General features: G+C 70.4%; 46 protein-coding genes (2 of these 46 only partly in view). 22 read left to right on the top strand and 24 right to left on the bottom strand.

From position 1 onward, the window contains the following. The 3 genes in view from recC to recD are tightly spaced (each overlapping or abutting the next) and all read left to right on the top strand, a layout consistent with a single transcriptional unit that may run on beyond the window. A protein-coding gene (gene recC, locus ACFQU4_RS25130; protein ID WP_377497252.1) for an exodeoxyribonuclease V subunit gamma crosses the window boundary here: on the top strand, positions 1 to 1534 show its 3' portion. 1850 nt of this gene lie to the left of the window's left edge; 1534 of the gene's 3384 nt are visible here — the last part of the coding sequence; the start codon falls outside the window, past its left edge; its stop codon occupies positions 1532 to 1534. Further along, a complete protein-coding gene (locus ACFQU4_RS25125; protein ID WP_377497250.1) occupies positions 1531 to 4968 on the top strand; it encodes a UvrD-helicase domain-containing protein in 3438 nt (1145 codons plus the stop codon). Before recC ends, ACFQU4_RS25125 begins: the two co-directional genes overlap by 4 nt. Continuing rightward, positions 4965 to 6923: an exodeoxyribonuclease V subunit alpha gene (recD, locus tag ACFQU4_RS25120; protein WP_377497248.1), complete on the top strand. Its 1959-nt coding sequence runs from the start codon at positions 4965 to 4967 to the stop codon at positions 6921 to 6923. Before ACFQU4_RS25125 ends, recD begins: the two co-directional genes overlap by 4 nt. Positions 6924 to 7055: 132 nt before the next feature. Here recD and nudC read toward each other — a convergent pair whose 3' ends face one another. After that, entirely contained in the window at positions 7056 to 7916 is an 861-nt protein-coding gene (gene nudC / locus ACFQU4_RS25115; RefSeq protein WP_377497245.1) for an NAD(+) diphosphatase, read from the bottom strand. Between the two features lie 114 nt (positions 7917 to 8030). Between nudC and ACFQU4_RS25110 the strand changes: the two genes are divergently transcribed. After that, the gene (locus tag ACFQU4_RS25110; RefSeq protein WP_377497243.1) at positions 8031 to 8825 is read left to right on the top strand and encodes a class I SAM-dependent methyltransferase; all 795 of its coding nucleotides are present in this window, start codon (positions 8031 to 8033) and stop codon (positions 8823 to 8825) included. On the opposite strand, the gene ACFQU4_RS25105 is transcribed toward ACFQU4_RS25110, so the two are convergent. Together ACFQU4_RS25105 and ACFQU4_RS25100 are read right to left on the bottom strand one after the other, a co-directional pair. Beyond that, positions 8822 to 9856, bottom strand: a complete 1035-nt coding sequence (locus ACFQU4_RS25105; RefSeq protein ID WP_377497241.1) for a serpin family protein — start codon at positions 9854 to 9856, stop codon at positions 8822 to 8824. The two genes, ACFQU4_RS25110 and ACFQU4_RS25105, sit on opposite strands and share 4 nt — an antisense overlap. Then, a complete protein-coding gene (locus ACFQU4_RS25100; RefSeq protein WP_377497238.1) occupies positions 9853 to 11931 on the bottom strand; it encodes a hypothetical protein in 2079 nt (692 codons plus the stop codon). Before ACFQU4_RS25100 ends, ACFQU4_RS25105 begins: the two co-directional genes overlap by 4 nt. A 111-nt stretch (positions 11932 to 12042) precedes the next feature. On the opposite strand from ACFQU4_RS25100, the gene ACFQU4_RS25095 reads away from it, so the two are divergent. The 4 genes from ACFQU4_RS25095 to ACFQU4_RS25080 all read left to right on the top strand — a co-directional run bounded on the left by ACFQU4_RS25095 (position 12043) and on the right by ACFQU4_RS25080 (position 18076). Further along, positions 12043 to 14997, top strand: a complete 2955-nt coding sequence (locus ACFQU4_RS25095; protein ID WP_377497236.1) for an ATP-binding protein — start codon at positions 12043 to 12045, stop codon at positions 14995 to 14997. After that, on the top strand, positions 14997 to 16853 hold the full coding sequence (locus ACFQU4_RS25090) for a hypothetical protein (protein WP_377497234.1): 1857 nt from the start codon (positions 14997 to 14999) through the stop codon (positions 16851 to 16853). Before ACFQU4_RS25095 ends, ACFQU4_RS25090 begins: the two co-directional genes overlap by 1 nt. 6 nt (positions 16854 to 16859) lie before the next feature. Next, positions 16860 to 17186 carry a hypothetical protein gene (locus ACFQU4_RS25085; protein WP_377497232.1) on the top strand — a complete coding sequence of 109 codons (327 nt, stop codon included), beginning with the start codon at positions 16860 to 16862 and terminating at the stop codon, positions 17184 to 17186. 434 nt (positions 17187 to 17620) lie between these two features. Further along, positions 17621 to 18076 carry a hypothetical protein gene (locus tag ACFQU4_RS25080; protein ID WP_377497229.1) on the top strand — a complete coding sequence of 152 codons (456 nt, stop codon included), beginning with the start codon at positions 17621 to 17623 and terminating at the stop codon, positions 18074 to 18076. Positions 18077 to 18490: 414 nt separating this feature from the next. Here the strand turns inward: ACFQU4_RS25080 and ACFQU4_RS25075 are convergent, their stop codons facing one another. Both ACFQU4_RS25075 and ACFQU4_RS25070 read right to left on the bottom strand, forming a co-directional pair. After that, on the bottom strand, positions 18491 to 18877 hold the full coding sequence (locus ACFQU4_RS25075; RefSeq protein ID WP_377497226.1) for a hypothetical protein: 387 nt from the start codon (positions 18875 to 18877) through the stop codon (positions 18491 to 18493). A 192-nt stretch (positions 18878 to 19069) separates the two neighbouring features. After that, complete coding sequence (locus tag ACFQU4_RS25070; RefSeq protein ID WP_377497224.1) at positions 19070 to 20155, bottom strand: hypothetical protein; 1086 nt, start codon at positions 20153 to 20155, stop codon at positions 19070 to 19072. 166 nt (positions 20156 to 20321) lie between these two features. Here ACFQU4_RS25070 and ACFQU4_RS25065 point away from each other — a divergent pair, with 166 nt between their 5' ends. The 9 genes from ACFQU4_RS25065 to ACFQU4_RS25025 all read left to right on the top strand — a co-directional run bounded on the left by ACFQU4_RS25065 (position 20322) and on the right by ACFQU4_RS25025 (position 30253). Then, positions 20322 to 21455: an aminotransferase class V-fold PLP-dependent enzyme gene (locus ACFQU4_RS25065; RefSeq protein WP_377497222.1), complete on the top strand. Its 1134-nt coding sequence runs from the start codon at positions 20322 to 20324 to the stop codon at positions 21453 to 21455. Positions 21456 to 21558: 103 nt separating this feature from the next. After that, positions 21559 to 21915: a VOC family protein gene (locus ACFQU4_RS25060; protein WP_377497220.1), complete on the top strand. Its 357-nt coding sequence runs from the start codon at positions 21559 to 21561 to the stop codon at positions 21913 to 21915. Positions 21916 to 21970: 55 nt separating this feature from the next. Next, the gene (locus ACFQU4_RS25055) at positions 21971 to 24379 is read left to right on the top strand and encodes an ATP-binding cassette domain-containing protein (RefSeq protein ID WP_377497218.1); all 2409 of its coding nucleotides are present in this window, start codon (positions 21971 to 21973) and stop codon (positions 24377 to 24379) included. Positions 24380 to 24496: 117 nt separating this feature from the next. Continuing rightward, positions 24497 to 27256, top strand: coding sequence for an FtsK/SpoIIIE domain-containing protein (locus ACFQU4_RS25050; RefSeq protein WP_377497216.1), 2760 nt, complete (start codon positions 24497 to 24499; stop codon positions 27254 to 27256). Further along, positions 27253 to 28011, top strand: coding sequence for a hypothetical protein (locus ACFQU4_RS25045; RefSeq protein WP_377497214.1), 759 nt, complete (start codon positions 27253 to 27255; stop codon positions 28009 to 28011). The genes ACFQU4_RS25050 and ACFQU4_RS25045 overlap by 4 nt, the downstream gene beginning before the upstream one ends. 3 nt (positions 28012 to 28014) lie before the next feature. Then, complete coding sequence (locus ACFQU4_RS25040; RefSeq protein ID WP_377497212.1) at positions 28015 to 28275, top strand: hypothetical protein; 261 nt, start codon at positions 28015 to 28017, stop codon at positions 28273 to 28275. Positions 28276 to 28288: 13 nt separating this feature from the next. Continuing rightward, on the top strand, positions 28289 to 28552 hold the full coding sequence (locus tag ACFQU4_RS25035; RefSeq protein WP_377497210.1) for a hypothetical protein: 264 nt from the start codon (positions 28289 to 28291) through the stop codon (positions 28550 to 28552). Continuing rightward, the gene (locus tag ACFQU4_RS25030; RefSeq protein WP_377497208.1) at positions 28552 to 29763 is read left to right on the top strand and encodes a hypothetical protein; all 1212 of its coding nucleotides are present in this window, start codon (positions 28552 to 28554) and stop codon (positions 29761 to 29763) included. The genes ACFQU4_RS25035 and ACFQU4_RS25030 overlap by 1 nt, the downstream gene beginning before the upstream one ends. Before the next feature lie 16 nt (positions 29764 to 29779). After that, positions 29780 to 30253 carry a hypothetical protein gene (locus ACFQU4_RS25025; protein ID WP_377497206.1) on the top strand — a complete coding sequence of 158 codons (474 nt, stop codon included), beginning with the start codon at positions 29780 to 29782 and terminating at the stop codon, positions 30251 to 30253. A 225-nt stretch (positions 30254 to 30478) separates the two neighbouring features. Here ACFQU4_RS25025 and ACFQU4_RS25020 read toward each other — a convergent pair whose 3' ends face one another. Continuing rightward, positions 30479 to 31207, bottom strand: a complete 729-nt coding sequence (locus tag ACFQU4_RS25020) for a class I SAM-dependent methyltransferase (RefSeq protein WP_377497204.1) — start codon at positions 31205 to 31207, stop codon at positions 30479 to 30481. A gap of 222 nt (positions 31208 to 31429) precedes the next feature. Here ACFQU4_RS25020 and ACFQU4_RS25015 point away from each other — a divergent pair, with 222 nt between their 5' ends. Further along, a complete protein-coding gene (locus ACFQU4_RS25015; protein ID WP_377497202.1) occupies positions 31430 to 31825 on the top strand; it encodes a nuclear transport factor 2 family protein in 396 nt (131 codons plus the stop codon). Positions 31826 to 31830: 5 nt separating this feature from the next. Here ACFQU4_RS25015 and ACFQU4_RS25010 read toward each other — a convergent pair whose 3' ends face one another. The 9 genes from ACFQU4_RS25010 to ACFQU4_RS24970 all read right to left on the bottom strand — a co-directional run bounded on the left by ACFQU4_RS25010 (position 31831) and on the right by ACFQU4_RS24970 (position 46890). Further along, positions 31831 to 35217 (bottom strand): ATP-dependent DNA helicase, encoded by a 3387-nt coding sequence (locus tag ACFQU4_RS25010; protein WP_377497200.1) that lies wholly within the window; start codon positions 35215 to 35217, stop codon positions 31831 to 31833. Further along, a complete protein-coding gene (locus ACFQU4_RS25005) occupies positions 35214 to 38501 on the bottom strand; it encodes an ATP-dependent helicase (protein ID WP_377497198.1) in 3288 nt (1095 codons plus the stop codon). Before ACFQU4_RS25005 ends, ACFQU4_RS25010 begins: the two co-directional genes overlap by 4 nt. Positions 38502 to 38568: 67 nt before the next feature. Further along, on the bottom strand, positions 38569 to 39939 hold the full coding sequence (locus ACFQU4_RS25000; RefSeq protein WP_377497196.1) for an MFS transporter: 1371 nt from the start codon (positions 39937 to 39939) through the stop codon (positions 38569 to 38571). A gap of 21 nt (positions 39940 to 39960) precedes the next feature. Then, the gene (locus tag ACFQU4_RS24995) at positions 39961 to 41706 is read right to left on the bottom strand and encodes a hypothetical protein (RefSeq protein ID WP_377497194.1); all 1746 of its coding nucleotides are present in this window, start codon (positions 41704 to 41706) and stop codon (positions 39961 to 39963) included. Beyond that, a complete protein-coding gene (locus ACFQU4_RS24990; RefSeq protein WP_377497192.1) occupies positions 41694 to 43547 on the bottom strand; it encodes a PQQ-binding-like beta-propeller repeat protein in 1854 nt (617 codons plus the stop codon). The genes ACFQU4_RS24995 and ACFQU4_RS24990 overlap by 13 nt, the downstream gene beginning before the upstream one ends. 69 nt (positions 43548 to 43616) lie before the next feature. Then, positions 43617 to 44159 carry a histidine phosphatase family protein gene (locus ACFQU4_RS24985; RefSeq protein WP_377497190.1) on the bottom strand — a complete coding sequence of 181 codons (543 nt, stop codon included), beginning with the start codon at positions 44157 to 44159 and terminating at the stop codon, positions 43617 to 43619. Positions 44160 to 44162: 3 nt separating this feature from the next. Then, entirely contained in the window at positions 44163 to 44960 is a 798-nt protein-coding gene (locus ACFQU4_RS24980; RefSeq protein WP_377497188.1) for a carbon-nitrogen hydrolase family protein, read from the bottom strand. After that, positions 44957 to 46162: a phosphoserine phosphatase SerB gene (gene serB / locus ACFQU4_RS24975; RefSeq protein WP_377497186.1), complete on the bottom strand. Its 1206-nt coding sequence runs from the start codon at positions 46160 to 46162 to the stop codon at positions 44957 to 44959. Before serB ends, ACFQU4_RS24980 begins: the two co-directional genes overlap by 4 nt. Next, complete coding sequence (locus ACFQU4_RS24970) at positions 46159 to 46890, bottom strand: pirin family protein (RefSeq protein WP_377497184.1); 732 nt, start codon at positions 46888 to 46890, stop codon at positions 46159 to 46161. The genes serB and ACFQU4_RS24970 overlap by 4 nt, the downstream gene beginning before the upstream one ends. A 49-nt stretch (positions 46891 to 46939) precedes the next feature. Here ACFQU4_RS24970 and ACFQU4_RS24965 point away from each other — a divergent pair, with 49 nt between their 5' ends. Together ACFQU4_RS24965 and ACFQU4_RS24960 are read left to right on the top strand one after the other, a co-directional pair. Further along, on the top strand, positions 46940 to 47302 hold the full coding sequence (locus ACFQU4_RS24965) for an MGMT family protein (protein WP_377497182.1): 363 nt from the start codon (positions 46940 to 46942) through the stop codon (positions 47300 to 47302). Positions 47303 to 47520: 218 nt separating this feature from the next. Further along, positions 47521 to 47724, top strand: a complete 204-nt coding sequence (locus ACFQU4_RS24960) for a cold-shock protein (protein ID WP_377497455.1) — start codon at positions 47521 to 47523, stop codon at positions 47722 to 47724. 96 nt (positions 47725 to 47820) lie between these two features. Here the strand turns inward: ACFQU4_RS24960 and moeZ are convergent, their stop codons facing one another. Then, positions 47821 to 48993, bottom strand: coding sequence for an adenylyltransferase/sulfurtransferase MoeZ (moeZ, locus tag ACFQU4_RS24955; protein WP_377497180.1), 1173 nt, complete (start codon positions 48991 to 48993; stop codon positions 47821 to 47823). 175 nt (positions 48994 to 49168) lie between these two features. Here moeZ and ACFQU4_RS24950 point away from each other — a divergent pair, with 175 nt between their 5' ends. Next, positions 49169 to 49774, top strand: a complete 606-nt coding sequence (locus tag ACFQU4_RS24950; protein WP_377497178.1) for a TetR/AcrR family transcriptional regulator — start codon at positions 49169 to 49171, stop codon at positions 49772 to 49774. Between the two features lie 123 nt (positions 49775 to 49897). Here ACFQU4_RS24950 and ACFQU4_RS24945 read toward each other — a convergent pair whose 3' ends face one another. The 4 genes from ACFQU4_RS24945 to ACFQU4_RS24930 form a co-directional block, all read right to left on the bottom strand. Beyond that, positions 49898 to 50572: a hypothetical protein gene (locus ACFQU4_RS24945; RefSeq protein ID WP_377497176.1), complete on the bottom strand. Its 675-nt coding sequence runs from the start codon at positions 50570 to 50572 to the stop codon at positions 49898 to 49900. Positions 50573 to 50684: 112 nt separating this feature from the next. Continuing rightward, positions 50685 to 51146 carry a pyridoxamine 5'-phosphate oxidase family protein gene (locus ACFQU4_RS24940; RefSeq protein ID WP_377497174.1) on the bottom strand — a complete coding sequence of 154 codons (462 nt, stop codon included), beginning with the start codon at positions 51144 to 51146 and terminating at the stop codon, positions 50685 to 50687. Next, complete coding sequence (locus ACFQU4_RS24935; RefSeq protein WP_377497172.1) at positions 51143 to 51637, bottom strand: SRPBCC family protein; 495 nt, start codon at positions 51635 to 51637, stop codon at positions 51143 to 51145. The genes ACFQU4_RS24940 and ACFQU4_RS24935 overlap by 4 nt, the downstream gene beginning before the upstream one ends. 2 nt (positions 51638 to 51639) lie before the next feature. Continuing rightward, the gene (locus tag ACFQU4_RS24930; RefSeq protein ID WP_377497170.1) at positions 51640 to 51972 is read right to left on the bottom strand and encodes an ArsR/SmtB family transcription factor; all 333 of its coding nucleotides are present in this window, start codon (positions 51970 to 51972) and stop codon (positions 51640 to 51642) included. 62 nt (positions 51973 to 52034) lie between these two features. Here ACFQU4_RS24930 and ACFQU4_RS24925 point away from each other — a divergent pair, with 62 nt between their 5' ends. Continuing rightward, positions 52035 to 52640 carry a DinB family protein gene (locus ACFQU4_RS24925; RefSeq protein WP_377497167.1) on the top strand — a complete coding sequence of 202 codons (606 nt, stop codon included), beginning with the start codon at positions 52035 to 52037 and terminating at the stop codon, positions 52638 to 52640. 190 nt (positions 52641 to 52830) lie between these two features. On the opposite strand, the gene ACFQU4_RS24920 is transcribed toward ACFQU4_RS24925, so the two are convergent. The 4 genes in view from ACFQU4_RS24920 to ACFQU4_RS24905 are tightly spaced (each overlapping or abutting the next) and all read right to left on the bottom strand, a layout consistent with a single transcriptional unit that may run on beyond the window. After that, positions 52831 to 53493 (bottom strand): TetR/AcrR family transcriptional regulator, encoded by a 663-nt coding sequence (locus ACFQU4_RS24920; protein WP_377497165.1) that lies wholly within the window; start codon positions 53491 to 53493, stop codon positions 52831 to 52833. Further along, positions 53490 to 55223: an ABC transporter ATP-binding protein gene (locus ACFQU4_RS24915; RefSeq protein WP_377497163.1), complete on the bottom strand. Its 1734-nt coding sequence runs from the start codon at positions 55221 to 55223 to the stop codon at positions 53490 to 53492. The genes ACFQU4_RS24920 and ACFQU4_RS24915 overlap by 4 nt, the downstream gene beginning before the upstream one ends. Then, positions 55220 to 56974 carry an ABC transporter ATP-binding protein gene (locus ACFQU4_RS24910; RefSeq protein ID WP_377497160.1) on the bottom strand — a complete coding sequence of 585 codons (1755 nt, stop codon included), beginning with the start codon at positions 56972 to 56974 and terminating at the stop codon, positions 55220 to 55222. The genes ACFQU4_RS24915 and ACFQU4_RS24910 overlap by 4 nt, the downstream gene beginning before the upstream one ends. Then, positions 56971 to 57671, bottom strand: partial view of an ABC transporter ATP-binding protein gene (locus tag ACFQU4_RS24905; RefSeq protein WP_377497158.1) — the end only. Its footprint extends 769 nt past the window's final position; 701 of the gene's 1470 nt are visible here — the last part of the coding sequence; the start codon falls outside the window, past its right edge — the gene reads right to left on this strand; it ends in the stop codon at positions 56971 to 56973. Before ACFQU4_RS24905 ends, ACFQU4_RS24910 begins: the two co-directional genes overlap by 4 nt.

Genomic DNA, 57671 nt, shown 5'->3' with positions numbered 1-57671 from the left:
CCGGATCGGCGAGTCGGTCGATCCGGCGACGGCCGCCGAGACGCTGCTCCGGCCGGCCGAGATCCGGGCCCTGTTCGCCGACTCGTTCCGGGGCCGGCCGAGCCGGGCCAACTTCCGGACCGGGACCTTGACCATGTGCACGATGACGCCGATGCGTTCCGTGCCGCACCGGGTGGTGGTGCTGCTCGGGGTCGACGACGGGGTGTTCCCGCGGCATTCCTCGATCGACGGCGACGACGTCGTCGCGGCGCAGCCGTGGATCGGCGACCGGGATCCGCGGACCGAGGACCGGCAGCTGTTGCTGGACGCGATCCTCTCGGCCGAGGAGCGGCTGGTCGTGATCTACTCCGGCGCCGATCCGCGGACCGGCGCCGACAAGCCGCCGGCGGTCCCGATCGGCGAGCTGCTGGACACCCTGGACCGGACCGCGACTCCGGCCGCCGGGCACAGCTCGGTCCGTTCCATGATCACGACCCGCCATCCGTTGCAGCCGTTCGATCCGGACAACTTCGCCACCGTTGATCATGGTCGGCCGTTCAGCTTCGATCGGCAGGGGCTGCGCGGTGCCCGGGCGGCGATCGGTCCGCGCCAACAGCCGTCCTCGCCGTACGCGATCGGCGAGCTGCCGCCGCGACCGGTGGACGACGTGATCGACCTGTCCGACCTGTCCCGGTTCTTCGCCCATCCGGTCCGGGCATTGCTGCGGATGCGGGCCGGACTGTTCCTGTACGAGGACGACGAGCGGCCCGACGACCAGATCCCGATCCAGCTGGACGGGCTGGAGTCCTGGTCGGTCGGCGACCGGATGCTGCGACTGCTGCTGCAGGGTGCCGACCTTGATCAACTCACGGCGGCGGAGTGGCGGCGCGGGACGCTGCCGCCGCAGCGGTTCGGCAGTGCGGCGCTGGGTCCGGTGGTCGACCAGGTCCGGGAGCTGGCGGCCGGTGCCGAGCCGTATCTGACCGGGCCGGCCCGCGGCATCGACATCACCGCGGAGGCCGGCGGCGCGGTGATCACCGGGACCCTGCCCGGGATCCGCGAGAACGGACCGGTGTCGGTCAGCTACTCGCGGCTCGGGCCGAAGCATCGGTTGGCCTCCTGGATCGACCTGCTCGCACTCACCGTGACCGAACCCGACCAGTCCTGGCGTGCGGTGACGATCGGCCGGCGTGGGCGTTCGGTGCTCGGGCCGGTGCCGGCCAAGATCGCCGGGCTGCTGCTCGGCGACCTGGTCGACCTCTACCGGACCGGGCTGCAGGGGCCGCTGCCGCTGCCGCCGAAGGCTTCCTGCGAGTACGCGCGGCTCAGCCTGGCCGGGCGCCCGATCGCGCCGCTGCTGAGCAAGATCGGCCAGCTCTGGGCCGAGGATCTGGACCCGTCGTACGAGCAGGTGATCGGCCCGACCCTGGAGGACCTGATGGCGGAGCAGGCCCGGCCCGAGGAACGGCGCGGCGACATCGAGGAGCAGAGCCGGTTCGGCGCACTGGCCCGTCGGGTCTGGCAACCGCTGCTGCGCGGGGAGGAACTCCGGTGATCACCGAGACCCCACCCTCGCCGGCGGCCGAGTCCGTACCGTTCGATCTGACCGGTCCGCTGCCGACCGGGACCACCGTGCTCGAGGCCAGCGCCGGCACCGGGAAGACGTACACGATCGCCGCGCTGGCCGCCCGCTACCTCGCCGACGGCCTGGTCGAGCTGGACCAGCTGATGCTGGTCACGTTCGGCCGGATGGCCACCAACGAGTTGCGGGACCGGGTCCGGGAGCGGCTGGTGCAGGTCGAGCAGCGGCTGACCGCGGTACTGGCCGGCGGAGCACCGGACGACGGCGATCCGGTCGAGCGCCTGATCTGCACCGGGACCGAGGCGGAACTGCGGGCCCGGCACACCCGGATCGCCCGGGCCAGGGCGGACTTCGACGCCGCGACGATCGCCACCACGCACGAGTTCTGCCTGCGGATGTTGGACGGGCTCGGCGTGATCGGTGACCGCGAACCAGACGCGATCTTCGTCGAGCACCTGACCGACCTGGTCCGGCAGGTGACCGGTGACAGCTACCTGCGCCGGTACGCGGGCGGCACGAAGATCGCGCCGCTGCCGCCGGACCAGGCGCTGCGGTTGGCCGAGACCGTGGTCAACGCACCGCACGCCGGCCTGGTCCCGGAACGGGCCGTCGGCCTGCCGGAGGACGCCTCGGCGGAACAGGTCGACTTCGCCCACGAGGTGCGGACCGAGGTGGCCCGGCGGAAGGGTCTCGGGCGGCTGTTCAGTTACGACGACATGTTGACCCGGCTGCACCGCTCGCTGACCGACTCCGAGCAGGGCGAGGCCGCCTGCGCCCGGCTCCGGCAGCGCTACCGGGTGGTGCTGATCGACGAGTTCCAGGACACCGACCCGATCCAGTGGGACATCGTCCGGACCGCGTTCCACGGCCACGCGACCTTGATCATGATCGGCGACCCTAAGCAGGCGATCTACGCGTTCCGCGGCGCCGACGTGTTCAGTTATCTGGACGCGGTCGGGGTGGCCGACCGGATCGCGACGCTGGACGTCAACCGGCGCAGCGACGCGGCCCTGGTCGACGCGCTGCAGTCGGTGTTCGGCGGCGCGGCCCTCGGCGACCCGCGGATCGTGGTCCGGTCGGTCCGGGCCCACCACACCGAGCGCCGGCTGCTGCCGGGTGACGCCGAGGCCCCGTCGGCGCCGGTCCGGCTACGGGTGCTGGAGCACGATCCGGAGGCGACCCGGATGCCGATGGTGCGGTCGGTGCGCCCGATGATCACCCGGGACCTGGTCGCCGACGTCACCCGGCTGTTGGCTTCCGGGGTACGGCTCCGCGAGCTGGACCCGACCCGCGGCCAGGCCGACGACCGGCCGGTCGGACCGGGCGACGTCGCGGTCCTGGTCCGCCGGAACCGGCAGGGCGAGGAGATCCGGGACGCGCTCACCGAGGCCGGCGTGCCGGCGGTGGTGCTCGGCGCGACCAGCGTGTTCGGCTCGCCGATGGCGCACGAGTGGCTGACGCTGCTGCGGGCGCTGGAGCAGCCGCGGCAGGCCCGGGTCCGGCAGGCGGCGCTGACCTGCTTCGTCGGCCGTACCGTCGACGATCTGGTCCGGGCCGACGACGTCGCGCTGACCGAACTGTCCCAGCAGCTGCGCTGGTGGAGCCGGACGCTGGAGCGGCGCGGCGTGGCCGCCCTGCTCGAGACGATGATCACCGACACCGCGGTCGGGGCCCGGCTGCTCGGCCGGACCGACGGCGAGCGCCAGCTGACCGACCTGCGCCACATCGGCCAGACCTTGCACGCGGCGATGGTGTCCGGCCGGCTCGGCGTCAGCGCGCTGGTCGAATATCTGGTGGAGCGGATCGCCGACGCGCAGCGCGACGGGACCGAGGGCACCCGCCGGCTGGAGAGCGACTCGAAGGCCGTCCAGATCCTCACGGTGCACCGCAGCAAGGGCCTGGAGTTCCCGATCGTCTACCTGCCGGAGGCCTGGGATCGGCACGTCGGCGACGACGAGGGCCAGGTCCTGCAACTGCACCAGCCGTCGAAGCCGGCGGACGGTTCCGGCCGGCTCCGCGCGGTGCTGGACGTGGGCGGGCTGACCGGGCCCGGCCGGTCCGAGCGGTTGGCGCAGGCCCGGCGGGAGGACGGCGGCGACGACCTGCGGCTGTTCTATGTCGCGGCGACCCGGGCCAAGTGTCAGCTGATCACCTGGTGGGCGCCGACCCGCAACACGGCGCCGTCGGCCCTGCAGCGGCTGCTCTACGGGCCCCGGATCGAGGGCGCCGAGCCGGAATCCGCGTATCCGGTGTCCGGCGACCCGACCACGCTCTCCCACCTCGGGCCGGGTGTCGCGATCGAGGTGGTCGAGCCCCGCGACGCGCTGCCGCCACCGGCCCGGCCGGAGCCGCCGGAGCGGCTGACGGTGCGGTCGTTCGACCGTTCGCTGGACCTGCTCTGGCGCCGGACCTCGTACTCGGGGCTGACGGCGGCCGCGCACGGCCTGCCCGGCGACGCCGCCGGGGTCGGCAGCGAGGCCGAACCGGCCAAGGAGGACGACGAGACCACGACCGCGCTGCCGGTCGGCGACGGCCCGGACACCGCGGAACCACACGCCGTGGCCGCGGACCTGGACCGGCCGTCGCCGATGAGCGGGCTGCCGAGCGGCGCCGACTTCGGCACCGTCGTGCACGCGATCTACGAGGACGTCGACCCGGCCGCGGACGACCTGGCCGCCGAACTGCGCCGGGCCACGACAGATCAGCTGAGCCGCATCCCGGCCGGGACGATGACGGCCGACGGCCTGGTCGAGGCCCTGTTGCCGACCTATCACACGCCGCTCGGTCCGCTGGCCGGCAACCGGACCCTCGGCGAGTTCGGCGCCGCCGACCGGCTGGCCGAGCTGGACTTCGAATTCCCGCTCGCCGGCGGCGACCGCCCGACCGGCGAGCTGATGCTGCCGGAGCTGGCCGGGCTGCTGCGGCTGCACCTGCCGGCCGACGATCCGCTGGTCGACTACCCGCGGCATCTCGAACTACCCGAGCTGGCCGGCGAGTCGCTGCGCGGCTACCTGGTCGGCAGCATCGACGCGGTGCTGCGGGCCGGTGAGCCCGGCGATCCCCGCTATCTGGTGGTCGACTACAAAACCAACTGGATCGGCGAGCCGACCGACGAACTGCCGCTGCGCCGGTACCGGCCCCGGTCGCTGGCCCGGGCCATGATCGGCGCGCACTACCCGCTGCAGGCGCTGCTCTACTCGGTCGCGCTGCACCGCTACCTGCGCTGGCGGCAGCCCGGCTACTCCCCCGATGATCATCTCGGCGGCGTGCTCTACCTGTTCCTGCGCGGGATGGCCGGCCCGGACACCCCGGAGATCGACGGGGTCCGCTGCGGCGTGTTCAGCTGGCGGCCGCCGTCGGCCATGATCATCGAACTGTCCGACCTGCTCGATCGGGGGCGACCATGAGCGTTCCGGCCGCGACCGAGCCGACGATGATCATGGACCCGGCGGACCCCAGCCTGGTCACCGGCGCGTCCGGGCTGCTGCAGACGTTCAACGAGGCCGGGGTGCTCGGACCGGCCGACGTGCATGCGGCCACGGCGATCGCCCGGCTGGCAGGCGAGGCCGACGACCGGGTGCGGCTGGCGCTCGCCCTGACGGTACGTGCGGTCCGCGCCGGGTCGGTCTGCATCGATCTGGCCGAGGTGCACACGACCTCGTTCGACACCTCCGAGGTACGGATCGACGTGGCCGGCCTGCCCTGGCCGGAGCCCGCGGCCTGGCTCGACGCCGTCCGGGCCAGCCCGATGGTCGCCGACGGCCATGATCACGAAGGCGGCCGGCCGCTCCGGCTCGCCCACGGCCTGCTCTACCTCGAGCGCTACTGGCTGCAGGAGGAAGAGGTCCGGACCGAGTGGCTCAGCCGCGAGGAACGGACCCAGCCGGAGCTCGACCGGGACCGGCTGACCGGCGCCCTGGACCGGCTGTTCACCGGCGCGGGACTGCCGGCCGGCGAGCCGGACCAGCAGCGGCGGGCCGCCGCGGTCGCGGCGCAGCGCTGGGTCAGCGTGATCGCCGGCGGTCCGGGCACCGGCAAGACCACGACCGTGGCCCGGGTGCTGGCCCTGCTGCTGGACCAGCCGGGACTCGACCACCGGCCCGGCCGAGGCCTGCGGATCGCGTTGGCGGCGCCGACCGGCAAGGCCGCGGCCCGGCTCGAGGAGGCGGTCCGGGAGGCGACCGACCGGCTGCCGGAAGCGGACCGGACCCGGCTCGGCGAGCTGAGCGCCTCCACCCTGCATCGACTGCTCGGTTGGCTGCCCGGGTCCCGGGGCCGGTTCCGCTACCACCGCGGCAACCACCTGCCGTACGACGTGATCGTCGTCGACGAGACCTCGATGGTGTCGCTGACCCTGATGGCACGGCTACTGGAGGCGGTCCGGCCGGACGCGCGGCTGGTCTTCGTCGGCGATCCGGACCAGCTGTCGTCGGTCGAGGCCGGTGCGGTGCTCGCCGACATCGCGACCGCGCCCGGGCCGGACGACACCGCGCTCGCCGACGGGCTGGCGGCGCTCGGCCTGGCCGGTGAGCCGGCGCCGCCGCACGGCGTGGTCCGGCTCAGCCACACCTGGCGGTACGGCGGCGCGATCGAGACCCTGGCCCGCGCGATCCGGGAGTCCGACGCTGACGCCGCGATCGACGTGCTGCGGTCCGGCGCCGACGACGTGATCTTCGTCGAGAGCGACCTGGACCGGGCCGACCCGGCCGGGCTCGAACCGCTCCGCGAGCGGGTCCTGACCGCCGGCCGGACCAGCCACGACGCCGCGGCCGCCGGCGATGTCGAGGGAGCGTTGCGCGGTCTTGATCAACATCGGCTGCTCTGCGCCCATCGGCAGGGGCCGTTCGGCGTCGCCCGCTGGGGCGCCGAGGCCGAGCACTGGCTGATCGAGGCGTACGGATCGTGGGCGGTCCCGGCCGCGCCCGGCAGCCCGGTGTCCGGCCGGGACCGTACCGCCGAGTGGTATCCGGGCCGGCCGTTGTTGATCACCGCGAACGACTACGAACTCGGGCTCTACAACGGCGACACCGGGGTCGTGGTCGCGACCGAGCACGGGCCGCGGGCCGCGTTCGCCCGCGGTGCGGAGCCGACCGTCGTGTCACCGGTCCGGCTGGATGCCGTCCAGACCGTGCACGCGATGACCGTGCACCGCGCCCAGGGCAGTCAGTTCGGTTGCGTCTCGTTCATCGTGCCGCCCCCGGACTCTCCCCTGCTGACCCGGGAGCTGCTCTACACGGCGGTCACCCGCGCCACCGACCGGGTCCAGGTGTTCGGCACCGTCGACGCAATCCGCCGCGCCGTGCTGCACCCCGCCAACCGAGCCAGCGGCCTGCGCCCGAGGCTTCGGCGCAGCGAACCCTGAGCCCGTGCACGGAAGGCCGGCGCAGCCAACCGTGAGCCCGCGCACGGGAGCCGCCGCACGGTCGACCGTCGGGCGCGCGCTGTCACCGGCGTCGACCCGAACCGAGCTACGGCACCGATCCGGTCAGCAACGTCAGGGCAGCTCGTCGTCGCGCCAGGCCTGGACCATCCGGGACGCGATCGAACTGCGCCCAGGCAGCGCGATCTCGCCGGCCTCGAGCTTGGCGGTGAGTTCGTCGCGGGTGAACCAGTCCGCGTACCCGATCTCCTCGCCGTCGATGCTGATCTCCGCGCCGATCGCCCGGGCGGAGAAGCCGAGCATCAGCGAACGCGGCATCGGCCACGGCTGGCTGCCGAAGTAGCTGACGTCGGTGAGCTGGACGTCGACCTCCTCGGCCATCTCCCGGTGTACGGCCTGCTCGAGCGACTCGCCCGCCTCGACGAAGCCGGCGAACACCGAGATCCGGTTACCCCACTTGGAATTGCCGCCGAGCAGCAGCCGGTCGTCGGGGTCCCGGATCGCGACGATTACGGCGGGATCGGTGCGCGGGAAGTGCTCCTGTTCGCAGACCGGGCAGAAGCGCGCGAAGCCGCCGTTGATCACCTGCGTCGCACGGCCGCAGCGCGGGCAGTGCGGCTCGCTGCGGTGCCAGTTGATCATGGCGGCGGCGGTCGCGGCGACGTCACGCTCGTTGTCGGTGAGCTGGTGGGCGACCTCGCGGAAGTCGTGCACGTCTCCCTCGGTCAGCGCCTCCACCGCGAAGATCGGCGCGTCGTCGAGGAGCCCGAGCAGCCGGTGCCGCTGCGGGTCGTACTCGACGAACGGCTTGACCAGCCGGAGCTTGCTGCCGCCGGCGTTCGTGGTGAACCGGCTCTGATCGTCCAGCTTGAGCAGCTTGGCCTCGGGCGACCGCCACAGGTGCGCCACCCATTCAGTGGATCGCCGATGCTCTTCGACCCGGTCGAGGTCGCTGGCCGTCGCCCAATTGATCACGTCTCCAGCCTAAGGGAATCCGAACCCGCGCCGCTCGGCACCGACGGCGACCGAATCCATGATCAAGTCTGCGGTATGAGACACTTAATCTCTCGATATGGACGGAGGATTGCGTTGAGTACGTACACGCACGGACATCACGAGTCGGTGCTGCGGTCGCATCGCTGGCGTACCGCGGAGAACTCGGCCGGCCACCTGCTGCCCCACTTGCGCGCCGACCAGCGGCTGCTCGACGTCGGCGCCGGCCCCGGAACGATCACGGTCGACCTGGCCGGGCGGGTCGCCGAGGTCACCGCGACCGAGGTCGGCGAGGCCGAGCTGGCGCTGTCCCGCGAGCTGGCCGCGGAGCGCGGCGCGACCAACGTCGTCTTCTCGGTGCAGGACGTGCACGCGCTCGAACTGCCCGACGACGCGTTCGACGTCAGCCACGCGCACCAGGTGCTGCAGCACGTCGCCGACCCGGTGCAGGCGCTGCGCGAACTGCGCCGGGTGACCCGGCCGGGCGGGTTGATCGCGGTGCGGGACAGCGACTACCGCGCGTTCGCCTGGTGGCCGTTGCTGCCCGAGCTGGACGAGTGGCTGGAGCTCTACCAGGCGGCCGCACGGGCCAACGGCGGCGAGCCGGACGCCGGTCGCCGCCTGCTCGGTTGGGCCCAGCAGGCCGGCCTCACCGACGTCACCGCGACCTCGTCAACCTGGTGCTTCAGCACGCCCGAGGACCGGGCCTGGTGGGGCGGCATGTGGGCGGACCGGATCCTGCAGTCGGCCCTGGCCCGCCAGCTGGTTGACACCGGACTGGCCACCACCGACCAGCTGGCCCGCATCTCCGCGGCCTGGCACGCCTGGGCCGACAGCGAGGACGGCTGGTTCTCCATCCTGCACGGCGAGATCATCGCCCGGGTGTCCTAGGGAGCGGTGATCCGGGCCAGGAACAGAACGGCCCCGCTCGGCCGGTCCCGGATGATCGCCAGGAACGGGCGGTCGACGTGCACCGGAATCGGCGGCGCGGCGGCCATTCCGGCCCGCGCGATCATCGCCGTCGCCGCCGCACCTTCGGCGCCCTCCTCGTCGACGGTGAGGACGGCCCGGTGGATGACCTCGCTGATCTTGATCCGCACGTCGCTGAGGCCCGACAGGTCGGCGTCGTCGGTGAACAAGGTCCGGAGTCCGAGGCGGCGAAGCGGCGGGGCCAGCAGCGCGCTGCCGCTCGCGTCGAAGCGGGGCAGCCTCAGGTCAACCTGTTCCGGCCGGACCGAGCCGTACAACGCCTTCAGGTCCGCGGCGCTCGGCGCGGTCAGCTCATCGTCCGGCAGCAGCACGTCCAGCACCAGGTCGCCCGGGCTGTGGCCGGAGTCGGCGCGGCTGACGTACGTGACGAGCTGCCAGCCGGCCGCCGCCCCGTACTCGAGCCGGCCGCGGTGCGTCATCGTGGGCACGTCCCGCGTGCCGGCCGGCGTGTGGAACGGCAGCGGCCGGGTGTCCGACCGCTCGAACGGCCGCAGCCACCGCAACCGGAGATGGAGGGCGTTCACCAGCACCGCCAGGGTTCCGCCGTCAACGGTGCCCGGCCCGAGCAGATCCTGGATCAGCCCGGCCGTCGTCTTCTCGACGTCGGCGTTGATCGCAACCCGGGCGCCCTCGGGGTCGCCGGCGAAGTCGGCCAGGTGCAGCGCGGCGGCGTCGTAGGACGGCTTGATCGGGACGTTCGTGTCGGCCCAGACGGTGTTCGCGACCCGTACGCCCTCGGGGAAGGCCACGCCGCCCGGAGCGTCGTCGAGGACCGCGGCCAGTTCGTCTCGGGTCCGTCCCGCTGCTCCGGCCAGGGCCAGCCGCAGTGCCTCGGTGACCGAGTACGGGGACCAGGCGAGGTTGCCGCTGTCGGCGGCCGCGATCAGCGCGTGCAACCCGGTGACGAACCCCAGGCCCACCGGGCCGGTCATCGCTGCACGTCCCCGGTCCGGCCGCGTTCTTCCCGGACCGGCTCCGGCTCCGGGTCCGCCAGGAGATCGTCGGCCTCGAAGTCGTCCAGGGTGAACCCGCCGGTGCGTTCCGCGGTCAGCGCCGGCTGCTCCTGCGCCGCGCCGTCCAGCGGATGCTCGGCCGGTTCGGCGACCTCCGCGAGGGGCTCCATGCTGACGCCGGGCAGCGTCACGATCGCCGGGTCGAACTCGACCGGCACCAGGTTGGGCTGCTGCTGGCCACGCTGCGGCTCGACCAGCAGCATCGCGTGCTCGGGAAGGTTCTGCAGCACGTTCGGCTCGACCACGTACTCCTGCACGCGTTGATTGGACTTGGCCTCGCTCCAGTTGGTGCCCTCGGCGAAGGAGCGGGTGGCCGACCAGTTGCGCGACGACGACCAGTTGCGGCCCTCGTTGGTGTTCTCGCTCTTCGAGTACCCCCTGGAGGAGTTGTGCGACTCGTCCGGCGCGAAGAGTTCGGCCTTGCGGTTGGTACCGCTACCCCAGTTGCGGTTCCAGCCGACCGAGGTGCCGACGTTGACGCCCATCGTCTCGCTGTGACCCCAGGTGTCGCCGGTGGTCCGGGTCTCGTTGGACCCGACCGTCGCGGTGATCTGGCTGATCACGAACTTGTGCTCGCGGCCGATGTGGTCGGCCGCCCGGCCGGCCTCGGCCGCGTTGCCGAGCCGCATGAATCCGGCGATGCCGCGACCGATGAAGTTCTCCGCCTCGCCGCGCAGGTTGCGGAACATCAGCGTGATCCGGATGCCGCGCCGCTCGCAGGCGTCGGAGAGCCGCTCCAGGTGCCGAAGCTTGATCGCGTCGGCGCCGACGATGATCACCTCCGGCTCGCTCGTGTACGGGTTCGCCGTGATCCGGTGGGTCAGCCACTGCACGAGCAGGTCGGTCAGGAAGTCCGCGGTCGCGTTGTTGCCCTCGCTGGCCAGCGCCATGCAGGTCAGGTAGCCGAGGTCCCGCGGCTCCACCTCCGCGCCGAGCCGCTGCAACGGCTGCAGGTACGACTCGAGGCGCTGCAGCCGCTCCGCCGACTGGCGGCGGTACTCGGCCGGGAACACCTCGTCGGCGATCCGGTTCCGCTCCCGGGCCGACAGCACGCCGTCGTCGTCCGGGTGGTCCATCATGGCCCGCAGTCCGGCCGCCAGCCGGGCCGGCGTCACCGAGTCGCCGAGCTCCTTGGCGAGCCCCGTCAGCAGCCGGTGGTCCATCGTCCGCTCCGCCCGGGCGGTCCCCTCCTCGTCGCCGTACATCGACTCGATCAGCGCGTCGATCAACTGGCCCGAGGTCAGCTCGGTCAACAGGGTCGTCGTGGCCAGATCCTTCGGCAGCAGCTGTGCGTCGATCGGGACCCGCGCCGCCTCCGCGGCCCGGACGAGTTCCTCGCTGACCACCTCGCGGGACAGGTCGAGCAGGATCACCGGGTGCCGGGCCAGCGCCGACGTCCCGTACACGGTGAGAAAGGCCTGCCAGGACCAGATGTTGCCGCCGAAGATGTCCAGCCGCCTGGTCTCCGGCGGCGTCGCGATCGCGCCCCATTCGGGCAGCCGGTCGACCCGCTCCCGCTCGCCGACATCCCAGTCCAGCTGGCGATCCAGCCAGTCCGTGCGACGCTGTACGTCCTGGTCGGCGGCCTCCTCGCTGAGCTTGGCCGCCGTCCGGACCAGCCGGCCGCGCCCGGTCCAGCCGAAGATCACGGTCCCCAGCGCGAGGACGATCGTGACGATGATGCCGCCGATGAAGAACCGGAAGAAGTCCCCGCCCGGCACGAACAGCGCGTTGTAGAGCCCGAGCCCCAGCGAGATCAGCGTGCCGACCCAGAACAGGATCGCGGCCAGGTTGCGCCGGCTCTGGAACCGGCTGGCCGCGGCCTGCGAGACGTTTCGGATCCAGGACGGCAGCGGCGTCTGCTCCGGCTCCGCTTCGGAGAAGGGCCGGACGAAACCGAGCCGGTCCCGGAACTGCCAGCCCAGCCGCTCGCCCGGCTCGAACAGCCGCGAGCGCGCTTCGAGATCACGGTTGCTCGAGTTCGCAGAGGTCATGGGCGGGACTCCGGATGCCGGGTCAGGGACTATGGATTCTCAAATTATCAGTCTCCGGGACCCGTCGGGGAGCTCGATCCGCAGCCGCGGCGCGGGCTATCGTGCGTGATCATGACGAGCGGGAGTCGGCGGTCGATGGCGGACGGCCTGGACGGTCTGGCCGGTTGTGTCCTGTCCGAACTCCCCCGGCTGCCCACCTCGACGGACTCCGGCGGGGCCGATGCGCGGCCGACCGATCGGCAGCGCCGGCTCGCTGCCCTGGTCTCCGCCTTTCACGCCGACTCGGGTCCGGTGGTGCTGTGCTGGCACCGCGCAACGGCATCCGGTCCGGTGGAGGTACGGATCGCCGGGGCCGGCCTGGTCTCGGCGACGGCGCAGGATGCAGAGTCGGCGCTGCTGAGCCTGCCGGCCGGTGGCCGGGGTCGGCTGGAACAGCCCGGAGAACTCGCCGCGACCTTGCGCGGAGTTCCCTCCTGGGCGGCGATCTCGGTGGTCAGCGATTCGCTGCTGGTCGAGGACCGGCCCGAGCCCGCCGCGCCGGAGCCGCTGCGCCCGACCTTGGAGGACTGCCTGCTCGGGGTCTGGCACGGGCCGTTCAGCTGGGTCCTGATCGCCGAACCGGTCGCCGACGACGACCTCGACGAGGCGGTCGCGGCGGTCGGCAACGAGAAGCGTCGCGCCGCGGCCCGCGGTGAGTCGTCCCCGGACTACGCGGTCCTGACCTCGCGGCTCGAGGCCCGGCATCGCGAGCTGTCCCAGGCGGCGACCACCGGCCTGTGGCGGATCGGCTTCGCGGCGGGTGGCGAGACTCCCGAGGCCGCACGCCGGATCGCGGCGCTGGTCTGTGCGTCGGCCGACACCGCCCAGCTTCCGTACGCCCTGCGGCCGGGCCGCACCGCCTCCGCCTTCGACGAGGCGCTGATGGCGGACGACGATCCGACCGGCGGGTACGTCAGCACCCAGCTGCTGGCGGCGATCGCGACGCCGCCGTCGGTCGAGCTGCCCGGCGTACGGTTCCGGCTCCGGCCGGAGTTCGACGTGACGCCGGAACCCCTGATCGGAGCCGAGACCGCAGGCCCCGGTCTACCACTGGGCACCGTGCTGGACCGGAACCGGCTGCCGGCCGGGCCGCTCGCCGTACCAAGGTCGAGCCTGAACCGGCACACCTTCGTCTGCGGCGCGACCGGCGCCGGGAAGTCGCAGACGATCCGCGGCATGCTGGAGAACGCCGCCGTCGCCGGCCTGCCCTGGCTGGTGGTCGAACCGGCCAAGGCCGAGTACCGGCTGATGGCCGCCCGGCTGGCCGGCACCGGACACCGAGTGATCGCGATCCGGCCCGGTGACCCCGACGCCGTACCCGCCGGCCTCAATCCGCTCGAGCCCGGCGTCGACGCCGAAGGCCGCCGCTATCCGCTGCAGACCCACCTGGACCTGGTCCGCGCCCTGTTCCTGGCCGCCTTCGAGGCGGACGAGCCGTTCCCGCAGGTCCTGTCGGCCGCGCTGACCCGGTGCTACGAGGAAGCCGGCTGGGACCTCGCGCTCGGCGAGCCGGCCGAAGCCGGCACCGATCCGGCCTATCCGACGCTGGCCGATCTGCAGCGGACGGCGATGGCCGTGGTGGAGGACATCGGGTACGGCCGCGAGATCACCGACAACGTCCGCGGCTTCATCTCGGTCCGGCTGGCCAGCCTGCGACTCGGCACCACCGGCCGGTTCCTCGAGGGCGGCCATCCCCTGGACCTGGACGCTCTGCTCCGGTCCAACGTCGTGTTCGAGATCGAGGACGTCGGCGACGACCGCGACAAGGCGTTCCTGATGGGCACGGTGTTGATCAGGCTCGTCGAGCACCTGCGCCTGCTCCAGAAACATGATCAACTACGGCTGACCGGGCTGCGCCACCTGAGCGTCTTCGAGGAGGCGCACCGCCTGCTCCGCAACGCCACCGAGGGTCCGGCCGCCCACGCCGTCGAGATGTTCGCCGACCTGCTCGCCGAGATCCGCGCGTACGGCGAAGGCTTGATCATCGCCGAGCAGATCCCGTCCAAGCTGCTCCCCGACGTGATCAAGAACACCGCGATCAAGATCGTCCACCGGCTGCCCGCCCAGGACGACCGCGACGCCGTCGGCGCCACCATGAACATCACCGACGCCCAATCCGACTACCTGGTCACCCTCACCCCCGGCCAAGCCGCCGTCTTCACCGACGGCATGGACTATCCCCTGCTCGCCGCCATGCCCGACGGCACGACCCGCGAGCGGACCGAGGCGGTCCCGGACGGCCCTGCTGATCTTGTCGGTCGCCGCAGCTCGACCTGCGGCACCGATTGCCAAGACACCATCCCATGCACCCTGCGCCAGATCCGTACCGCCGAGCGGCTCCTCGACACAGCCCCCTTGATCACCATCTGGGCCGAACTGGCCGTCGTCGCCCACCTGACGGGTTGGGCCACGCCGGTGCCGGAGGAACGGTTCCGTACCCAATTGATCATGATGGACGCACGCGCCCGCGACTGTGCCCTTTCGCACGCAGTTGATCAAGCCATTGGAGCGCGGGCGACGGTCTTGCCCGTGGGAAGTTCCGGTTTTGCCGACGAGGTCGCGGCCCTCCTGCGATCCATGGTCGCGGAAGGCGCCGACGCGGCCAGCACCGTGCTCGACGTCACCCGGGTCGCTCGTCCGTACCGCTGGCACGCAGTGCGAGACGAACTGGTCGTCCTCGCCAGAGAGATGTTTGCGGACTGGGAAGTCCGGATCGCCAAATGGGAGCGGACCATCGACGAACCGATCCCCGGGGCTACGCCCGACGAGAAGCTGCAGCACGCGACCGAGCGTGCCGACCGGGAACTCAACCTGCGCGACGAGAACGCGTACCCGATCGCTTTCGGCCATGATGCCGAACCTCGACTCTTCGCAGCCGTCGGAGCCGATCCCTATGATCACCATTGGGACTCGCGCCTCGGCGAGATCCTGAAGGACTTCGTTGACTGCAGTTGGCCCGCCGAGCACTTCGCCGAAGCCACTCGGGCCGACCGAGCGAGCGCTACCGGAACGAAGGCGGGTACGTGATGGATCTCGACAAGAACAGTGCGGGCGACGAGTCGGCCCGATCGGCCGACGATCCGGCAGCGGTGAGCGCAGACTCCTCAGGCGTGAAGATCGAGGAGCGTCCGCGGCGCTCGGTCGTCACCGACGCCAAGGGCCGCACCGGCGCCGAGATCCGCTTCGAACTGAGCAAACGCCTCGAAGAGGTCAGTGAACAATCCGCCGTTGACTCGGAATCGGAGGCCGACGATCCGAAGGCACTCGACCCCAGCGCCGGCACCAAGGACACCTCTGGTCGGCCACGACCCGAAAGCGACCGCGGGACCGACGAACCGGGCCCACACGAGACCGACGATCCCGAGACCCAGGAAGCACGCAACAGCCCGTCGGATGCCAGTGGCAGTCCGCAGTCTGCGACCGTGACCGAGATCGCGGACCGCACCGGCACCGAAAGCCGTTCCCAAGATCACGAACGGGTCGAGGATGCCGACAACCAATCTCCTTCTACATCCATCGACTCCGGCACCGACCGCGAGCACAGCGCAGCGGACCGTGCCGACGTTGCGAAAAGCCTCGCCACATCAGCCGAACCACGCACGCCTGACGCCGTCGATACACCTCGTCCTGATCAGAATCACACGGATCAGAACGTCAGCACGGAAGCGGAAGGTGGCCCGTCGGCCGATGACACCCTGACCGTCTCCGCAGATGCGCGACACGGTCGCATGACGACAGCTGCGGACGCGGAACCGCGTATCGAAGATCCGATTCCGACAGAAATGGGTCAGCCTCGGATGCCGCTCCAGGAAGAAGCGGCGGAGCGCGGAAATCAGGAGACCAGCGAGACCACCACTCCAGAATTACTGGACGTTAACACATCCAGGGAACGCGCCAACCATGACCACGTAGTCGGCGATCTCGGTGCAACGACGGACTATGATGCCGATGCTTCGCCAACCGTGAACGAACGGTATCTCGTCCGCGATACAGAGCGAACAATCCCCTTGTTCGATGGGCCGCCCCAACGCGAACAAAGCAACCAAGGGACTGTCGGAGACTGTGGGATCGTAGCCACCCTAGGAGCCATCGCAGGACATCGTCCTGACGCAATCACGAACTGCATCAGGCAGACCGGCGATGGGTCCTTTGAGATCACACTTCACAACGTAGATCGCGCCACTCAAGTCGACCCAGTTGTACGACCGAACGGCGACACCACCACCTATCACCTCAACGACAAACTCCCCGTCCGGACGGACGAATCGGCCCGTCCACTCGCCGGGATCCAAGCTGACCGTTCAGGCTGGGCTGCGATTCTCGAAAAGGTCGTAGCCGCTCAGGACCAGACGTGGAGTCAGGCCGAACGTTCTGGCTGGCAGTCTGAATGGGTCCATTACCTCAAGGGCGACATCGATGCCGACAGGAACGATCTTCAGCTGCCACCATCACCTGACGCATCACCGACTGGTTACGACAGACTCAACCTCGGGTCAACCGTGTCGGAACGCACGAACCTGCTTGCCGAGATCACCGGCGAAGCAGCAGAAACACGACGCATACCCGACGAACAAGCAGGAGCACAGGCGCTCCTCGATGAGCTCCGATCGAAGCTCAGCGAAGGAAAACCGATCGTCCTGGGATCCCGTGAACAACGTGGTAACGAAATCGCACCATATCCACCGGACGTCTTCTCGTTTAGTCACGTATACGAGGTAATCGACGTAACCACCGATAAGATTCAGTTGCGCAATCCTTGGGGTGTCGACGAATTCGGCAGATCGTCGAATCCTCCCCCGTTGGATGCCGATTCCTTCTGGGAGTTGTTTCGCAGATACGAGTCCGACGGAAGTCGCGTCGGCTACTATTCAACACTGGAATGAGGACAGATGACCAACGACCTTCCGGAGTCTCTGACAGTTCAGACTGCTCGCCGGATCAGCGTCTACCGCAATGGTCGCATCGCCGGCTATGTCACCGGAAGCAGCCGGACACACGATGATGGACGACCACTCTTGAGGCTCGGGCTGAGCGAGGAGTCCGGAGCCCGCGACCTCGAGGTCGGTGAAGGCGACACGTTCGACTTCGCAGGAGCCACCTGGCAGGTGACCAAGGTGAACGCCACTCGGAGTCAGGCTTCGAACGACGCACTGACGGAACGCACGGGGGGCGCTGGCACCGTGGCTACTCTGACCAGGATCGCAAGCCAGACGTGAACCCCGCCAGCCGACCGAGGTGCAGTTCAACTCTTAAGCACCCCAGTCAGCCGGTCGTACTCGTAGGCTGCACTCCGGCCACTGCCGGTCGGTGACCGTGAAGATCATCAGGCCTCGCTTGACGTCGTCGGAGGTACGGATGGTCAGCCACGGCTTGCCGTCCCGGGTCACGTTGATCTCGTTCAGGAAGGTCGCATCCCGGCCGGCCTTGATCGAATAGGTCCGATTCTCGGGATTGACGATGTCCAGCCCGCCGTTCCTCCAGGATGACCGTGATGGCGAGCTCGGAATCCTTCAGTACGGCCTCGGTCGCGACCAGGTAACTGATCACCGAGGTGACCTGCCCGGCCGGCCAGGCCACCGTCGTCCACGGGCCCGCGACGCGGTCCGGGTCGTTGTGCTCGATCCGCCACTGGACGCCCGGCACGGTCGGGATGGAGCTCCACACCTGGATCGTCGGCTGCTCGGCGTTCGTGGTCGCAACTGTCACCGGCACCGTGAACGTCACCGAGGCCGCGTGCCTCGGCGTCGAGCCGGACTCGATCGGCCTGGTCCGCAACGTGTCCGAGGGGGTTTCCTCGGTCCTCGCCTCGCTCGAGCTCACCGCCGGGGACGAACTCGTGCTGAGCAACCACGGCTACGGAGCGGTACGGATCGCCGCCCAGAACTGGGCCGACCGCCGCGGCGCCATGATCAAGATCGCGGAATTCGAGCTCGGTGCGAGGCACGACGAGATCATCGCCACCTATGCCGGGCACGATTCGTACAAGCGCAATCGAGGTCGACATCTCGACACTCGATTGGTGCGCTGGCAGGAATCGACAGACCGGGTCTCGCTCAACTCGGGGCTCGATCCGTTAGCTGCGCCGGCGCAATGGTCGCAAGCCTGATCGAATGCAGATGCGCCCCTGCGACGCCCACGAGAATCCCTAACTCTCCGTAGCTCACATGGCCGACCCATGCGCCTGAGATCAACTGAAAACACTCGACCGCATGAGGAACTGAATTGATGACGAGCGAGGACCCGATCCAATCGCCGTTAATGGCACGGTCTATCTCCCGCCGTGCCGCCACATGGTCTGGTGCAGACTTCATAGCTGAAATTCCGAGCGATGCCGCAGCAACGCGCCGATCAATCAGTTCCTCAGAGTCGACTTCCCGCACCGTGAGCACCACCGTGACTCCCGATGAGGTTCTAGCCTCGATCCTGGCCTGGCGGTCCTCAGCGCTGAAGTGCAGGAGCCTCTGCACCACTCCAGGTCCAGGTTCTAGGCCGATGCATAGATTCTCAGGAACACTGTTCGTCATGCCTGATAGTATCCCGAACAGCGGATGTACCAACTCTCGTGGAGTTCAACGTAGATCGTCTCACCGCCGTGCGCCTGCAGATTCTTGGCATCGTAGTGTGTTGACTTGCGAACCCCCCAGTCCACCAGATGGACTCCATCCGCCCAAATCTTTAGAGTGCCAGGATTGTTAACCAACGGCAGTTTGCTGCCGTAGTACGCAATGTGAGTGTTGCCGTTCTCACTTGTCCAGACATCGAACGTATCCAGGCAATCATTGGGATCACGCAATTCCCTCGATTCGCCAGTAGTCACCGTGCCAGCAACACTCACGCCCGACGACCAGAAGAGCGATAGTCCCAACACAGATAACAGGAGCCCGATGGCTCGAACTTTCGTCAACATGTCCAAGTCCTCCCCGCTGAATCCTGACGCATTGTGGGGATCTGGGAATACAATTCTCCGCAACTCCCGCAGCCCCGTTGGACCACAACCTACCTACATACACTTAGCGAATCACCCAAGAAGACCCCTGAGAATCGACCATAGCGCTGGCCCAATCGTCACCGGGACCGGGGTAATGTCCGACTCGGAGCTTTAGGGCTTCAACACCCCGGTCAGCCGGTCGTACTCGTACACCGTGCTCCGGCTCTGCCCCGGCCGCTGCCGGTCGGTGACCGTGAAGATCATCAGGCCACGCTTCACATCGTCGGAGGTACGGATGGTCAGCCACGGCTTGCCGTCCCGGGACACGTTGATCTCGTTCAGGAAGGTCGCATCCCGACCGGGCTTGATCGAATAGGTCAGGTTCTCGGGATTGATGATGTCCAGCCCGCCGTCCTCGCGGATGACCGTGGTGGCGACGAGGTTGCCGGCGAAGTCGTACATCGGGGCCGGGTCGCCGACGTAGAACTTCAGGCGGCCCTGGCCGGAGACGTCCATGCCGTTGTAGAAGTTCTTGCCGAGCTTGTCGAACCAGAAGTGCGGCAGGTAGGCCTGGGCGCTGGTGTTCGGGCCGGCGTAGTAGGCCAGGTGCCAGTGCGGCGGGTTGTCCGGGTGCAGCGTGTTGTTGGTCTCGAAGCCCATCAGATACCAGGTGTGGCCCTTCCCGGCGGCCGTCGCGGCGAGCCCGGAATCCTTCAGTACGGCCTCGGTCGCGACCAGGTAACTGATCACCGAAGTGACCTGCCCGGCCGGCCAGGCCACCGTCGTCCACGGGCCCGCGACGCGGTCCGGGTCGTTGTGCTCGATCCGCCACTGGACGCCGGGCACGGTCGGGATGGAGCTCCACACCTGGATGGTCGGCTGCTCGGCGTTGGTCGTCGCGGCGGTCACCGGCACGGTGAAGGTCACGGTGTCGCGGGCCGGCCGGTCGAAGGGCAGATGGCTGTCCCGCCACACGATGTCGCTGATCTTGACGTCCGGCCAGCGCACGGTCACCGTGATGCCGGCCTCGTTGCGCGGCCCCTCGATGAACGTGTAGTACTCGGCGGGACTGGCGACGTGGAACTTCTCCCCCGCCACGAACGCATAACCCTCCGACAGGGTGACCTCGGGAACTCCCGGCGTGCCCGGGCTGGCCCGCACGATCCGGATGCCCGCGTACGACAGCTCGGCGGCCGACGACGCCGTGGCCGGACCGAGCACCCCCAGCACCATCGCCAGACCGGCGGCAAGAACCAACAGGCGGCTTCTCATACAGGGAAAACAATCACACGGATCGCCCTCGTTCAATGGGTACGGCATTCGCGCGAGACAGGGTTCGGCCGCCGTTCACCCGGAAACTCGCTCTCCGACATACCGGGATCCCGGCGCTGAAACCTTCCCGCCCCGCGTACGCTGAGAGCCCGTGAACCGCGATCTTCTCGCCGAGTTCGGACTCGATCCGGACGTCCTCCATCTCAACCATGGCGCCTTCGGCTGCGCCCCGATCGTCGTCCGCCGCGCCGCCGAGGCCTGGCGCGACCGCGCCGAACGCAACCCGCACCGCTTCAACGGCCGCGAACTGCCGCAGTTGATCAAGAACTCCCGGCAGCGGGCCGCCGCGTTCCTCGGCGTCGACCCGGACTCGATCGGCCTGGTCCGCAACGTGTCCGAGGGGGTTTCCTCGGTCCTCGCCTCGCTCGAGCTCACGGCCGGGGACGAACTCGTGCTGAGCAACCACGGCTACGGAGCGGTACGAATCGCCGCCCAGAACTGGGCCGACCGCCGCGGCGCCATGATCAAGATCGCGGAATTCGATCTTGGTGCGGACGACGACGAGATCATCGCCGCCTATGCCGGGCAGGTCGGCCCGCGGACCCGGCTGGTGGTCGTCGACCAGATCACCGCGCCCACCGCGACCGTGCTGCCGGTGGCCGCGATCGCCGCCACCGTCGACGCGCCGGTGCTGGCCGACGCGGCGCACGTGCCCGGCACGCTGCCGACCGACATCGCCGGCCTCGGCGTCGCGCACTGGGTCGGCAACCTGCACAAGTGGGCCTACACGCCGCGCGGCACCGCAGCCCTGTGGACCCGGTGCGGCCTGCATGACCGTACCTTCCCGAGCACGATGAACTGGCAGCTCAACGACGGCTACGCACCGGCGTTCGACCACCCCGGCACCTGGGACTACGCGGGTTGGCTCGCCCTCGGCGACGGCCTCGACTTCTGGGACCGGCTCGGCGGCTGGGACCAGGTGCAGCGCCAGGCCGACCTGGTCGGCACCGGCCAGCGGCTGCTCGCCGAGGCGTTCGGCACCTCGCTGGACGGCCTTGCCGTGCACCCGGCGCCCACGATGCGGCTGGTCCGGCTGCCCGACGCGATCACCGACGCCGAGCAGGCCCGCCGGCTGGGCGAACGGCTGGCCGAGGAGTACGCGATCGAGGCCGCGGTCTCCTTCCGGGACGGACGGGGCCAGGTGCGGCTGGCCGCGGCGCCGTACAACACGGTGGACGACTACGACCGGCTGGCCGTCGCGGTGAGCAAGATCATCGCGGGCTGACCTTCGCGGACGGTCCTGATCGATCAGGAATCGAGAAGTGCCCGGCTCCCTGCCGCGATTAGCGTGAACGCGTCGTACACGTCAACCACCCAAGGAGCATCCGATGACCGACTCGCCGATCGAGGGCATCAAGACCGTCCTGCATCCCGTCGCCGACCTGGCCGCCGCCAAGAAGGTGTACGCGGCGCTGCTCGGCCTCGAGCCGCAGGCCGACTCCCCGTACTACGTCGGCTTCGACGTCGCCGGTCAGCACATCGGGCTGGTGCCGTCCGGCGGCCCGCAGAGCCCGGCGGCACCGGTCGCCTACTGGCACGTCGGCAACCTCGACGCGAAGCTGGCCGAGGTGGTCGCGGCCGGCGGCACGGTGCAGGAGCAGCCGCATCCGGTGGGCCCGGGTCGCCGGGTCGCCACGTTCACCGACCTCGACGGCAACGTCCTCGGCCTCCTCGAGGACGAATGACTGATTAGATCGGCATCAGGAACCAACCGTCCCCCGCTACCACGATGGAGACCCGATGAGCACCGCCACGAGGACCCGGAAACAGACCGCCCGCAAGGAATCCGCGGACCGGCACCCGGCGGACAGTCACGACCTGATCCGCGTCCACGGCGCCCGGGAGAACAACCTCAAGGAGGTCAGCCTGGAGATCCCGAAGCGCCGGCTGACCGCGTTCACCGGCGTCTCCGGGTCCGGCAAGAGCTCGCTGGTCTTCAATACGATCGCGGCCGAGTCGCAGCGCATGATCAACGAGACCTACAGCACCTTCGTGCAGGGGTTCATGCCGACGCTGGCCCGGCCCGAGGTGGATGTGCTGGACGGGCTGACCACGGCGATCATCGTCGACCAGGAACGGATGGGCTCGAATCCGCGCTCGACCGTCGGCACCGCCACCGACGCCGACGCCATGCTCCGGATCCTGTTCAGCCGGCTCGGCAAGCCGCACATCGGGTCCCCGAAGGCGTACTCCTTCAACGTCGCCTCGATCAGCGGCGCCGGCGCGGTGAACTTCGAGAAGGGCGGCCGCACCGTCAAGGAACGGCGCGACTTCAAGATCATCGGCGGCATGTGCCCGCGCTGTGAGGGCGTCGGCCGGGTCTCCGATTTCGACCTCAGCCAGCTCTACGACGACACCTTGTCGCTGAACCAGGGCGCGCTGCTGGTGCCGAACCACACCGGGGACAGCTGGTACGGCACGATCTACAAGAACTCCGGCTTCCTGGACGCGGACAAGCCGATCCGCAAGTACACCAAGAAGGAGCTGGAAACCCTGCTCTACAAGGAGCAGACGCGGATCAAGGTGAACGGGGTCAACGTCTGGTTCATGGGGCTGATCCCGCGGATCCAGCAGTCCATGCTGTCCAAGGAACGGGAGGGCATGCAGCCGCACATCCGCGAGTTCGTCGACCGGGCGATCACCTTCCAGACCTGCCCCGACTGCGGCGGCTCCCGGCTCAGCGAGCAGGCCCGGTCGTCCAAGATCAAGAAGATCAACATCGCCGATGCCTGCGCCATGGAGATCAGCGAACTCGCCGACTGGGTGCGCGGGCTGAAGGAGCCGTCCGTCGCGCCGCTGCTGTCGAAGCTGCAGGAGACCCTGGACTCGTTCGTCGAGATCGGCCTCGGCTACCTGTCGCTGAACCGGTCCGCCGGCACCCTGTCCGGCGGCGAGGCTCAGCGGACGAAGATGATCAGGCATCTCGGATCGTCGCTGACGGACGTCACGTACGTCTTCGACGAGCCGACCATCGGCATGCACCCGCACGACATCCAGCGGATGAACAACCTGCTGATCCGCCTTCGGGACAAGGGAAACACAGTGCTCGTGGTGGAGCACAAGCCGGAGGCGATCGCGATCGCCGACCACGTGGTCGATCTTGGTCCGGGCGCCGGTTCGGCGGGCGGCGAGATCGTCTTCGAGGGTACGGTCGATGATCTTCGCAAGAGCGACACCCTGACCGGCCGGCACCTGGACGACCGGGCCTCGGTCAAGGAGTCGGTCCGGTCCGCGACGGACGTGCTGGAGGTACGCGGAGCGAACGCCAACAACCTGCGCGACGTCGACGTGGACCTGCCGCTCGGCGTGCTCTGCGTGATCACCGGCGTGGCCGGCTCCGGCAAGAGTTCCTTGATCAACGGCTCCGTGTCCGGCCGGGACGGTGTGGTGACGATCGACCAGGGCGCGATCCGCGGCTCCCGGCGGAGCAACCCGGCCACGTACAGCGGGCTGCTGGAGCCGATCCGGAAGGCGTTCGCCAAGGAGAACGGGGTCAAGCCGGCCCTGTTCAGTGCGAACTCCGACGGCGCCTGTCCCACCTGCAACGGCGCCGGCGTGATCTACACCGACCTCGCGATCATGGCCGGCGTCTCGACCGTCTGCGAGGAGTGCGACGGCAAGCGGTATCAGGCCGAAGTCCTGGAATACAAGCTCGGCGGCAAGGACATCAGCGAGGTGCTGGCCCTGTCGGTCGCCGACGCGGCCGAGTTCTTCGCGACCGGGCCCGGCGCGACTCCCGCCGCGCACAAGATCCTGGACCGGCTGGCCGACGTCGGCCTCGGCTACCTCACCCTCGGCCAGCCGCTGACCACCCTGTCCGGCGGCGAGCGGCAGCGGCTCAAGCTGGCCACCCAGATGGGTGAGAAGGGCGACGTCTACGTCCTGGACGAGCCGACCACGGGCCTGCACCTGGCCGACGTCGAACAGCTTCTCGGCCTGCTGGACCGCCTCGTCGACAACGGCAAGTCGGTGATCGTGATCGAACACCACCAGGCCGTGATGGCGCACGCCGACTGGATCGTCGACCTCGGCCCCGGCGCCGGTAACCAGGGCGGCACGATCGTCTACGAGGGCACCCCGGCCGACCTGATCGCCGGCCGATCGACCACCCTCACCGGTCGCCATCTCGCCGACTACGTCGGAGCATGATCCTCGGCTGATCACCGTGCCGATCCCCTGCCGGCGTCATCCCCGGCCGGTATGCTCAGGCGCTCGTACGTCCCCGGCTGTTGGGACCTGAGGTCACGGGCACGGAAAGGTCACTCGATGCGCCTTGGATCGAAGTGGTGGGCAGGCAAGAGCGCCCTCCAGGCTCGATTGCGCGGACTCGGCGGACTCGCCGGTCAGGTGGCCGGGGCGGCCCGCCAGGTCGCCGACGACGAGCATCGCCGGGCGTTGGACCGGGAGGCCGCGCTGCGCCACTCGATCGACTCGGCCTCGGCCGCCGACCTCCAGGTCGCGCGGGCCATGGCCGACGCGGCGCGGGCGGCGGCGCCGACCATCGACGAGGCGGTACGGCAGCTGGCGCCGGGCCTGGCCTCGATGCCGCCGGACGCGCCGGCCTGGGGCAACCCGGAATCCGTCGGAGGCCGTACCGCCGAATGGGTGCGGGTCGGCCACTTCGACGTACCGGGTGAGCCGGCCCTGCCGGTGATCGCCCCGCTGCTCGGCACCAGCGGCTGGTCGGTGATCGCCGACCAGGCCGGCTCGACCCACCAGCTGCTGCGTTCGGTGGCGGTCCGGCTGCTCGCGGCAGCCCAGCCCTGGCTGGTCCGGATCGACACGTACGATCCGCAGCTGACCGGGGTGATGGGCGTGCTGCGCTCGGTCAGCAGCGGCCATCCCGACCTGCTGCCGCGGCCGATCCGGACCCCGGCCGACCTGCGCGCCACGGTGGACGGGCTGATCGACGTCTCCGCCGCCCGGGCGGCCCGGCTCGCCGAGACCGGCTTCGCCACGTTCGGCGCGATGATGGCCGCGCAGGGCTGGACCCTCGATCCGTACCGGGTGCTGTTGCTGCTGGACTACCCGGCCGGGATCGACGAGGCGATGCAGCAGGACCTGTTGCGGCTGGTCCGCACCGGAGCCGGCCGCGGCCTCACCTTCCTGGTCGGCTGCGACACCACGGTGACTCCGGAGCGGGGCGTCGATCCGTACGAGCTGATCGAACTGCTGTCCCCGGTCGAGATCCGCGGCGACGCCGTCACCCTCGGCTGCCTGCCGGAGGTTCCGGTGCGGCTGGACGCGGACCTGGACGCCGCGACGACCGCCGGCGTCGCCGAGTCGATCATCGGGTTGGCGACCAGGGCCGAGCTGCCGGTGGTCCCGTTCGAGGGCACGCTGCCCGATCCGTCGCAGTGGTGGCAGCCGGTCGACGACGAGCTGCGGACGGTGGTCGGCCTGGACGACCGGGACCCGGTCGAGCTGCGGCTGCGGACGGCCAACCCGGCGCTGCCGCACGTGCTGATCGGCGGCGCGGTCGGCCAGGGCAAGTCCAATCTGCTGCTGGTGCTCATCCACGGACTGGCGGCCCGCTACGCCCCGTCCGATCTGGAGATGCACCTGCTCGACTTCAAGCACGGGCTGGAGTTCTCGGCGCTCGGGCCCGGTCCCGACCGCAACGTCTGGCTGCCGCATGCCCGGGTGCTCGGCGTCCACAGCGATCGGACGTTCGGCCTCGCCGTGCTGCGGCACGTCACGGAGGAGCTGGCGCGGCGCAGTGACACGTTCAAGGAGCGTGGCGTCGCCGACCTGTCCGACTATCCGCCGGAGCCGGACCGGCCGCCACGGATCCTGCTGGTGCTGGACGAGTTCCAGGTGATGCTGGAGGACGACGACGACATCGCCGAGGAGGCCGCCCGCCTGCTGGAGCGGCTGGCCCGGCTGGGTCGCGCCTACGGCGTGCACCTGGTGCTGGCGACACAGACGCTGGACGGGATGAGCCGGCTCGCCACCCGGCGCGGCTCGATCTTCGGCCAGGTGCCGGTCCGCTTCGCGCTGAAGACGACCGCCGCCGACTCCCAGGCGATCCTCCGGGAGGGCAACCGGGCGGCCGGGCTGCTCCGGTTCCGCGGCCAGGCGATCTTGAACCAGAACTTCGGCGGCCCGGACGACAACCGGCAGATCCTGGTCACCTTCGCCGACAAGCCGAAGCTCGCCGACCTGCGCCGGCAGCTGTTCGACAAGGCCGGTCCGGCAGCACGGCCGCCGCGGATCTTCCACGTCGGTGAGCCGGCCCGCCTGCTCGACCTGGCCGCCGCGCCGCAGCCGGCCATCGGGTCCGGGGTCGCGGCCTGGGCCGGGATGCCGATCGCGGTGACCGAGCAGCCGGTCACCATCGAGGCGCGGCCGGAGCCGGGTGCCGGCGTGTTGGTGCTCGGCGACGGACCGGCCGACGCCTGGGGCGTGCTCAGCGGCCTGGCCCTCTCCTCGGCACTGGCTGAGACCGGTCCACGGCCGGAGTTCCTGATCATGGACGCGGTCGCCGGTGACCCGGTCCTTGATCAACATCGCCAGGCCCTGACCACGGTGCTGGCCGGGCTCGGCTGCGGCGTCGACGTGGTCGAAGGTCCGGCCAAGATCATCGACGCGCTGTTCGAGTTGCGGACCAGGCTCAAGGAGGGCCGGATCGCCCAGCCCACGTACCTGATCGCGTACGGACTGCACGCGGTGCCCCGGATGGCCGTCCAGGTGCCCGGCACCTTCACCAGCCCGAAAGACGTGCTGCAGGAGGTCGTCCGCGACGGCCCGGCGGGCGGCTTGATCACGTACGGCTGGTGGAACCGGCTGCCGGTCGCGACCTCCCAATTGAGTTACACCAGGGCGGACGTGAACGCGGCGGTGTTCCTCCGGCATCCGCTGGACGGGGTGCGTACCGTGTGCGGGCCGCGGGTCCGGTGGAACTCGGAGCCGCACCGGGCGCTGGTCTGGGACGGGATCAACCCGGAGCCGATCCCGGTGGTGCCGTTCGCGCCGCTCAATCCGGACGACGCCGAGCCGTTGGTGCGACGATGGGGGACGTCATGAACGCACCGTACGATCCCGAGGCACAGTGGCGTAGCTACGCCGAGAGCCTGACCGGGATCGTCCGGGCCCGTGACCTGGAGCGGGAGCGGCAGCGCCGTGACGCCGCCGGCCAGCGGCGGGACCTGGACAGCGCCGGGACGGCCGCGGCCAGCGCCGAATACCGACGTGATCAACTCCGGCAGTCCGCCGACGAGCTGGAGCAGTTCGCCGACCGTACCCTCGGCTGGGCCGGGGTGCCCGCCGAGGGTGACCGGATGGTGTTCGAGCCTCCGGTGATCAACTCGACGGCCGAGGCGGAGGCCGCGATGGGCCGCCTTGCCGACGAGCTCGCCGAGACGGCCACCGCGGTCGTACGCGAGCGGGAGGACCGGGAGAAGAAGCTGAACCTCGGGATCACGATCGCGAGTTGGATCGTGCTGCCCGGGATCCTGTTCCTGTGGACCCTGCTGTCCACGGACAGCGTGATCAGCGGCATCATCGGCGCCGCGCCGATCCTGATGTCCATGGCCGTCGCCCGGAAGGCCGGGCTGAAGTTCGGCCAGGTGATCACCGGGCTCGCGGTCACCGCAGGCATCCTGCTGGCCCTGCTGATCGGCGGCTCGTTCCTGTCCACCCTGATGATCATCTTCCTGATCCCGGTCGGGATCATCGCCCTGATCAAGGTGCCCCGGGACTGGGCGTTGACCCGGCGCAGGGCCGGGCAGGAACCACCGAAGTCCGACGGAACCCAACCATGGAACGAAAGTGAGGTCTGAACGGTGTCCGATCTCGAGCAACTGAAGCAGGCGCTGTATCAGGTGGCGTCCTCGGCCCAGCAGACCGCGGGCGGCCTGGGCGACTTCAAGCAGAACTTCAGCCAGCACTCGGCCCAGATCGAGTCGCTGATCTCCGGTACGTCCACCGGCGCCGACCGGCAACTGGTCGAGCTCCTGGACGGCGCCACCAAGGCGATCGAGGCGGCCGCCCAGGCGCTGGACGCCGCGTCCTCCGGCTGCACCAGCTACGCCGACCAGATCTGACCCTCCGCGGCTCGTGGACCTCGAACCCGAGTTGGCTGCTCTGGCCGGCGAAGCCCGGACCATGGCCGGCCGGGTGGCAAGTTCGCAACCGGCACTGACCGGCCTGGGCGACCGGATCGCCAGCGTGATCGGCGGTACGGTCCGACGCTCGGACATCCTGATGGCCGGCCTGGTCGACACCACCTCGGGACAGCTCGGCGAGGCGGTAGCCGCGTTGGCCGAGGCGGGCGCGAAAGCCGACGCCGCCCTCGCCGCCCTGGCCGACGGTAAGTCCTGATGCCCGCCTCCGACCTGGAGTCGATCATCGACGACCTGTCCGGTCTGCTGGTCCGGACTCCCGCGCTGACGCAGGACTGGGCGAGCGTCGCCCGCTGGTGCGAACAGAAGATCGACCTGTTGGCGCCCCGGGCGAACGAACCCGGGATCGGTCCGGTCGTCGCGGCCCTGGAGCAGGCCGCCGTCGCGCTGCACAAGGCGATCGGCGACCACAGCTCCGGCGACGCCGGCCTGGCCGAGGTACACCGGGTCGGCACCTGGTGGATCGCAGAGACGCAGGCCACCGGCATCCCGCCGGCCGGCGGTCCCCCGGCCCACTGGACCCGCCCGACCACCGGACCCTCCAGCGGTCCGTCCAAGGGCGCCGGCACATCGGGCACTCCGACCAAGACCGGACCGCCCGCACCACCGCCGTGCCGGCTGAGCCGGGTAATCAGCCGCCCGGGCGGCTTCTCGACCCCGAACGGCGGCTACCTGACCGTCGAGGACCTGGTCACCCAGTTCGACCCGGCCCGGGACGCCAACCTCTCCGCGGTGAGCCACGAGGAGGCGAAGGAATACCTCGACACCCACCGCCACGACCGGCCCTGGCTCGACTTCACCGCCAACCCGCACCCCGACCTGGACCACCCCGACGTACTCCGATTCCTGGTCGCGATCGATCAGGGCAGCGGCCACGCCCTGTCCCGCCACGAGGGCTTCGCCTCGAGCGGTGACCGGCTCCGGCTCCGCGTAGCCGGCCTCGAGGACCCGGCCCAGACCGACCCGGCCCAGCGGTTGGTCGGTGTCGACGCCTTCAAGTCCGGCCGCCTCTCGCACGTCTGCCAGAGCATGGCCACCGCAATCACCGACCCGGTCGCCTTCCTCGCGGCATATATCCACGCAACCAGGCACCCCGACGTCCGATCAGAACTGGATTCCAACCCTCCTGGGCGGCCAAGCGGCTTTGTCTTCCCTCTGACCGATCTTCTTGGCGCTAACGGCGACCGCTATTGCCAGGGCGTCCGACTTGTTCCGACAAGCGGCGGCATCTCGATGGCGCGCAAGAGCCGAAGCCGTTGGATCCGAGCAGGGCGCCCAATGAACGACTCGCAGCGGCCCGCTCCGGCCACCTCGCCGATTACAGACTTCTCACAAGCAACAATATCGATCTTTCTTGATCGAGGAGCTAGTGGAAAGACAGAAATCCAAACCCTTTATGTGGACCCATAGTGACGAAGGAGACATCATGGATTTCAAGTACCGATACTGGCTTCGCGGTGAACCGGACAGCATCACGTTCGGCTGGCTGTACCGCTATCTTGATCTCTACCTCAATCCCGAAGTCAACAACCTTGATGGGCTTCAAGAGTTCACCCGGTCCAACGATGCGGACGCGGCGGCATTCAAGCGGCAACTACGGGAGGCCATCGAGAACTTCGACGACGAGGTCGAACGCCACATCGACTACATCAGCGCCTACGACGACGACAGCGGCGCCCACTACCTGCGACGTGTATGGCGCGACCTCTACCCCGGCGAAGCCGTACCCGGTGGCGACGACGAGTTCCGGGAAGCCCTCCGCCAGACGATTCTCCAAGACTTGGATGAACTGCCGGAGATGCTGATCCACTACATCGACTTCGACCTCCCCGACTTCCGCCCGGCCGCCCGCACTGTATGGGAGCTCCATTTCCCCAACGAGCCTGTCCCGGAGCCGTGACCCCGACCATGATCATCGACTGTGACGATTCGTACCCGTTTCCACGACTTCGCGGTCGGAACCGTCACACTCGACGCAACCCCGCCGCCAGTCAGTTCAGGCAGCAACTTGCGCTATCTGCGGCAAGATTGGCGCAGCCTTTACCCGGCGAACCCGACGCCCTGGACCCGGATCGTCGACTGTGGCGTTACGTACCCGATTTCGGCCGATTTCGCGGTCGCAACCTCACACTCGGTGCGGCTGAGCTACGGAATAGAAGTAGCCGAGGTTTTCGGGGTAGCGGGCGGTGGGGTCCAGGGCGAGGAGACGGGCGCGCAGGTCGGCTTCGAAGGCGGCGAGGTTCGGGCCCAGGGAGCGGCGGGTGGAGTTCGAGCGGGAGTAGACGTGGCCGATCACCTCGTCCAGGGTGCGTTCCCGCGTCACCGTGAAGGAGCGGTGGGTGATCCGGTAGCCCTCCTCGGCCAGCAGGTCCTCGTGGGAGATCTTCCGTCGTCCCGGCGGGCCCTGGTCCGCGGTTGGGGTCGGCGGCGGCGAAGCCCGTCGCCAGTCCGCGATCGCCGCCGCGATGACGCCCTCCCAGGCGGGTGCCGGTTCGCCGGGGATCCGGCCCGAGCCCATGATCACCAAGGCACCACCGGGACGCAGCCAGCGATGTGCTGACCTGGCGACGGCCGACCGGTCCATGCGGTGGAAGGCATTCGCGATGGTGATCAACTCGAGCGCGTCGTCCGCGACCGTCAGAGTTTCCGCCGTGCCGCGACTCCAGCGCACCTCGACGCCGGCCTTGGCCGCCTCGGCGGCGCCGACCCTGATCATGTCCGGTTCCTGATCGACCGCCCACACCGTCCGGAAGCGCCGTGCCATCGGGATCGCCACCTGGCCGGTGCCGCAGGCGAGGTCCAGCAGTACACCGTCGCCGGTCGCACCGGCGACGGCGATGATCTCGTCCAGCATCGGGTCGGGATAGCCGTCGCGGTAGCGGGCGTAGTCCTCCCCCGCGCCGGCGAAGAGATCGGGCGCGAACTCCGGCCGCAGCGGGAACTCCGGCCGGGGGCGGGGGGCTCAGGGTCCGCGGTGGTCATCGTCGGAGTCTAGGAGCGTCGTCGTCACCCACCGGCGGGCGCTTTGGTCGTGCGGGTGTTGATCACGGCAGGCCGATCCGCCAGGGTTGGTGAGGTGACCGATGCAGAGGAGGTTCTCGCGGCGGTTCGGCTCCGGGCGGAGTCGTTGGCGGCGGGTGACGCCAACCAGTTGCGGGAGCTGATGCACGAGGAGTGTCACTGGACCTCCTATGCCGGGCTCGTGCTGGACCGGGACGACTACATCCGGCGCAACACGACAACGGTCACCTGGGCCGCGCAGTCGATCGAGCGGCCGGTGGTCCGCGTGGTCGGTGACTGCGCTGTGGTGACCGGAACGGTGGTCGACCTCGTCCTGGACGAGACCGGCCGGACGGCCGAGTTCCGGCTGTTGATCACCATGACCTGGATCAGGGACGCCGGCCGATGGCGGCTGCTGGCCGGGCACGCCGGTCCCCGACTCGACGCGGCGCCCGGACCGGGAACGCCGTGAACTGATCAGTGATCTTCGGCATCGCCGGCGAGGAGGCGTTCGAGTTCGGGGCGGCCCGGGAGGTCGGCGGGGTGCTGCAGGCGATCGTCGCGTACGTAATAGAAGGCGGCGTCCACCCGGTCGAGGGGAAGGCCGCTGAGCTCGGCCCAGGCGACCCGGTAGATCGCCAGCTGCAGCGGGTCGGCGTCGCCGGTCCGGCTCGTCTTCCAGTCGAGCACCTGGAAGCGCCGGCCGTCCTGATCGTCGTCGAGCCGGTAGACGGCGTCGATCCGGCCGCGGATCAGCCGGCCGCCGAGCAGCAGCGTGAACGGTGCCTCCAGCGCGTACGGAATCACGGCGCCGAACCGGCCGCCGGCGAAGCGCTGACACAGCTCGCGCAGCTCGTCGTCGTCGGCGGCGCCGCTGTCGGCCCGGTCGGGCAACTCGTCGGGGTCGATCAGCGGCAACTGGCCGACACTGCCGGTGCGCAGGGTGCCGGAGAAGTGCTGTTCGACCCACTGGTGGAACCGGGTGCCGAACCGGGCGGCACGCGACGGCGGGCGCGGCATCGGCCGGGCCAGATCGGCGGCGAACCCGAGCGGGTCGGCGTTCAGCCGCAGCACCGCGGACGCCGACAGGGTCTCCGGCAGCCGCACCGAGCGGTCCGGGGTCCGGGCGGCCCGCTGCTCGGCCAGCAACCGCTCGATGTCGTCGTCCCAGGCCGCGACGATCTCTTCGTGATCAAGGAGGAGCGGCTCGTCCGACCCGTCATAGGTCCCGCTCCGCAGCATCCGCTCCCGGGCCTCGGCCACGGCCGCAGCGGCCGACCGCCGGCGGCGCAAGGCATCCGGATCGTACGGCTTCGGCCACGGCTGCGGAGCCGCGGCGACGACCAGCGGATTCGCCTCGCCGGGCGGCGGTGCCTCGGCCACCAGCTCACCCTGCCGGGCCGCCTCGGCCATGATCGTCTGCAGATAGGTCGAGATCACCCGCGGCTTGATCAACTCGGCCCGCCACCAGTGGCCGGACCCGATCAGCAACTGCTTGGCCCGGGTCGCCGCGACGTAGGCCAACCGGTCCTCCGACAGCAGCTGCTGCTCGGTCAGCTGCCGCTTGTAGGTCCCCATCGCCGAGTTCGTCGTGTCGTCGAGCTGCGGGATCGAGTCCGCGTCGCCGCGCAGATCGGCCGGCAGCACCGCCGGGTTGGTCACCCAGTTGTCGGTCACCCGGTCGCTCGGGAACGTCCCCTTCACCAACGCGGGCAGGAAGACGACCTCCCACTCCAGGCCCTTCGCCTTGTGCACGGTGAGCAGTTTGACCGCCTCGCGGTCGGTCGGCACGGCCTGGTCGAGGCCGTTTCCTTGATCGATCTCGGCCTGCAGGTACGCCAGCAGTCCGGACAACGACGCCTCGCCGTCCACGTCCACGTAGTCGGCCACCGCGTCCAGGAAGGCGCCGAGTTGATCACGGCGGGCAGACCGGGCGAACTCCGGCGTCGCGGTCAGCTCGACGTCCAGGCCGAGGATCCCGATCACCCGGCGGACCAGGTCGAGCACCGGCTCCTCGGCGTGCCGCCGCAGGTACGCCAGCTCGCCGGACAGCTGGCGAAACCGGGTCAGCGCGGCCGGCGAATAGCCGGGGTTGCCGTCCGACCCGAACCGCGGCTCGGCGTCGTCGCCCCGCACGCCCGGCTCGTCGTACGGACTCTCCAGGGCATCCAGCAGGCTGACCACGTCGGTCGGGTCCACATCGGCAACGGCCAGTTCCAGGGACGACACCAGGTCGTCCCCGTCGTCGGCGCCGGAATGATCATGGTCGCGGGCCAGCGCCTTGGCGCGCCGGCCGAGCAGGGCAAGATCACGGGGACCGAGGTTCCACCGCGGGCCGGTCAGCAGCCGGATCAGATCCGGGTTGGCCGTCACGTCGTCGACCGCCCGCAGCGTCGCGATCACGTCGGCGATCTCGGGCAGGTTCAGCAGACCGCCGAGACCGACGATCTCGACCGGGATGTCCCGGCTGGTCAGCTCCCCGTAGATCGGGCCGATGTCGGCGTTGCGGCGGGTCAGGATCGCGATGTCGGCCCAGGCCTGCACCTGCTGCTCGGACCTGATCATGATCACCTGGTCGGCGATCCAGCTGACCTCCTCCGGCCACGACTCGAACGTCGCCGCCCGTACCGTGCCCGGTCCCGCACTCTCCGGAGCCTGCAACAGCCCCATCCCCTCGGCGGAGCCGGACCCGTGTGGCAGGGCCGCGTCATCCGCGCCGGGCAGGGTCGTAGCACGCAGCGGCCGGCTGAGCACGTTCGCCACGTCGAGGATGGTGTGCCCGCTGCGCCGGTTCACGGTCAGCGCATAGCGCGGACTGCGCTGCCCCTTGACGGTCCGGAACTCGCCGGCGAACTGCAGGATGTTGCTCGCCGCGGCGCCGCGCCACCCGTAGATCGCCTGGAACGGGTCGCCCACCGCGGTCACCGGATGGCCGAGCCCCTCGCTCGGCGTACGCCCCGAGAACAGGCCGCGGAGCATGATCGCCTGGGCCGCCGACGTGTCCTGGTACTCGTCCAGCAGCACCACCTTGAACGAGGCCCGCAGCGATGCCGACACCTGCGGCACCTCGGCCGCGAGCCGGGCGGCGATCGCCATCTGATCGGCGAACTCGACCACGCCGAGGTGGCGCTTCAGCTCCTGGTAATCGCGGACCAGGCTGGCCAGCTCGAGCCGTTCCCCGGTGGCGATCATGGCCCGCTTCACGTCCGCGTACACGTTGCCGCGGTTGTTCAACGGAGCCGACGCGAGCCCGGTCAGCACGTCCCGGGCGTGCCGGTCCAGCCGGCCCGAGTCGACCAGGTGCTGCTGCAGGTCCGCGTCCAGCCGGAGCACCCGGTCGGTCACGGTGCCCGGCCGCAGCCGGGAGATGTACTCGAACGGACCGGCGGCGGCCCGGACCACCCGCGACGCCAGCCGGTAGCGGGTCGCCCCGCTGATCATGGTCGGATCGGAGTCGACGCCGATCCGCAGACCGTGCTCGGACACCAGCCGGGCGGCGAACGCGTCGTACGTCATGATCAACTGCTCGCCCGACTCGTCGATCCCGCGATCACTCACCACACCGGCCCGGACCAGGGCCGTCCGGACCCGGTCGGACAGCTCGGCGGCGGCCTTGCGGGTGAAGGTCAGCCCGAGCACCTCCTCCGGACGGACCGCGCCGATGCCGACCAGCCAGACCACCCGGGCCGCCATCACCGTCGTCTTCCCGGAGCCGGCGCCGGCGATGATCACGCTCGGCTCCAGCGGTGCGGTGATCGCGGCCAGCTGCTGGTCGGAGAACCGGATGCCGAGCGCCTCGATCAGGTCGTCGGTGCCCTCGAACCGGCGCGCCGTGGGCACCGGGCGCAAGGCATGAACCGTCACGGGATCACCCGCTGACCGCCGGACTGGGCCGGGCAGCTGCCGGAGAACGGGCAGTACCGGCAGGACGCGTTGACCGTTGCGTGGAAGGTTTCGGTACGGATCGTGCGCGCCGCCCGGAGCAGTCGCCGGTGCACCCAGGTCGGCTGCCCGGACAACTCCGGATCGTCCTCGGGATCAGGGTCGGAGACCGGGAACGGTACGTCGTCGAGGGACGCCTGCTGGAACACCTTGGGCAGCTCCGACCCGTCCGCCAGCCGCAGATAGACCAGCTCCGCGCCGGCCGGCCGGGCCGCGGGGCCGGCCACCTCGGCGAACGCGCCCTGGGCGACGGCCAGCTGGTAGGCCCCGAGTTGATCTTGGAGGGCGACGTCGACCGCGGCCGGCTGTGAGCGGCCGGTCTTGAAGTCGACGATCCGGATCCGGCCGTCCGGGTCCCGTTCGACCCGGTCGGCGACACCGGTCAGCCGGACCCGGTCCGGCCCCAGCTCGATCTCGGTGCTGAACTCGACCTCGGTGCCGAGCAACTCGCGCCCGGTCCGGGACTGCTGCCAGGCGGCGAACCGTTCCAGGGCCGACTCGGCCTCGACGCGTTCGGTCGCGGACAGCCACTTGGCGTCGAAGTCCAGCTGGTCCCACACCGTCTCCAGGTGGTCGGACAGCCGGTCCGGGTCGACGCCGTCGCGGGCGCCGTGCTCGGCGAGGACGTGGATCACCGAACCGAAGCCGGCGGCCGAGCCGCGGGCCTGCTCGGCCTGCGCACGCCGGGACAGGAACCACTGCCGCGGGCAGGCCAGCGCCGAGGCGAGCTGGCTGCCGGACAACTGGATCGGCGCGTCCGGCGCGACCACCGGCGGCACGTCTCCCCCGCCGCCGGGATCCGTCGGGCCGTCGCCCGGTCCTCCGCCGGTGTCGCTGAGCGGCAGCATCCCCCACCAGCGATGCGGATCCGCGGCCGGGACCAGCGGGCGGCCGTCGTCGTCGCGGGCGTCGGCCAGCCGAGCCAGCCGGAGTGCTGCCTGCTCCCGGAGCACCGGCGGCAGGTCGGCGTTCACGCTGGCGGCGCGGAGCTCCCCGACCAGGGCCGGCAGGGTCAGCGGACGACGCGGCCGGCCGGGCAGATCCCGTACGGTCACGCCGAGCTCGGTCAGGAACCGCGACGGCTGGTCGCCCTCCCCCTCGGTGCCGGCGACCGCGGTGATCACGAGCCGGTTCCGGGCCCGGGTGCAGGCGACGTAGAACAGCCGCCGTTCCTCGGCGATCCGGATCGCGGTCGGTACGTCGTCGGCCAGCCCGTGCCGGGACAGCCGGTCGGGTTCGAGCAGCGAACCGCGGCGCCGGACGTCGGGCCAGACGCCTTCCTGCACCGCGGCGACGACGACCAGCGGCCACTCCAGTCCCTTGGACCGGTGCGCCGTCAGCACCCGTACGGCCTCGCCGCGGAGGTCCGCCTCGCGCAGGGTGTCGGCCGGGATCTGCTGCCCCTCCACCTCGGCCAGGAATCCGGTCACGCCGCGCAGCCCGACCACATCCTCGGACCGGCCGGCCACGTCGAACAGGGCACAGATCGCGTCCAGTTCCCGGTCGGCCCGGCGGGCCGGTTCGCCGCCGCCGGACGCCTCGCGGCGCAGCTTGTCCGGCCAGCCGGTGCCGGTCCAGAGCAGCCAGAGCGCCTCCTCGGCCGAGCCGCCGTCCATGATCAACTTCTGGCAGTCGATCAGCAGCGCGGCCAGGCCGGCGGCGCGGTCGCGTTCCGGTGCGGCCGGCAGTTCGGCCAGCAGGTCGGGATCGTTGACCGCCCGGGCGATCAACTCGGCCGACAGCCGAGGCAGGCCGGCCCCGGCCAGTTCGGCTCGTTCGGCGGACCGCAGGGCCCGGCCGAGCCGGCGCAGGCCGAGACTGTCCAGGCCGCCGAGCGGCGAGGTGAGCAGGGTCTGCGCCTGTTCCTGGTCGATCCTGCGGCCGGTCGCGGCAACCTGCAGGGCCAGCAGCAGCGGCCGGACCGCGAGTTCGGCGGACAGCGGGATCTCGTCGCCGGCCACCTCGATCGGGATGCCGGCCGCGCTGAGCGCACGGCTGAGCGTCGGGATGCTGCGCCGGCCGGACCGGACCAGCACCGCCATCTCGGACCAGCGCACCCCGTCCCGCAGATGCGCGCTGCGCAGGATGTCGGCGATGTGTTCGGCCTCCGCGCCGGCGCTGGCGCAGGTGAAGACGTCGATCCGGCCGGGCGGCAGGTCCGGCGTCGGCTCCGGGTGTCGGTAGCTGGCGTACACCTCGGGCGGGAGCGGCCGCGGCAGCCCCATCCGGTCGGCCAGGTTGCGGCTGACCGACAGCAGCGCCTTGCCGAACCGCCGGGTCCGGCCCAGCGCGATCACCGGCGCCCGCTCGCCGGACGCGGTCGGGAACGCGTCGCCGAAGTCGAGGATGCCGCGCGCCTCGGCGCCCCGGAACGCGTAGATGGACTGGTCCGGGTCGCCCACCGCGACGACGTCCCGGCCGTCGCCGGCGATCGCCTGCAGCAGCCGGACCTGGGACGGGTCGGTGTCCTGGTATTCGTCGACGAAGACGGCCTTCAGTTCGGACCGTACGGTGTCGCGGATCACCGGGTCGGCGAGCAGGATCCGGCACCGGTGCACCAGCTCCGCGTAGTCCATCACCCGTTCCGAGTCGAGGACGTCAAGGTACTCGTCGAAGAACTGGCCGACGCTCACCCACTCCGGCCGGCCGGCCGCCTCGCCGGCGTCGATCACGTCCTCCGGGTCCATCCCGAGCTGCCGCGCCTTCGCCAGCACCGACCGCACCTCGGCCGCGAAGCCGCGGGTCGGGAAGGCCGCCGCCAGGCTGGTCGGCCAGTCCGCCCGGCCGGTCTCCGGGCTGCCCTCGAGGATCTCCCGGACCCGGAACTCCTGCTCCGGCGCGGTCAGCAGCCGGATCGCCTGGCCGGACCGGTCGACCGCGGAGAACCGCCGGATCAGCGCGTAACAGAAGGAGTGGAAGGTCATCGCCAGCGGCGTCGCCACCGAGCGGCCGAGCCGGGCCGCGATCCGGGTCCGCAGTTCACCGGCGGCCCGCCGCGAGAAGGTCAGCACCAAGATCGACTCCGGCCGCATCCCGCGCCGCTCGATCCGGTCCACCACCGACTCGACCAGGGTCGTCGTCTTCCCGGTGCCCGGGCCGGCCAGCACCAGCAGCGGCCCGCCCGGATGGTCGACGACACGTTGCTGGGTCGGATCCAGCTCCGGCATCGGTGCCGCCGGCCGCGGAGTGCGGATCAGCTGATACATGGTGTCCTTCGTCGTCTAACACGTCGACGGTAGTGCACCAGACGCCGCCGACAGTGATGCCACCCCGTCAGTCGGCGGACTCGGGGCGTTGTCGCCGGATCAACAGCGCGAGCAGCAGCACCAGCACCGCGCCGCCGGTCATCAGCAGGCCGAGATGGTGCAGTCCGTCGCTGCTCAGGTCCCGCTCGAAGATCAGGCCGATCATCGCGGTGGCCAGGATGGCGCCGAGGTAGCGGAAGGTCTGGAACAGCCCGCCGGCGGACGCGGTCCGGTCGGCCGGCGCGGCGTCGTACAGGGAAGTCTGCAGGCCGAGGTTGTTGAAGCCGTTCGGGATGCCGAAGGCCAGCGCGATCAGCACGATCAGCCAGATCGGCGAGCCGTCGCCGAGCAGCTGGATCAGCAGCGTCGCGACGAGCAGCACACAGGACCCGAAGATCAACGCCGGCCGCGACCCGGACCGGCCGATCAGCCGTGCCGCCAGCGGTACGGTCGCGATGCCCAGCCCGGCCACCGGCAGCACCAGCAGACCCGCCGTGTCGCTGCCGAAGCCGCGGACCGCCTCGATCCAGAGCGGCAACGAGAAGAACATCGCGTAGAAGGTGAGATTGATCATGCCCTGCTGCGCCAGCACCGAGCTGAGGGCCCGGTTGGTGACCAGCCCCCGGACGTCGAGGAACGGTTCGTCGACCCGGCGCTCCCACAGCACCAGGCCGAGGCCGGCCACGATGATCACCGCGATCAGCCACCAGCGCGGGCCGTTCGCGAAGGACAGGATGAAGGCCAGCAACGAGATCAGCGTCGCGGTGAACAGGCCGATCCCGGGCAGGTCGATCGACACCCGCCGGCCCGGTTCCGGCCCGGTCCTCGGCAGCACCCGCCAGGCCAGCACCAGCCCGATCAGGGTCAGCGGTACGTTCACGACGAAGACGGCCGGCCAGCCGGCCCAGGCGACCAGGAAACCGCCGAGCACCGGGCCGAGCGCGGCGCAGCTGGAGTTGGCCATGCTGATCGCGCCCAGGGCACCGGCCGGGGTACTGCCCTTCGGCGCGGCGGACCGGATCACGGTCAGTGCCGCCGGGTACGCGGCCGAGGTGCCGAACGCCTGCACCACCCGCAGGGCGACCAGCCACCAGAGCCCGGGCGCGAACGGCATCAGGGCCGAGGTCGCCAGCACCAGCGCCAACCCGAACAGGAACAGCCGCCGGGCCCCGAACTGATCGATCAGCCGGCCCATCAGCGGCTGGCCGACGGCGGCCGCGACGTAGAAGCCGGAGACCAGCCAGGTGACCTCGGCGATGGAGGTGTCGAACTCGCGCTGCAGGGTGGCCAGCGCGACCGCGATCATCGACGAGTTGAGCGGGTTCAGGGTGGTGCCGAGGGCCAGAGTTGCCACCAGCCGCGGCGGTACCCCGCCCAGCCGGTCGCGACCCGAAGCCATGACTCGACCCTACGCGGGCGGTCATTCGGCGATCGGCCGGCCGGCCCGGAGCACGCTGACCACCGCAACATAGGCGGCGGCAAGCAGCCCGGTGCCGAACAGCACGTCGCCCAGATCGGCGAAGTCGTCCAGGTCGACGACGTTGGTGAGGGTGCCGACCAGCGCCAGGTAGGCCAGCAGGGTGGTGGCCAGCAACAGATTCGCCATGATCAACAGGACCCGGGTCGGGCGCGGGAACCGGCTGCTGTGCCCGTTGCCCCAGCCGGATCCGGTGAGGAACGTCCAGACCAGCCCGAACAGGACGATCGGGGCGCCGGAGTAGCCGAAGATCACCTCCACCGGGTCGGTGATCACGTCGCGGGCCGACACCAGGGCCGACAGCACCAGCAGTCCGGACAGGGCGAGGGCGCGGACCGGGGTCAGCCGCCGCCGCGCCGCGACCAGCACGATCAGCAGCACGGTGACGCCGGTCGCGACCAGGTTGATCATGGTCAGGTCGAAGGGTACGGCGAGCCGATAGCCGGTCAGCAGCTGCGACAGCTGACCGAAGATCATCACGGCGACACAGCAGAGCAGCAGGCCGCGGGTCGGCCGGCCGCGGCGGGCGAGCAGCAGACCGATACCGACGCAGGCGACGGCGACGGCGAGCCGGACCCCGTCGGTCAGGTCGGCGAGCGGCATCGCATCGGCCCGGGCCTGCCCAGCCATGCCGAGGGGATTCAGCGCGACCAGGGCGCTGATCACGGCGGAGACGACGAGGATCGGCAGCAGCAGGCCGGCCAGGGCGGCCGAGATCGGCAGCCCGACCGCGGACAGCTCGTCCGGCAGGTCGCCGACCGCGATCTCGCCGCGGCCGCGCGCCAGCCGCAGGGTCAGCCAGCCCAGCCCGCCGACCGCTGCGACGACCAGCACGGCCAGGACGACGGCCGGCAGCCCCTGCGCGACCGGGTCGAGGTCGCGCAGTTCGAGGACGGACTGGCCGAGCCGGATCAGCAGCAGCCCGACCAAGATCAGGTACGGCAGCGCACCCCAGGCCCGGCGGTGCGGCTGCCCGGTGAGCGGCGCGGCGAGCCGCTGCACCCGGCCGGTGACCACGATGGTCAGGTTGATCGCGATCTCGGCGACCGCCACGCCGGCCACCATGGCCGCGGGCGTGGCCAGGAACCCGATCGTGGCCAGCGACTGCTGCACCATCGCCGGGGCGAACTCGAAGCCGAACGACTGCGCGTACCGGTTGGCCACCAGCGTGGTCAGCACCAGCGTGCCGATCAACCCGAGCACGACGGGGAACTCCCACCAGCGGAACCGACCACGCCAACGCAGGACGGAGAAGACGATCATGGCCACGGCACAGCCGAGCACGGTCAGCTGGCCGGCGTTGAGGTCGCCGGTGAAGGTGCCGCCCAGGCCCCAGCCGACCATGGCGACGGTGGTGATCAACAGCCCGATGATCTTCAACCACCAGGCGCCGTGCAGACAGGCCGTGTGCACCAGGGCGGCCAGCACCGCGATCAGGAAGATCAGCGCCCAGAACCAGTCCGCCGGAAGCCCGGACACCATCGTCGAGGTCGCCAGCAGTGGGACGGACCGGCGCAGCAGCGGACCGGCCAGCACCAGTACCGCAGCGAGTCCGAACAAGATCAGGAGCAGCGTGACCAGCCAGCGCAGACCGTACGGCCAGCCGGCGGCCCGCAACCGGCCCTCCCGGATCCGGGAGACGACGACGTCCCGCCAGACGGCGGCGCCGAGCCCGGTCAGCCGGCCCATGCCAGGTACTCCCATCCCGCGCCGTGCAACTGGAGTCCCCGCGGCGTGGCCAGGGCGGTCCGGCTGCCGGTCTGCCAGGTCTCCCCGCTGATCGGCCAGCCCGCCAGCTCGGTTCCCTCCGGATCCATGATCATCAGCCGGTCGGCGGTCCAGCCGGCCAGCAGGTCGCCCCAGCCGAGCAGCCCGGTCAGCACCCCGAGCCGGCGCCGGATCGTCCCGTCCGCGTCCATGATCATCGTCGTCTCCCGGGTGGCGACCACCAGCCGATCGGCGACGACGGTGCTCCCGGTCAGCGTGCCCGGAACCGGCAGCCGCCAGGTCCGGGTCCCGCCGGCCAGGTCCCGCGCCTCGATCCGGTCGCTACTCACCGTGATCAAGGTGTCGCCGAGCACCTGGACCGTGCCCGGGCTGCCGGTCGAGTCCCAGTACGGCTCGCCGGTGGCCGGATCGAGCGCGGTCACCGTACCGTCGTCGCCGGTGATGATCACCGATCCCCCTGCCACCACCGGCGCGGTGCCGGTCCGGGCGCCGACGGATCGCCGCCACAACTCGCCGCCGTCCCGGAGCGAGACGGCGATCGCGGTGCCGTCGATCGTGGTCAGCACGACCCGGTCGCCGGCCACGCCGACGGGCGCGCCGGTGATCACCTCGGGCAGGTCCCGGGTCCACAGCCGGAGACCCTGGTCGTTGTAGCCGACCAGCCGGCGCTGGCTGGTCGCCGCGATGATCAGGCCGCGGTAGGCGGCGAGCCCGGTCACCCGGCCGCCGGGATGCAGCCGCAGCACCGACCGCGACGGCGGATCGGAGCCGGCCGTGGTGAGGACGACCAGGTCCTGGCCGGTCTCGCCGATCCGGACCACCCGGCCCGACGCCGTCAGCACCGGCGGTCCGCTCGGGACTCCGGTGACCCGTTCCTCGCCGTACGCCGGCGAGATCGACCGCGGGTCCTGCAGCGACACCCGCCACTGCCGCGGGTCCGGCCAAGCCGGAGCGGGACCGGGGTCGGGCGCCGGCTCCGCGACCGGCGCCGGTCCCGGGCGTACGGTGACCGTCCGGTCGGCCACCGACTCCGCCGACTCCACGATGCCCCGGCCGGGGCACCAGACCCGGCGGACCCGGCGCTCCGCGAGTTCGGCCCCGGACTCGTCGGTGTAGCTGATCCGGCCGGAGGTCTGCAGACAGTCGGCCGGGTGGCCGGGCGCCGGTTCGGCCCGGAAGTCGGACGCGTAGCCGAGGCCGGCGCCGGCGCTGCCGCTGTCCCGCCAGGTCGATCCGGGCCCGGCGCCGGCCGGCAGCTCGGTGAGCCCGGGCCGGTAGACCCGGCCGGGGCCGACCGGGCCCAGCCCGACCAGGCCGTCCTCGCCGACCAGGTCGAGGTCGCCGCCGACCTCGTACACGGACGTGGTCTGGCGCTCCGGCCCCGCCGTCACGGTCGACCGCAGCAGCCGTACCCGGCCCAAGGAGGTCAACGGCTCGGACTCGTCCCGGAGCGCGGCGATCAGGCGGCTGGCGAAGCCGAAGTCGGTGCTGCCGATCATCGCCGGCGCGGGCAGGACGACGGTCTCGACGCTGACCGGTGACCGCTCGGTGTCGCCACCGCCGGTGAGGTCCCGGATCCCGATCATCGCCGTACCGTCCGCCGGCAGGAAGACGGAATCCGCGGGCTCACCGATCCGGTCGGCGACGATGATCAAGGCCGCGACCAACGCCAGGACGAGCCCGGTCACGACCAACGGCCGCAGCGCCCGCCGGCGTCCCCGCTGTTCCGCCGCCAGCCGGTCCCAGTCCTGCACCGGGAACGGCGCCCACCGGCCGGCCCCGTCCTCGGTCCCCCAGGTCACTCACCCATCGTGCCCTGTCAGTAGCCGACCGCGGGGCAGGTTGGCGCAGCCCGGCCCGGGTCGCGGAAGTCAGGGGATGACGTGCTTCCAGCCCGGTTGCCAGCGGAACGGAGCCGTGGCCAGTTCCTCCAGGGTGAGCGACTCGGTCCGGCGGCGCAGGGCCCAGCGGGTCGCGATGTGGCCCACCATGACGACGGTGCCGCCGGGGAAGAGATCGCGCAGATCGTCCACGGCCCGGTCGACCCGGTCCAGGGCGGCCAGCCAGCTCTCCCCGCCGGGGTACGGATTGCGCAGGAAGCGGCCGATGGCCGGCCCGTGCACCTGCTCCTTCGGCGCGCCGCCGAGCAGCCCGTAATGGCACTCGCGCAGCCGCCAGTCGTAGAAGACCGGCACGTCGAGGGCGGCGCAGCCGAGCGCGACGGTCTGCCGGACCCGGGCCAGGTCGGAGCCGACGACGGCGTCCGGGGCACGGTCCCGGATCCGCTCCCCCAGTTCGCCGGCCTGGCGCCGGCCCAGCTCGGACAGCTCGCCGGGCAGCCAGCCGGTGGCCCGGCCGGCCTCGTTGTCGGTCGTCGTCGCATGGGTCTCGAACAGGACCGTCAGTGCTGCCACCGGTCAGCCCAGCCGACGGTTGGCCAGCACCGGCAGTTGCTCCCGGACCGGGCCGATCGTGTCCGGGTCGAGGTCGGCGATCAGCAGTTCCGGACCGATCCCGGCCTCGGCGATCACCGCGCCGTCGGGCCCGACGACCAGGCTGCCGCCGACGCCGGTCGGTGCGGTGCCGACGGGCTCGATCCCGACCGTGCTCGGATCGGCCTGCCCGCAGGCCGCGACGAAGGTCGTCGAGTCCAGCGCGCGGGCCCGGACCAGCAGCCGCCACTGGTCGAGCTTGCCGGGGCCGGCACCCCAGGAGGCCGGCACCATGATCAACTGGGCGCCGCGGTCGGCCAGCCGGGTGAACAACTCGGGGAACCGGAGGTCGTAACAGACCGCGAGGCCGATCCGCAGCCCGGCGGCCTCGGTCACCACCAGGTCCTCGCCCGGGGCGACGGTCCGCGACTCGGTGAAGCCGAACGCGTCGAACAGGTGCACCTTGTCGTAGCGGGCGTCGCCGTCCGGTCCGGTGATCAACAGCGTGTTGGTCACCCGCCCGTCGCCGGCCGGGGTGAACATCCCGGCCGCCACGGTGATCCCGGCCTCGCGGGCGATCTCCCGGACCCGGGTCGCCCACGGTCCGTCCAGCGGCTCGGCGACCTCGGCCAGCGACCGGCCGAAGCACCGCATCGTCGCCTCCGGGAAGATCACCAGGCCGGCTCCGGCGGCGGCCGCCGCCGCCGTCTGCTCGGCCACCAGGTCGAGGTTCCGGGCGGGGTCGGGCCCGCTGACGATCTGGGCCAGGGCGATCCGCGTCACGCCGGCGATCCTAGTATCGACACCACGTCGTCGCGCCGGATCCCCAGCATGAACAGGATCGCATCCAGGTGTGGTACGGACACGGTCGCGTCGGCCTGCTCCCGGACCACCGGCTTGGCGTTGAACGCGATCCCGAGGCCGGCCGCGGCCAGCATGTCGAGATCGTTCGCGCCGTCGCCGACCGCGACCGTCTGGGAGGTGGGTACGCCTTCCAGCTCGGCGATCCGGGCCAGCAGCCGCGCCTTCTCCGGCCGGTCGACGATCGGGCCGAGCAGCTCGCCGGTGATCACACCGTCGCTGATCTCCAGCGTGTTCGCGAACGCGTGATCAAGCCCGAGCTCGGCCTTCAGGCCGTCGGTGAACTGGGTGAAGCCGCCACTCACCACGGCCACCGCGTAGCCCAGCCGGTGCAGCGTCGTGACGAACGTCCGGGCGCCCGGGGTCAGCGTGATCCGGGCCCGGGCCCGCTCGATCGCGGCCAGGTCCAGCCCCTTGAGCAACCGCACCCGGGCCCGCAGCGACTGCTCGAAGTCGAGCTCGCCGGCCATCGCCCGGTTGGTGATCTCGGTGACCTGATCACCGCAGCCGGCCTCGTCGGCGAGCAACTCGATCACCTCGTTGGTGATCAAGGTCGAGTCGACGTCGAGCACCACCAGCCGCTTGGCCCGGCGCTCCAGCCCGTCCGCCTGGACGGCGAGGTCGACCCCGGTGCGCTGGGCCACGCCGACCAGGTGCCGGCGCAGTTCCTCCGGCCGCTCGGTGATCACCACGAGTTCGTACGCGATCACGGGCTCGGTCGCCAGCCGGAAGATCCGGTCGATCGTGCCGTCGTGCTCGGCGACGGCGTCGGCGACCTCGGCCAGGCTGTCCGGGCCGACCCGGGAGCCGAGCACCGTGATCACGTGCCGGCGCCGCCCGGCCCGGGCCGAACGGGCCTCGACCCGTTCGAAGTCGATCTTGAGGTCGCGGGTGAAGGCCCAGTAGAGGACGTCCTTGATCACCCGGTCCGCTGCGCTGTCCAGCCGGACCAGCACGTCCAGGGTGAGCCGCTCCCGGACCACCAGCTGTTCCATGTCGTCCACCTCGGCGCCGGCCTCGGCCAGCAGCCGGAGCAGGTCCCGGGTCAGCCCCGGCCGGTCCCGCCCGGTGACCCGGATCAGCAGCGGCGGTTCCGGCGTCGGCGTGGTCGTCGGGCCGGTCATGCGGCCAGCTCCCAGACCAGGAGTTCGGCATCCTCGACGCCGGTCACCCGCAGCCCGCCGTGCCCGCGCAGCCGTACCGCATCGCCGGCCGTGAGCCGTCCCGCCGACTCCAGGTCGACCACGCCGTCCACCACGCTGACGTGCAGCAGCGGCCCCTCCGGCAGGGTCCGGCTGATCCCGGCCGCGGCCCGTACCGCCCAGAGCGTCGAGCCGGCCGAGCCGATCGTGATCACCGCGTCCGGGTGGCTGCCGGACGCCACCGGCACCCAGCCCGCGTCCAGGTCGGCCAGGTCCAGCTCGCGCTGCTGGTAGGAGGGCTCGGTGCCGGACTCGTCCGGCCTGACCCACATCTGCCAGAAGTGGACCGGCGTCTCCGGCTGCTCGGTGTCGATCCGGTACGCGTCGTTGCGCTCGGAGTGGACGATGCCGGAGCCGGCGCTCATCCGCTGCGCCAGCCCGCGATGCACCACCCCCGAGTTGCCGCGGGAGTCGGTGTGCACGAGCGAGCCGGACAGCACCCAGGTGACGATCTCGGAGTCCAGATGCGGGTGCGGGTCGTAGCCGGTGCCCGAGGCGACGAGGTCCTCGTTGATCACCAGCAGTGCGCCGAAGCCGACGTTGTCGGGGTCGTAGTGCGCGCCGAAGGAGAACGAGTGCCGGGTCGTCGCCCAGTCGGTCCTGGTGACGAACCGTTCAGTCCCACGGCGCAGGTCGATCCTGGTATCCACATCCGCCAGTATTCCGGTCGCCGTCCCGGGGCGAGGCTAGGGTCGTTCGGTGGACAGCAGCAGGGCGAGCGGCCGTATCGTGGACGAGGAGTTCATCGAACTCGTCCTCAGCGCCGTCGAAGCGATCCCGGCCGGCCGGGTGGCCAGCTACGGAGACATCGCCGAACTGATCGGCCGCGGCGGGCCGCGCCAGGTCGGCTGGGTGATGTCGCACCACGGCGCCGCGGTCCCGTGGTGGCGAGTGGTCCGGGCGGACGGCAGGCCCGCGGACGGCCACGAGACCCGGGCGTTGCGCGAGCTCCTCGCGGAGGGCGTACCACTGCGCGGCGAGCGGGTCCGGATGGCCGAGGCCCGGATGTCCGAAGATCAACTCGGGCCCTGGCGGGACGCCGCGTTCGCCCCGTTGGCCTGACCGTTCCGCGGACCGGATCGGGTGCGACGCGCGGGTGCCGAAGGGGTTCACATGCCGCCGGATCCTGTGCAAGGCTATTGCCGCTGTTGCAAGTGGTCTGTGTCGTGGTTCGCACTACGCCCCCAGAACTATTGCGGTGGGCGTTGGATCTCTCTGGCGTCCGAACAGCAATCGGAGCCGTGAGGTGCGGCTGCGAAGTCAGATGCTAGGAGATGTTCATGGCGCAGGGAACCGTCAAGTGGTTCAATGCCGAAAAGGGCTACGGATTCATTGCTGTTGACGGCGGCGGTCCGGATGTATTCGTGCACTACAGTGCAATTGAATCCACCGGCTTCCGGACCCTCGATGAGGGGCAGCGGGTCGAGTTCGAGACCACGCAGGGGCCGAAGGGCCCGCAGGCCGATCGGGTCCACCCGGTCTGATCACCCGTTGTTGTTGATCTAGGAAACCAGATCAAAGAAACCCCCCGTACGGTGACCGTACGGGGGGTTCTTTTTGGTGAGGCTGTCGAAGCTTGATCAGTACGCCGGCTGCGCCGGATCGATCTGGCTGACCCAGGCGCTCACGCCGCCGCCGACGTGCACCGCGTCGGCCAGGCCCGCACCGTGCACGATCGCCAGGCACTCGGCGGACCGGGTGCCGGCCTTGCAGTAGAGCACGACCTGCTTGTCCTGCGGCAGCTTGCCCAGCGCGGAACCGTTCTGGAAGTCACCCTTGGGGATCAGCACCGAGCCGGGGATCTTGTTGATCTCCCGCTCCACCGCCTCCCGGACGTCGATCAGCTCGAAGTCACGCTTGCCGGACTCGCGATCGGCCAGCCACTCCTCCAACTGCTTCACGGTGATCGTGTTGCCCGCCGCTGCGTCGGCCGCCTCGTCGGTGATCGCGCCGCAGAAGTCGTCGTAGTCGATCAAGCCGGTGATCGGCTCGCCGTTCGGGTCCTTGCGCAGCTTGAGCGTCTTGTAGCTCATCTCCAGCGCGTCGTAGACCATCAGCCGACCGATCAACGGGTCGCCGATGCCGGTGATCAACTTGATCGCCTCGGTGACCATGATCGAACCGATCGACGCGCAGAGGACGCCGAGCACGCCACCCTCGGCGCAGGACGGCACCATCCCCGGCGGCGGCGGCGCGGGATAGAGATCACGGTATTGCGGACCATGATCAGCCCAGAACACGCTGACCTGGCCTTCGAACCGGAAGATCGATCCCCACACGTACGGCTTGTGCGAAAGCACCGCCGCGTCATTGACCAGATAGCGGGTCGCGAAATTGTCGGTGCCGTCGACGATCAGGTCATAATCGGCGAAGATCTCCAGCACATTGTCGTTGTCCAACCGGGTGTCGTGGACGATCACGTTCACCAGCGGATTGACCTCGGCGATCGACTCCTTGGCCGACAATGCCTTCGACTTCCCGATGTCGGACTGGCCGTGGATGATCTGCCGCTGCAGATTCGATTCGTCCACGGTGTCGAATTCGACGACGCCGAGCGTTCCGACCCCGGCCGCGGCCAGATAGAGCAGCGCCGGGCTGCCCAGCCCGCCGGCTCCGATGACCAGCACCTTGGCGTTCTTCAGCCGCTTCTGACCGTCCATCCCGACGTCGGGAATGATCAGGTGCCGGCTGTATCGGCGTACTTCCTCGGTGGTCAGATCGGCGGCCGGTTCGACCAGCGGCGGTAGGGCCACGATTCCTCCTGGATCGACTGCGGTTGAGCATCCTGCACGGTGGGCGGAGTCCAACCTACGACGGCCCGACCGGGCATCCGGCGCAACGCCGTAGGGTGGACACCTATTCCGGGATCCGGACCATGCGTGTCCTGAGCCCGTCGAAGACTGGCTACTCACCGGTAACATGTCCGCCATGGCCAGCTCCCGCGTCCTCCGCCTCCCCCGCGACCAACGGCGGGCGCAGCTGCTGCAGGCCGCGATCGACGTGTTCACCGCGAAGGGCTACCACGCCGCCGCGATGGACGACATCGCCGACGCGGCGGGCGTCTCCAAGCCCGTGCTCTACCAGCACTTCGGTTCCAAGCTCGACCTCTATCTCGCCGTCCTGGACGCCAGCTGTGACCGGCTGACCAACGAGGTCGAGCAGGCACTGGCCTCGACCGAGGACAACGCGGAACGGGTCAGCGCCACCATGGACGCCTACTTCGACTACGTCGCCCGGGCCACCGGCGAGTTCCGGTTCGTCTTCGAGTCCGACCTGACCGACGACCGGGTCCAGGACCGGATCAACGCCGCCCAGGAGGAGATCGCCGACGCGGTCGCCGAGGTGATCGCCGAGGACACCGGGCTCTCCGGCAGCCAGGCAAAGCTGCTCGCGATCTCGCTCGTCGGACTGGCCCAGGTGAGCGCCCGCTACTGGCTCAACGCGGGCCCGGAGCGGCTCGAACTGTCCGAGGCGAAACAGCTCGCCAGCACCCTGGCCTGGCGCGGCATCGCCGGCTTCCCGCGGACCGGCTAGGGACCCCGCGGCCGGTGGTGGAAATGCACCCCGGAAACCCTTGCAGGGAAAGAAAATAGCCCCGGCCGTGTGATCTGTCGCGAGGACTACAGGGACGGTTCCGGGGCGTTCGCCGCGGCGATCCTAACAGGCTTCGGCCCCTGGGCGCGAGGCGAGCACCGAAGGCACCTCGGTCCGGTCCAGGACCCACCGCTCCAGCTGCGGATCCAGATAGCGGGCCAGCGTGATCAACTCGGCGTGCCGGCGTTCGGCCGGCAGGTCGAGCAGCTGGTGGTGGTGCCCGATCCGGTTCCGCAGTTCCCGCAGCGAGGTGACCAGGTCGCCGATCGTGTCCTGCCGCCGGTCCGGCGCGCCGGGGAACGCCGCCGCGAGGTCCGGCCAGAGGAACATCTGCCGCCGCGAGACCAGTTGGTGCCAGAGCCCGAGCTCGGTCTCGGAGATGATCTGGTCCGGCGTGACCGGCTTCCGGCGCCGCTGGACGGTCTCCCGGGCGCGATGGATGTCGAGGTACGGCTGAGCGTGCCGCCCGCCCGGCAGCCGGGTTTTGCCCAGCTCGCGGGTCGGATCGTCCAGCCAGTGCCCGGGCCGTTCCCGCCGCTCGTGCCGCTGCTGCATCCGGTCGTCGAGGGCGTTCCGCAGGGCCACCTCGACGTGCCCGAGGTCGACCCAGAGCGCGGCCGCCAGCCGGGAGTTCCAGTGATAGAGGGCCCCGGCCAGCGCGGCATCGCCGTGACCGGCCGTCAGGTACGCCTCCAGTCGCGCCGACCCGAAATGGCGGCGGTAGAACGATTCGGACACGGCGACTCCGGCATGTCGTGGCTGCGGGCGACGCGGGCCGGACCGCCGACCCACACCCCACCAGCATGCCGGACCCGCCTCCCCGCGCCGGATCCAGGTGCCGGACCGCGGGTCAGCGCACCCAGACCCCGTCGCGCATCACGGTCCGGTTCGTGAACTCGTGGAAGCCGTTCCAGACCTGGGCCCGCCGGGGCCGGAAGCGAAGGTAGACCAGGCCCGGCATCGCGCGGGGGTCGTGCGACACCCGGGCGAACGCCTCGGCCAGGTCCGGCTCCAGGTCGCCCGCCGGAACCAGCGCCACCGTGCCGTCGATCATGGTCACGTCGTCGTGGTCCCCGATCGCAACCCGGGCCGCCGGCCGGTCCCGGAGGTTGGCCACGGTCGGACTGGGATCGAAGGTGGCCATGATCAACTCGGTGCCGCCCCAGACGTAGTTGACCGGGATCAGGTGCGGCCCCGCCGGGCCGCCGGTCGCCAACCACACCTCGTGCCGCTCGCGCAGCTGGGCCTGCGCATGCTCCCGGCGTTGGCTGGTCGTTCGGGGCACCGGCGGGGCGGACGAGGTCTGGGTCATCCGCGCGCTCCGGCGCCGGCCAGCTCGGTGAAGCGGCGCAGGTAGAGCGGCCAGCCGGCCGGGCCGGCGACCCCGTCCCGCTCGCTGGTCCAGCCGTCGCCGTGCCGGTCCAGGTGGCGGTGTTCCAGGACGACCCGGGTCTGCGACTCGCCCTCGCCGACGAAGCTGACCTCGACCTCGCTGCACCGGGCCGGGTCGGTCTCGATCTCCCAGCGCGGCGTGATGTCCCAGCTGATCACGAACCGGGCCGGCGGCTCGAAGACCAGCACCCGCGCCCAGCGGCAGGTCGAGCCGTCCTCGCCGCGGTCGTACACGGCACCGCCGGCCTGCAGTTCGAAGACGGTCTCGGCGATCGGCACGCCGAGCAGGTTGTGCTCACGCGGTTTGATCTTGTCGAACTGCTCGGTGAAGAGCGCGAACGCGCGGTCCCGAGAGAGGTCGACGACGACCTCCTGGCGGACCGCGGTGTCGGTGGAGATGCTGCTGCTCATGATCAAGTTCCCTTCTGCGATGTGGAGCGCGCCTCGGCGTCGGCCAGGCGCTTGAAGTTGGCCAGGGCACCGGACCAGAACCGGTCCAGGTCGGCGCGGAGCTGCCGCAGGCCGTCCGGCCTGACCTGATAGATCCGCCGGGTGCCTTCGGGACGGACGTCCACCAGGTCCGCCGCGAGCAGCACCTTCAGATGCTGCGACACGGCGGGCCGGCTGATCGGCAACTCCCGGGCGAGTTCGGCCACCGACAGGGGTTGCTCGGTCAGCCGTTCGAAGACGCGCCGCCGACTCGGATCGCCGAGAGCGGTCCAGCCGTCGATTTGGTAAGCCGCCACGAACGGTAAGTTATCACTTACCAATAGCTGTGGGAAGAGGTGCCGGCGGCAGACTTGGCGCGGTGAGCGAGGACGACGACCTGCACTTCTATCTCCAGGCGGCCCGCGAGGCCCTGCTGTGGAAGCTCGACGGGCTGCCGGAGTACGTGGTCCGCCGGCCCCTAACCCCCACCGGTACGAACCTGCTGGGCCTGGTCAAGCACGCGACCTACGTCGAGTCCGGCTACCTCGGCGACACCTTCGGCTACCCGTCCGGCCTCCGGCTGCCCTGGCTGGGCGGGGTCGAACCCGGCTCGGAGTTCTGGGCCACGGCCGACGAGTCACGGACCATGATCATCGACGGCTACCGGCAGGCCTGGACGCGATCGGACGCGGCGATCGCCGAGCTGACCTGGGACGCCGTCGGACACGTGCCCTGGTGGCCCGACGGCGACGACACGATCAGCCTCCACCACGCGGTCGTCCGGGTGCTCGCCGACACCCAGCGGCACGCCGGGCACGCCGACATCCTGCGCGAATCCATCGACGGCGCGGTCGGCATGAACGAGGACAACGCCAGCCTGCCGAGCCAGGACCCGGCCTGGTGGCTGGACCGCCGGACCAGGATCGAGGAGGCCGCGAACGCCGCGGACCGACTCAGCCGGTCACTCGACCAGCCGGGCTGGTGACGACGCGCCACCAGTGACGCATGCCGACCGCGAGTGGCACAGAATTGCATTTTGCGACGTTCACGGGGCCTGATTTCGGGGGTTGGCGGGCCGCGAACTGCAATCCCGTGCCACCCGCGGATCAGGCGGCTCCACCGAAGTCAGCCGCCCGGCCAACACCGATCCTGGTGCGCGCAAGGGTCGGTTGCGGTCAGCTTGTCGGGTTGGCGCGGCGATGTTCGATGCCGTCCAGGGCGAGGTCGAGCTTTTGGGTGTACCAGTCGAAGGGCGGAGTGCGGATCGCGTCCTGCATGGCGGCGCGGGCCGCGTTTCGGTGCGGCGGGTCGGTGTCCCTGGGTGCCCAGAGTTGGGCCAGGGCATCCAGGGTTGACGGTGTCTGGAGGAGGCCGTGGATCATTTCGACGCCGCGCCGGTGGTCGATCGTGAGGTCGATCACGAGGTCGACGGCGAGAACGGCGTCGGCCGCGTTGAATCCCTTCTCGATCAGGGCGGCGGAGATGTCGTCGATCCGGTTCATCATTTCGGCCGGCATCAGGCCACGGGAGAGCGCGGTGACCACGCCGGGATGGTCGGCCAGCACGTTCCAGAAGGCGATGGACTGCTCGCGGAGGAGCTCTCGCCAGGCGCCGGTGAGGTGTGGCCATGAGGTTGTGGTGATGACGTGGTTCCAGGCGAGGGCGAGCAGGTCCGCGCGGCTCGGCGTGTAGCGGTACAGAGTCATGGTCGACACGGCGAGGCGCCGGGCAACGATCGGAACCGTGGCTCCGGCGATGCCCTCCGCCAGGACCGCATCGATGATGTCCTGCTCGGTGAGCTTGCGCGGGCGCCCCGTACCCCGTACGCCGGAGGTCATGGGTCGATGAGCCGCCAGGTGCGCGCGGCGGTGAGTGCCCGCCAATGGGCGGCGTAGCGCTGATTCATCGCGAGCAGTTCCGGATGCGTTCCTCGTTCAACGATGGCTCCCTCCTCAAGGAACAGAATTTCGTCAGCCGCGGCGATCGTCGAGAGTTGGTGGGCGATCACGATGATCGTCCTTTCGTGCTGGAGCGTACCGATTGCAGCGGTGATCGCCTGCTGCTGTTCGGCATCAAGGGAGGCGGTGGCCTCATCGAGCAGCAGGATGGGCGCGTCCTTGAGGAGTGCCCGCGCGATCGCGACGCGTTGCTTTTCGCCGCCCGAGAGACGTGCCCCACCCTCCCCGACCTGGCTGTGCCAGCCGTCGGGAAGCGCGGCGATGACCTCGGCCAGGCCGGAATGGGCGGCGACGCGGTCGAGGTGGGCGTCGTCGGCGTCCGGGCGGGCGAGCCGGACGTTGTCGGCCAGCGTTCCGGAGAACAGGTAGGTGTCCTGGAAGACCGGTGCCACCAGCTGCCGTAGATTCTCGGCACCCAGCTCGGTGAGCGGTGTGCCGCCGATCCGTACCTGCCCGCGCTGCGGGTCGAAGAAGCGCGCGGCCAGGCGTACCAGAGTGCTCTTGCCGGAGCCGGAGGGACCGACGACGGCGGTGGTGGTGCCCTGCGGGACGGTGAAGCTGAGGTCGTGCAGAACGAGGTCACTGCCGTAGCCGAAGCTGACCCGATCAAAATCGACGGTCAGGCCGTCGGACGGGCGGGGTATGGCCGGCTCGGCCAGGGGCCTGGCGTCGAGGACGGAGTCGACGGCGTCCATCTGCGCGCCGGCGACCCGGATCACGGTGGCGTGGGCGGCGACCTCACCCAGTGGAGTGATCAACAGGCTGATGATCGGCAGGGCCGCCAGCAAGGTCGCCAGGTCCGCCGGATCGGTGACTCCGGCGGCGAAGGCGACCACCGTGCTGAGCAGGCCGAGCAGCAGGATTCGTACGATCACGCCGTTGAGGATGGCCGGCGGGATGACGAGCCAGAGTTGTCGTCGTTCGGCGCGGGCCTGGTCGTGGAGGGACTGGTCGAACCGCTCGGCGGCCACGCCGTCCTGACCGTAGCTGCGTAGCACGGGTTGGGCCTGGGCAAACTCGACCATGCGATCGCTTGCCTCGGCGGTAGCCCGGTTGACGGCGGCATCGGCGCGGCGGCCGAGACGGCCGCAGAACCAGTAGACGCCGAGGAGTGCGGGCACGGCGGCCAGGGCGATCGTCCCGATCCGGTGGTCGACGGCGGTGAGGGCGGCGATGAGCACGAGCGGGATGAGGATCGATTTGATCAGTGCGGTCAGTTGCCGGACCGGGAGGGCGAGGATGTCCATGACGCCTTTGCTCAGGGTCAGCCCGAGCGTGCTGGTCCGGGCCGGGGTGAACCAGCCGAGTGGCAACGTCGCGACGTGGTCGCCGATCCGGAACCGGAGGGTGCCCAGGATCTGCCCGCCGACGTTGAAGCCTCGCCGGACGGCTGCGTACTCGACCCGCCAGGAGGTCACCGCCAGTACGGCGAACCCCGCCAACAACCACGCCGCGGCGGTCAGCTGCCCGCTCAGCAGGCCGTGCAGGATCGGAACCGTCAGAGCCAGCGCTGCACCCTGCAGGATGCAGGAGGCCACCGTCCAGCGCAGGTAGCGAGGGAGGAGTCCCTCGTGATCGGGGCCGAGGTAGCCGGCGAGACGGCGGATCATCGTGGGATTCCTTCGGTCGTGTGCTGTGCGTGCCATAGGCGGTGATAGCTGCCGCCCCGCTCGAGGAGCTCGTCGTGGGTGCCGCCCTCGACCACCCGGCCGTCGTCGAGGACCAGGATCTTGTCGGCGGCGCGGATGGTGTCGAGCCGATGCGCGATGACGATCACGGTGCGCGATCGATGACTGACCAGAGCGGAGAGCGCGGTTTGGATGGCGTGCTCGGATTCGGCGTCGGCGGCCGAGGTGGCCTCGTCGAGGATGAGGACCTCGGGGTCGAGCAGGAAGGCGCGGGCGATGGACAGGCGTTGCGCCTCGCCGCCGGAGAAGGCGGCGTCCTCCCCGAGCACGGAGTCGTAGCCGCGCGGGAGCCGGAGGATGCGATGGTGGATGTTCGCGGCCCTCGCCGCGCGCTCGATCTCGGTGCGGGGCGCGTCGGGGCGGGCCATGGCGATGTTGTCCGCGACGCTCATCCGCAGCAGCCGGACGTCTTGGAACACCGATCCGACGGTACGAAAGAGGTCGGTCGCTGCGACCTGGTCCAGGGGTACGCCGCCGAGCCGCACCTCGCCCGAAGTGGGGTCGGCATAACGCAGCAGGAGCCGGGCCAGAGTGGTCTTTCCGGACCCGGAAGCGCCGACGATCGCGGTCACGCTGCCCGGCTCGAAGGCCGCGGTGACGTCGCGGACGACCAGCCGTCCCGGTTCGTAGCCGAAGCTGACCTGATCGATCTCGATCCGCGACCCGTCGGGCGCTCGCGGAACGGATGGTTCGGGCAGCCGCTGGAGGTCGAGCAGGGCGTTCAAGCGACTCGCGGACGCTCGGCCCAGGTGGAGGGCGAGCACGTTCGCGGTGAGCAGCGCGATCGGTCCGCCCACGCCAAGACCCACCAGGGCGAACGGCACGACGTCGATCGGCTGCAGCCAGCCGAGCTGGACGAAGACGGTGCCGGACACCAGCGTCAACATCAGCAGCGCAAGCGGTGCGACCATCTGATGGGCGATGGTCTCCGGAGCGACCAGCGGACGCGTCCAGCCGAGGAAGAAGGTGGTGAACCGCTCGACCGCTGCCCGGTAGGCGGCCGTGGCGCGGCCGGCCAGCCCGAAGGTCTTGACCACCGGTATGCCGTCGATGAACTCCACGACGGCGCTGTTGATGTCGGCCAGCCGCTTCCCGTACTCGTCCATCCGTAAGCCGGACTGGGCGAGCATGCGCCCGTAGACCAGCACGAAGATCGGCACCGGGATCAGCAGGATCAGCGCGAGCCGCCAGTCGACGACGAACAGGTAGCCGTACGCGACCAGCGGCGTCGTGATCGCCCCGGCGAGCTCGTTGGAGGAGTGCGCGACCAGATGGTGCAGGGCCGTGACATCGTCCTGCATCCCCTGCTTCACCTGGCCGGCCGAGGTGTCGGTGAACCAGCCCAGCGGCGCGCCGCGCAGCCGTGCCGCCAGACGCCGGCGCAGCTCCAGGGTCAGCGCGTTGTCCGCCAGGTGCGCCACCAGGTCCGCGGCCCCTTTCAACATCAATCCCGCGCTGAGCATCAGTACGCCGGTGATCATGATCGACCAGATCGCCGGATCGTCCGGGTCCGCCAGCAGCCGGCGGGCGATGATGCTCCCGGTGATCAGCGGAGACAACACCAGCGCCGAGGCAGCGACCTGCAACAGCATCGCGATCACCAGCCGACCGCGGATCGGATGCAGCAAGATCAGCATCGGATTCGGTGGCCGCTGGGTCCTTGTGAAGATCATGAAGTGTGGCTCCTCTCGCGGATTCCGACAAGGTTCTCGAGGTGCTGGTCGCGGACCGGTAAGAGTCCTCGGTCACGCAGCTCCAGCACTCGCGTGGCGACCCGGCCGAGGGTGCGCCACTGGTGGCTGATCAAGATCACCGCGGCACCCTTCGCCCGCACCTCGTCGAGCAGGTCGAGCGCTGAGACGGCGATCACGGGGTCGAGGGCGCTGGTGGGTTCGTCGCAGACCAGAAGGTCCGGCGCACCGGCGAGCGCGCGGGCGACCGCAACCCGTTGCCGCTGCCCGCCCGACAGCGCGCCGGGTCGGCGGGCGGCAAGCCGGCGATCGAGACCAACCGTCTCCAGCAGTTCGGAGACGCTGCGCCGCCGAGCCTCGAGGGCGCGACGACGGGCCCGGCCGAGGATCGTGCCGACGGTGTGCGCCGGGTTCAGAGCCGTGGCAGGGTCCTGCGGTACAAATCCGATCCGACCCGGTCGGCCCGGGATCGAACCGTGAACGACGGTGCTGCCGGCCTGCGGCGGGATGAGCCCGACGATGGTACGGGCGAGCGTGGTCTTGCCCGCACCCGAAGCGCCGACGATGGCCAGGCACTCACCGGCAGCAACCGTCATCGTTGCGGCGTCCAGCACCGGCGACCCGCCGGGGGGTGCCACGGCAAGATCGGTGACCGACAACACGATCCGGTCCCGACCGG

The sequence above is a fragment of the Microlunatus sp. GCM10028923 genome (assembly GCF_042666975.1).
GTDB lineage: Bacteria > Actinomycetota > Actinomycetes > Propionibacteriales > Propionibacteriaceae > Microlunatus.
Note: the sequence above shows the minus strand (reverse complement) of the source record. Positions and strands in the feature narration are given on the sequence as shown.

Excerpts from the sequence above, each read along its gene's own strand:
- recD (WP_377497248.1), top strand. The coding sequence starts at position 4,965 with ATGAGCGTTCCGGCCGCGACCGAGCCGACGATGATCATGGACCCGGCG.
- ACFQU4_RS25105 (WP_377497241.1), bottom strand. The coding sequence starts at position 9,856 with ATGACCGGCCCGGTGGGCCTGGGGTTCGTCACCGGGTTGCACGCGCTG.
- ACFQU4_RS25100 (WP_377497238.1), bottom strand. The coding sequence starts at position 11,931 with ATGACCTCTGCGAACTCGAGCAACCGTGATCTCGAAGCGCGCTCGCGG.
- ACFQU4_RS25095 (WP_377497236.1), top strand. The coding sequence starts at position 12,043 with ATGACGAGCGGGAGTCGGCGGTCGATGGCGGACGGCCTGGACGGTCTG.
- ACFQU4_RS25090 (WP_377497234.1), top strand. The coding sequence starts at position 14,997 with ATGGATCTCGACAAGAACAGTGCGGGCGACGAGTCGGCCCGATCGGCC.
- ACFQU4_RS25085 (WP_377497232.1), top strand. The coding sequence starts at position 16,860 with ATGACCAACGACCTTCCGGAGTCTCTGACAGTTCAGACTGCTCGCCGG.
- ACFQU4_RS25080 (WP_377497229.1), top strand. The coding sequence starts at position 17,621 with ATGGAGCTCCACACCTGGATCGTCGGCTGCTCGGCGTTCGTGGTCGCA.
- ACFQU4_RS25075 (WP_377497226.1), bottom strand. The coding sequence starts at position 18,877 with ATGTTGACGAAAGTTCGAGCCATCGGGCTCCTGTTATCTGTGTTGGGA.
- ACFQU4_RS25060 (WP_377497220.1), top strand. The coding sequence starts at position 21,559 with ATGACCGACTCGCCGATCGAGGGCATCAAGACCGTCCTGCATCCCGTC.
- ACFQU4_RS25055 (WP_377497218.1), top strand. The coding sequence starts at position 21,971 with ATGAGCACCGCCACGAGGACCCGGAAACAGACCGCCCGCAAGGAATCC.
- ACFQU4_RS25050 (WP_377497216.1), top strand. The coding sequence starts at position 24,497 with ATGCGCCTTGGATCGAAGTGGTGGGCAGGCAAGAGCGCCCTCCAGGCT.
- ACFQU4_RS25045 (WP_377497214.1), top strand. The coding sequence starts at position 27,253 with ATGAACGCACCGTACGATCCCGAGGCACAGTGGCGTAGCTACGCCGAG.
- ACFQU4_RS25030 (WP_377497208.1), top strand. The coding sequence starts at position 28,552 with ATGCCCGCCTCCGACCTGGAGTCGATCATCGACGACCTGTCCGGTCTG.
- ACFQU4_RS25025 (WP_377497206.1), top strand. The coding sequence starts at position 29,780 with ATGGATTTCAAGTACCGATACTGGCTTCGCGGTGAACCGGACAGCATC.
- ACFQU4_RS25020 (WP_377497204.1), bottom strand. The coding sequence starts at position 31,207 with ATGCTGGACGAGATCATCGCCGTCGCCGGTGCGACCGGCGACGGTGTA.
- ACFQU4_RS25005 (WP_377497198.1), bottom strand. The coding sequence starts at position 38,501 with ATGTATCAGCTGATCCGCACTCCGCGGCCGGCGGCACCGATGCCGGAG.
- ACFQU4_RS25000 (WP_377497196.1), bottom strand. The coding sequence starts at position 39,939 with ATGGCTTCGGGTCGCGACCGGCTGGGCGGGGTACCGCCGCGGCTGGTG.
- ACFQU4_RS24995 (WP_377497194.1), bottom strand. The coding sequence starts at position 41,706 with ATGGGCCGGCTGACCGGGCTCGGCGCCGCCGTCTGGCGGGACGTCGTC.
- serB (WP_377497186.1), bottom strand. The coding sequence starts at position 46,162 with ATGACCGGCCCGACGACCACGCCGACGCCGGAACCGCCGCTGCTGATC.
- ACFQU4_RS24960 (WP_377497455.1), top strand. The coding sequence starts at position 47,521 with ATGGCGCAGGGAACCGTCAAGTGGTTCAATGCCGAAAAGGGCTACGGA.
- ACFQU4_RS24950 (WP_377497178.1), top strand. The coding sequence starts at position 49,169 with ATGGCCAGCTCCCGCGTCCTCCGCCTCCCCCGCGACCAACGGCGGGCG.
- ACFQU4_RS24940 (WP_377497174.1), bottom strand. The coding sequence starts at position 51,146 with ATGACCCAGACCTCGTCCGCCCCGCCGGTGCCCCGAACGACCAGCCAA.
- ACFQU4_RS24935 (WP_377497172.1), bottom strand. The coding sequence starts at position 51,637 with ATGAGCAGCAGCATCTCCACCGACACCGCGGTCCGCCAGGAGGTCGTC.
- ACFQU4_RS24920 (WP_377497165.1), bottom strand. The coding sequence starts at position 53,493 with ATGACCTCCGGCGTACGGGGTACGGGGCGCCCGCGCAAGCTCACCGAG.
- ACFQU4_RS24915 (WP_377497163.1), bottom strand. The coding sequence starts at position 55,223 with ATGATCCGCCGTCTCGCCGGCTACCTCGGCCCCGATCACGAGGGACTC.
- ACFQU4_RS24910 (WP_377497160.1), bottom strand. The coding sequence starts at position 56,974 with ATGATCTTCACAAGGACCCAGCGGCCACCGAATCCGATGCTGATCTTG.